Source organism: Pseudomonas sp. TMW22090, from assembly GCF_022496665.1.
Classification (GTDB): Bacteria; Pseudomonadota; Gammaproteobacteria; order Pseudomonadales; family Pseudomonadaceae; genus Aquipseudomonas; species Aquipseudomonas gregormendelii.
The window spans coordinates 115,344-173,014 of record NZ_SCFH01000005.1; the positions used below are offsets into that span (position 1 = coordinate 115,344).

The 57,671-nt window shown below is 58.8% G+C and carries 47 protein-coding genes, 1 tRNA gene and 1 pseudogene (2 of these 49 cut by a window edge); 24 read left to right on the forward strand and 25 right to left on the reverse strand.

Going from position 1 to position 57,671, the window contains the following annotated elements:
* Window positions 1–295, reverse strand: the 5' portion of a protein-coding gene (locus EQV97_RS15660; RefSeq protein WP_122840749.1) for an EAL domain-containing protein. It extends 485 nt beyond the left edge of the window; the window shows 295 of its 780 coding nt (coding positions 1–295); the start codon lies at window positions 293–295; its stop codon lies beyond the left edge, outside the window.
* 116 nt (window positions 296–411) lie between these two features.
* Here EQV97_RS15660 and EQV97_RS15665 point away from each other — a divergent pair, with 116 nt between their 5' ends.
* From EQV97_RS15665 to EQV97_RS15675, 3 genes are all read left to right on the forward strand, one after another.
* Window positions 412–819, forward strand: a complete 408-nt coding sequence (locus EQV97_RS15665; protein ID WP_240889220.1) for a S4 domain-containing protein — start codon at window positions 412–414, stop codon at window positions 817–819.
* Window positions 820–965: 146 nt separating this feature from the next.
* On the forward strand, window positions 966–1,868 hold the full coding sequence (gene hslO / locus EQV97_RS15670) for an Hsp33 family molecular chaperone HslO (RefSeq protein WP_122840748.1): 903 nt from the start codon (window positions 966–968) through the stop codon (window positions 1,866–1,868).
* A gap of 182 nt (window positions 1,869–2,050) precedes the next feature.
* Window positions 2,051–3,592, forward strand: coding sequence for a phosphoenolpyruvate carboxykinase (locus tag EQV97_RS15675; protein ID WP_122840747.1), 1,542 nt, complete (start codon window positions 2,051–2,053; stop codon window positions 3,590–3,592).
* Window positions 3,593–3,652: 60 nt separating this feature from the next.
* Here EQV97_RS15675 and EQV97_RS15680 read toward each other — a convergent pair whose 3' ends face one another.
* On the reverse strand, window positions 3,653–4,507 hold the full coding sequence (locus EQV97_RS15680) for a DMT family transporter (RefSeq protein WP_240889340.1): 855 nt from the start codon (window positions 4,505–4,507) through the stop codon (window positions 3,653–3,655).
* A 410-nt stretch (window positions 4,508–4,917) separates the two neighbouring features.
* Between EQV97_RS15680 and EQV97_RS15685 the strand changes: the two genes are divergently transcribed.
* From EQV97_RS15685 to EQV97_RS15695, 3 genes are all read left to right on the forward strand, one after another.
* Entirely contained in the window at window positions 4,918–6,852 is a 1,935-nt protein-coding gene (locus EQV97_RS15685; RefSeq protein ID WP_240889221.1) for an ATP-dependent DNA helicase RecQ, read from the forward strand.
* 241 nt (window positions 6,853–7,093) lie between these two features.
* A complete protein-coding gene (locus EQV97_RS15690; RefSeq protein WP_240889222.1) occupies window positions 7,094–8,320 on the forward strand; it encodes a 3-hydroxyacyl-CoA dehydrogenase in 1,227 nt (408 codons plus the stop codon).
* A gap of 175 nt (window positions 8,321–8,495) precedes the next feature.
* Window positions 8,496–8,915, forward strand: coding sequence for a thioesterase family protein (locus EQV97_RS15695; protein WP_045061326.1), 420 nt, complete (start codon window positions 8,496–8,498; stop codon window positions 8,913–8,915).
* Window positions 8,916–8,984: 69 nt separating this feature from the next.
* Here the strand turns inward: EQV97_RS15695 and EQV97_RS15700 are convergent, their stop codons facing one another.
* From EQV97_RS15700 to EQV97_RS15715, 4 genes are all read right to left on the reverse strand, one after another.
* Window positions 8,985–9,470, reverse strand: a complete 486-nt coding sequence (locus tag EQV97_RS15700; RefSeq protein ID WP_122840743.1) for a glycine zipper domain-containing protein — start codon at window positions 9,468–9,470, stop codon at window positions 8,985–8,987.
* Between the two features lie 212 nt (window positions 9,471–9,682).
* Window positions 9,683–12,031, reverse strand: a complete 2,349-nt coding sequence (locus EQV97_RS15705) for an FdhF/YdeP family oxidoreductase (protein ID WP_122840742.1) — start codon at window positions 12,029–12,031, stop codon at window positions 9,683–9,685.
* Window positions 12,028–12,867 (reverse strand): formate dehydrogenase accessory sulfurtransferase FdhD, encoded by an 840-nt coding sequence (gene fdhD, locus EQV97_RS15710; RefSeq protein WP_225569239.1) that lies wholly within the window; start codon window positions 12,865–12,867, stop codon window positions 12,028–12,030. The genes EQV97_RS15705 and fdhD overlap by 4 nt, the downstream gene beginning before the upstream one ends.
* 91 nt (window positions 12,868–12,958) lie before the next feature.
* Window positions 12,959–13,846: a LysR family transcriptional regulator gene (locus tag EQV97_RS15715; RefSeq protein ID WP_045061330.1), complete on the reverse strand. Its 888-nt coding sequence runs from the start codon at window positions 13,844–13,846 to the stop codon at window positions 12,959–12,961.
* Window positions 13,847–13,984: 138 nt separating this feature from the next.
* Here EQV97_RS15715 and lysM point away from each other — a divergent pair, with 138 nt between their 5' ends.
* On the forward strand, window positions 13,985–14,434 hold the full coding sequence (gene lysM / locus EQV97_RS15720; protein ID WP_045061331.1) for a peptidoglycan-binding protein LysM: 450 nt from the start codon (window positions 13,985–13,987) through the stop codon (window positions 14,432–14,434).
* Between the two features lie 53 nt (window positions 14,435–14,487).
* Here the strand turns inward: lysM and yrfG are convergent, their stop codons facing one another.
* A complete protein-coding gene (gene yrfG, locus EQV97_RS15725; RefSeq protein WP_122840740.1) occupies window positions 14,488–15,150 on the reverse strand; it encodes a GMP/IMP nucleotidase in 663 nt (220 codons plus the stop codon).
* A gap of 90 nt (window positions 15,151–15,240) precedes the next feature.
* Here yrfG and nudE point away from each other — a divergent pair, with 90 nt between their 5' ends.
* Both nudE and cysQ read left to right on the forward strand, forming a co-directional pair.
* Entirely contained in the window at window positions 15,241–15,807 is a 567-nt protein-coding gene (nudE, locus tag EQV97_RS15730) for an ADP compounds hydrolase NudE (protein WP_045061333.1), read from the forward strand.
* Window positions 15,804–16,631 (forward strand): 3'(2'),5'-bisphosphate nucleotidase CysQ, encoded by an 828-nt coding sequence (gene cysQ, locus EQV97_RS15735; protein ID WP_225569240.1) that lies wholly within the window; start codon window positions 15,804–15,806, stop codon window positions 16,629–16,631. Before nudE ends, cysQ begins: the two co-directional genes overlap by 4 nt.
* Window positions 16,632–16,702: 71 nt before the next feature.
* Here the strand turns inward: cysQ and EQV97_RS15740 are convergent, their stop codons facing one another.
* From EQV97_RS15740 to EQV97_RS15750, 3 genes are read right to left on the reverse strand one after another with little or no spacing between them, the layout of a single operon-like run.
* Entirely contained in the window at window positions 16,703–17,158 is a 456-nt protein-coding gene (locus tag EQV97_RS15740; RefSeq protein WP_240889223.1) for a YiiD C-terminal domain-containing protein, read from the reverse strand.
* Between the two features lie 39 nt (window positions 17,159–17,197).
* The gene (locus EQV97_RS15745; protein ID WP_240889224.1) at window positions 17,198–18,592 is read right to left on the reverse strand and encodes a sigma-54 dependent transcriptional regulator; all 1,395 of its coding nucleotides are present in this window, start codon (window positions 18,590–18,592) and stop codon (window positions 17,198–17,200) included.
* The gene (locus tag EQV97_RS15750) at window positions 18,589–20,397 is read right to left on the reverse strand and encodes an ATP-binding protein (protein ID WP_045061337.1); all 1,809 of its coding nucleotides are present in this window, start codon (window positions 20,395–20,397) and stop codon (window positions 18,589–18,591) included. Before EQV97_RS15750 ends, EQV97_RS15745 begins: the two co-directional genes overlap by 4 nt.
* A 143-nt stretch (window positions 20,398–20,540) precedes the next feature.
* Here EQV97_RS15750 and EQV97_RS15755 point away from each other — a divergent pair, with 143 nt between their 5' ends.
* The 4 genes from EQV97_RS15755 to EQV97_RS15770 all read left to right on the forward strand — a co-directional run bounded on the left by EQV97_RS15755 (window position 20,541) and on the right by EQV97_RS15770 (window position 26,152).
* Window positions 20,541–23,453 carry an aminotransferase gene (locus EQV97_RS15755; RefSeq protein WP_240889225.1) on the forward strand — a complete coding sequence of 971 codons (2,913 nt, stop codon included), beginning with the start codon at window positions 20,541–20,543 and terminating at the stop codon, window positions 23,451–23,453.
* Between the two features lie 251 nt (window positions 23,454–23,704).
* Window positions 23,705–24,583, forward strand: coding sequence for an N-carbamoylputrescine amidase (aguB, locus tag EQV97_RS15760; RefSeq protein ID WP_122840734.1), 879 nt, complete (start codon window positions 23,705–23,707; stop codon window positions 24,581–24,583).
* Between the two features lie 5 nt (window positions 24,584–24,588).
* Window positions 24,589–25,695, forward strand: coding sequence for an agmatine deiminase (gene aguA / locus EQV97_RS15765; protein ID WP_240889226.1), 1,107 nt, complete (start codon window positions 24,589–24,591; stop codon window positions 25,693–25,695).
* A 244-nt stretch (window positions 25,696–25,939) separates the two neighbouring features.
* Window positions 25,940–26,152, forward strand: coding sequence for a hypothetical protein (locus EQV97_RS15770; RefSeq protein WP_045061341.1), 213 nt, complete (start codon window positions 25,940–25,942; stop codon window positions 26,150–26,152).
* A 119-nt stretch (window positions 26,153–26,271) separates the two neighbouring features.
* On the opposite strand, the gene EQV97_RS15775 is transcribed toward EQV97_RS15770, so the two are convergent.
* Window positions 26,272–28,365: a TonB-dependent siderophore receptor gene (locus tag EQV97_RS15775; RefSeq protein WP_240889227.1), complete on the reverse strand. Its 2,094-nt coding sequence runs from the start codon at window positions 28,363–28,365 to the stop codon at window positions 26,272–26,274.
* A gap of 381 nt (window positions 28,366–28,746) precedes the next feature.
* Here EQV97_RS15775 and EQV97_RS15780 point away from each other — a divergent pair, with 381 nt between their 5' ends.
* The 4 genes from EQV97_RS15780 (at window position 28,747) to EQV97_RS15795 (ending at window position 31,963) form a co-directional block, all read left to right on the forward strand.
* Window positions 28,747–30,033, forward strand: a complete 1,287-nt coding sequence (locus EQV97_RS15780; protein WP_122840730.1) for an OprD family porin — start codon at window positions 28,747–28,749, stop codon at window positions 30,031–30,033.
* A gap of 302 nt (window positions 30,034–30,335) precedes the next feature.
* Window positions 30,336–30,557 carry a 4-oxalocrotonate tautomerase family protein gene (locus EQV97_RS15785; RefSeq protein ID WP_045061344.1) on the forward strand — a complete coding sequence of 74 codons (222 nt, stop codon included), beginning with the start codon at window positions 30,336–30,338 and terminating at the stop codon, window positions 30,555–30,557.
* Window positions 30,554–31,210 (forward strand): DsbA family oxidoreductase, encoded by a 657-nt coding sequence (locus EQV97_RS15790; protein ID WP_240889228.1) that lies wholly within the window; start codon window positions 30,554–30,556, stop codon window positions 31,208–31,210. Before EQV97_RS15785 ends, EQV97_RS15790 begins: the two co-directional genes overlap by 4 nt.
* Window positions 31,211–31,252: 42 nt before the next feature.
* Entirely contained in the window at window positions 31,253–31,963 is a 711-nt protein-coding gene (locus EQV97_RS15795; RefSeq protein WP_240889229.1) for an SDR family NAD(P)-dependent oxidoreductase, read from the forward strand.
* Between the two features lie 85 nt (window positions 31,964–32,048).
* Here EQV97_RS15795 and EQV97_RS15800 read toward each other — a convergent pair whose 3' ends face one another.
* Genes EQV97_RS15800 through EQV97_RS15810 form a run of 3 tightly spaced genes read right to left on the reverse strand, consistent with a single transcriptional unit; the run spans window position 32,049 to window position 35,378 of the window.
* Window positions 32,049–33,629, reverse strand: a complete 1,581-nt coding sequence (locus EQV97_RS15800; protein WP_240889230.1) for a M48 family metallopeptidase — start codon at window positions 33,627–33,629, stop codon at window positions 32,049–32,051.
* Window positions 33,630–33,639: 10 nt separating this feature from the next.
* Window positions 33,640–34,002, reverse strand: coding sequence for a hypothetical protein (locus tag EQV97_RS15805; protein WP_240889231.1), 363 nt, complete (start codon window positions 34,000–34,002; stop codon window positions 33,640–33,642).
* Between the two features lie 38 nt (window positions 34,003–34,040).
* Window positions 34,041–35,378, reverse strand: coding sequence for a CHASE2 domain-containing protein (locus EQV97_RS15810; protein ID WP_240889232.1), 1,338 nt, complete (start codon window positions 35,376–35,378; stop codon window positions 34,041–34,043).
* Between the two features lie 394 nt (window positions 35,379–35,772).
* Between EQV97_RS15810 and EQV97_RS15815 the strand changes: the two genes are divergently transcribed.
* The 7 genes and pseudogenes from EQV97_RS15815 to EQV97_RS15845 all read left to right on the forward strand — a co-directional run.
* Complete coding sequence (locus tag EQV97_RS15815) at window positions 35,773–37,140, forward strand: tyrosine-type recombinase/integrase (protein ID WP_240889233.1); 1,368 nt, start codon at window positions 35,773–35,775, stop codon at window positions 37,138–37,140.
* Between the two features lie 110 nt (window positions 37,141–37,250).
* Window positions 37,251–38,168, forward strand: coding sequence for a hypothetical protein (locus tag EQV97_RS15820; protein ID WP_240889234.1), 918 nt, complete (start codon window positions 37,251–37,253; stop codon window positions 38,166–38,168).
* A gap of 105 nt (window positions 38,169–38,273) precedes the next feature.
* On the forward strand, window positions 38,274–38,549 hold the full coding sequence (locus tag EQV97_RS15825; RefSeq protein WP_240889235.1) for a helix-turn-helix domain-containing protein: 276 nt from the start codon (window positions 38,274–38,276) through the stop codon (window positions 38,547–38,549).
* Window positions 38,546–38,785 (forward strand): hypothetical protein, encoded by a 240-nt coding sequence (locus EQV97_RS15830; RefSeq protein ID WP_240889236.1) that lies wholly within the window; start codon window positions 38,546–38,548, stop codon window positions 38,783–38,785. The genes EQV97_RS15825 and EQV97_RS15830 overlap by 4 nt, the downstream gene beginning before the upstream one ends.
* A gap of 179 nt (window positions 38,786–38,964) precedes the next feature.
* Window positions 38,965–39,210, forward strand: a complete 246-nt coding sequence (locus EQV97_RS15835) for a hypothetical protein (RefSeq protein WP_240889237.1) — start codon at window positions 38,965–38,967, stop codon at window positions 39,208–39,210.
* Between the two features lie 5 nt (window positions 39,211–39,215).
* A complete protein-coding gene (locus EQV97_RS15840) occupies window positions 39,216–42,014 on the forward strand; it encodes a toprim domain-containing protein (protein WP_240889238.1) in 2,799 nt (932 codons plus the stop codon).
* 52 nt (window positions 42,015–42,066) lie between these two features.
* Window positions 42,067–42,276 (forward strand): annotated as a pseudogene (locus tag EQV97_RS15845) (hypothetical protein); the annotation flags it as partial.
* Between the two features lie 1,049 nt (window positions 42,277–43,325).
* Here EQV97_RS15845 and EQV97_RS15850 read toward each other — a convergent pair.
* The 11 genes from EQV97_RS15850 to EQV97_RS15900 all read right to left on the reverse strand — a co-directional run.
* Window positions 43,326–44,033 (reverse strand): SprT family zinc-dependent metalloprotease, encoded by a 708-nt coding sequence (locus EQV97_RS15850; RefSeq protein ID WP_240889239.1) that lies wholly within the window; start codon window positions 44,031–44,033, stop codon window positions 43,326–43,328.
* Complete coding sequence (locus EQV97_RS15855; RefSeq protein ID WP_240889240.1) at window positions 44,033–47,296, reverse strand: HsdR family type I site-specific deoxyribonuclease; 3,264 nt, start codon at window positions 47,294–47,296, stop codon at window positions 44,033–44,035. The genes EQV97_RS15850 and EQV97_RS15855 overlap by 1 nt, the downstream gene beginning before the upstream one ends.
* Window positions 47,297–47,298: 2 nt before the next feature.
* Window positions 47,299–48,741, reverse strand: a complete 1,443-nt coding sequence (locus EQV97_RS15860) for a Fic family protein (protein ID WP_240889241.1) — start codon at window positions 48,739–48,741, stop codon at window positions 47,299–47,301.
* Window positions 48,738–49,376 (reverse strand): DUF4062 domain-containing protein, encoded by a 639-nt coding sequence (locus EQV97_RS15865; protein WP_240889242.1) that lies wholly within the window; start codon window positions 49,374–49,376, stop codon window positions 48,738–48,740. Before EQV97_RS15865 ends, EQV97_RS15860 begins: the two co-directional genes overlap by 4 nt.
* Window positions 49,369–50,619: a restriction endonuclease subunit S gene (locus EQV97_RS15870; RefSeq protein WP_240889243.1), complete on the reverse strand. Its 1,251-nt coding sequence runs from the start codon at window positions 50,617–50,619 to the stop codon at window positions 49,369–49,371. Before EQV97_RS15870 ends, EQV97_RS15865 begins: the two co-directional genes overlap by 8 nt.
* A complete protein-coding gene (locus tag EQV97_RS15875; RefSeq protein ID WP_240889244.1) occupies window positions 50,612–53,383 on the reverse strand; it encodes a class I SAM-dependent DNA methyltransferase in 2,772 nt (923 codons plus the stop codon). Before EQV97_RS15875 ends, EQV97_RS15870 begins: the two co-directional genes overlap by 8 nt.
* A 712-nt stretch (window positions 53,384–54,095) precedes the next feature.
* Window positions 54,096–54,171 (reverse strand) — tRNA-Thr (locus EQV97_RS15880).
* Between the two features lie 77 nt (window positions 54,172–54,248).
* Window positions 54,249–55,073, reverse strand: coding sequence for an FkbM family methyltransferase (locus EQV97_RS15885; RefSeq protein ID WP_240889245.1), 825 nt, complete (start codon window positions 55,071–55,073; stop codon window positions 54,249–54,251).
* Window positions 55,074–55,415: 342 nt separating this feature from the next.
* Entirely contained in the window at window positions 55,416–56,645 is a 1,230-nt protein-coding gene (locus tag EQV97_RS15890; protein ID WP_240889246.1) for a methyltransferase, read from the reverse strand.
* Window positions 56,626–57,315 (reverse strand): ABC transporter permease, encoded by a 690-nt coding sequence (locus tag EQV97_RS15895; protein WP_122841425.1) that lies wholly within the window; start codon window positions 57,313–57,315, stop codon window positions 56,626–56,628. Before EQV97_RS15895 ends, EQV97_RS15890 begins: the two co-directional genes overlap by 20 nt.
* Window positions 57,312–57,671 carry the 3' portion of an ABC transporter permease gene (locus EQV97_RS15900; protein WP_045062020.1) on the reverse strand. It continues 336 nt past the right edge of the window, so 360 of the gene's 696 nt are visible here — the last part of the coding sequence; the start codon falls outside the window, past its right edge — the gene reads right to left on this strand; the stop codon is at window positions 57,312–57,314. Before EQV97_RS15900 ends, EQV97_RS15895 begins: the two co-directional genes overlap by 4 nt.

A 57,671-nucleotide genomic window follows, 5' to 3' on the forward strand; every position in this document is an offset into this window, starting at 1 on the left:
TGAAGTTGATCGACAAGTTGGTTTGCATGCCCAGTTGCGCAGCACCTTCGATCGCCTTGGTGCGGCAGAGCTGGTCGAATCGGTAGCGATTGGCCTCGGTGACCTGGTCAAGCACCGATAACGCGCCTTCACCGCCGGTGCCGCGCACCAGTGCCTCATGGGCAAAGATCGATCGGTCTCGCAGGTCCACGATGGGTTGGTAGGCAAAGGCAAAATCAAAGCCCAACGGTTCGCTTTGTTGACATCCCTGGCAATCGCCACTGGATGAAGTCAATGAAGACGGAAATATTGTCACTCGAACACTCCACTGCGATGAGCCGACCTGGATCACATTCTATCTGGAGGGGCGGGTTCTTGCGCCCGACAGAAACGGTAGTACAGTTCCGACTATGGGCTAAAAGAGGAATTCCGGTGACACAAAAAAAGGATGAGGACGACAAGGTCCGTCTCGATAAGTGGTTGTGGGCTGCGCGTTTCTATAAAACACGTGCCTTGGCCAAGACGGCGATCGAAAGTGGCAAGGTGCATTGTCGGGGCGAGCGCTGCAAACCCGGCAAGGAACCGCGCATTGGCGACGAATTTCAGATTCGCCAGGGGTTCGAAGAGCGTACGGTAGTAGTTCAGGCACTGTCGATCGTGCGCCGGGGGGCTCCCGAGGCGCAGGCCTTGTATGCCGAGACCGAAGCCAGCGTCGCCAAGCGCGAGGCTGCTGCCGAGATGCGCAAGGCGGGTTCGCTGGGCATAACCACCGACGGCAAGCCGAGCAAAAAACAGCGGCGGGATCTGTTTAAGTTTCGTGGGAACAGCAACGACGAGTGAAGCAGGTGTTTGTGCGCTGGCCTGTCTGAGCTTGGAACCCGACCGGATTGTTCCTAAAATGCCTGCCATGGCCAGACTTTGCGTGCGCAAACCCTGCGCAGCTTACTCTTTGAAATCTTTTGACATTAATTCAGATACCCAAACCTATGACCGATCTAACGGATACCGACTACACCCAACGCTTCATCTTCGATGACAGCGATACCCGCGGCGAACTGGTTTCGTTGGAACTCAGCTACGCCGAAGTCCTGGCTAAACATGCGTATCCGGAACCGGTTGCGCAATTGCTCGGCGAATTGATGGCCGCGGCGTCGTTGCTGGTCGGCACCTTGAAGTTCGATGGCCTGCTGATCCTCCAGGCCCGTTCCGAAGGGCCGATCCCGCTGCTGATGATCGAGTGCTCCAGCGAACGCGAAATCCGTGGCCTGGCCCGTTATGAGGCTGACCGCATCGCACCTGATGCGACGCTCGCCGACCTGATGCCCAACGGTGTCCTCGCGCTGACGGTCGATCCGACCCAAGGCCAGCGCTACCAGGGCATCGTAGACCTGGACGGCGAAACCCTGTCGGAGTGCTTCACCAACTATTTCGTCATGTCCCAGCAGGTCGGCACGCGCTTCTGGCTGTACGCCGACGGCCGTCGTGCCCGAGGTCTGCTGCTGCAGCAACTGCCTGCTGATCGCCTCAGGGATGAAGAAGAACGCGCCGCCAGCTGGCAGCACATCACCGCCCTGGGCAGTACGCTGACGGCCGATGAGCTGCTCAGCCTGGACAACGAAACCGTGCTGCACCGCTTGTACCACGAAGAGCAGGTGCGCCTGTTCGATGTCCAGCGACTGCGCTTCCGTTGCAGTTGCTCGCGCGAGCGCTCGGCGAATGCGCTGGTCAGCCTGGGCCTGGAAGACGCTCAGGACCTGGTCGTGGAACACGGTGGCAACATCGAGATCGACTGCCAGTTTTGCAATCAGCGCTACCTGTTCGATGCCGCCGATATCACTCAATTGTTCGCTGGAGCCGGTGTGGATACCCCGTCAGATACCCGGCACTAAAACGGTTCAGCGCAGGTAAATTCACTGCTTGGCGCCGCATTAGCGCCGTTACGACGGGAGGGCCCTACTATTTTTGGGCGTTTCTGGCATAATCCGGCCCACTTTTTGTCGCGGTAGTAGTGCACGACTTTCTACTACAAAACGTTTGGAGCACACTCGGCCACTGGCCGACGGGGAATCTCATGACGCAAGCCAATAACGCCGTGTACACCGATCTGAGTGTTGATGATCTGGTAAAAGAAGCTCTGAATCGTGGTGAAGGCGAGCTTGCCGATACCGGCGCGCTGGTTGTTCGTACCGGTCACCGTACCGGCCGCTCGCCAGTCGATCGTTTCATCGTGGAAGAGCCAACCACCCAGGCAGCCATCGCCTGGGGCCCGATCAACCGCAAGTTCCCGGCCGACAAGTTCGATGCCCTGTGGGACCGCGTCGAGGCGTTCAACAACGCGCAAGAGCATTTCGTTTCCCATGTGCATGTAGGTGCGTCCGAAGACCACTACCTGGCTGTGAAAATGACCACCCAGACTGCCTGGCAGAACCTGTTCGGTCGTTGCCTGTTCATCAATCCTGCCCAGTACAACCCGGCAGGTCGCGAAGAGTGGCAAGTACTGAACGTGGCCAACTTCGAGTGCGTGCCTGAGCGTGATGGCACCAACTCCGACGGCTGCGTGATCCTCAACTTCGCCCAGAAGAAGGTACTGATCGCCGGCATGCGTTACGCCGGTGAAATGAAGAAAGCCATGTTCTCGGTGCAGAACTTCCTGCTGCCGGCCGCCGACGTGCTGCCAATGCACTGCGCGGCCAACATCGGTGAAGCGGGCGACGTGACCCTGTTCTTCGGTTTGTCCGGCACCGGTAAAACCACCCTGTCCGCCGACGAAAGCCGTTACCTGATCGGTGACGACGAGCACGGCTGGGGCGAAGGCGTTGTGTTCAACATCGAAGGCGGCTGCTACGCCAAGTGCATCGACTTGTCCGAGAAGAACGAGCCGGTCATCTGGAAAGCCATCAAGCACGGCGCAGTCCTGGAAAACGTCGTCATTGATGACGCCAAGCACGCCGACTACGCCGATGTGAGCCTGACCCAGAACAGCCGCGCAGCTTACCCGCTGGAGCACGTTGCCAAGCGTTCCGAGAAGAACCTCGGCGGTGAGCCCAACGCGGTGATCTTCCTGACCTGCGACCTGACCGGCGTACTGCCGCCAGTTTCGATCCTCAGCGAAGAACAAGCGGCCTACCACTTCCTGTCCGGCTACACCGCTTTGGTGGGCTCGACCGAAATGGGCTCCGGCAGCGGCATCAAGTCGACGTTCTCCACCTGCTTCGGCGCACCGTTCTTCCCGCGTCCGGCTGGCGAATACGCAGAGCTGCTGATCAAGCGCATCCGCGGCTTCGGTTCCAAGGTCTACCTGGTCAACACCGGCTGGACCGGCGGTGGCTACGGCGTTGGCAAGCGCTTCAACATTCCGACCACTCGCGGCGTCATCGCAGCGATCCAGAGCGGCGCGTTGATCGGTGCTGAAACCGAACACCTCGACACCATCAACCTCGACGTGCCATTGGCCGTACCGGGCGTTGAGACTGGCCTGTTGAACCCACGTAATACCTGGGCTGACAAGGCTGCCTACGATGAATCGGCTAAAGCACTGGCCGGCCTGTTCGTCGAGAACTTCAAGAAGTTCGACGTGAGCGACGCCATCAAGGCTGCTGGTCCGAAGTTGTAAGGATTGGCTTGATGTAACGAAAAAGCCGCCTTCAGGGCGGCTTTTTCGTGGGCGTGGGCTTCAGGTCTTGAGGTGCAGGACAAATGCACCGAGCAACACCAGAATCACCCCGAGCACCTGGATTTTGCCCAGCCGCTCCTTGAAGAACACATATCCCAGGATCGCCGCTATCCCGCCCGACAGGGTGCTGATTACCGTCACCACCGAAACCGATCCCGCCACCGCGCCCCAGGCAAATGACGAAAACCCGCCGAGGTTCATCAGGCTGGCACCGGTCAGCGTCATGCAGTTTTTCAGCGGTGGCATCTTCAGCCCGTCCTCGATTCTCAAGACGATGGCTAGCAGTACGATCAGCCCGATCAAATAGGCGAGCCACAGCATCGTCACCGGTCCAAGAACCGACAGTACGAACTGGCCCTGCAACCAGAAACTGGTGCCATAAAACAACGCCGCCAGCAGAGCGTAGGCCACGGAACTACTGGTTTGGGTGGCGTGGGGAATCTTCGAGTCGCCATGAATGCTGGAAAGTATGACCCCGACCACACACAGGGCGATACACAGCAGCTGGAGCAAACCGATTTGCTCCCCTGCGGCCCAGGACAGCAACGTCGTCACCACCCCGTAGGACGTCACCACCGGCGCAACGATGGATGCTTTGCCCAGAGCAAAAGCCTTCGACAGCGAGAGTGCACCGGACACAGTCAGCCCTGCTGCAGCAACGCCAATCAGCCACACATTGATAGATGCCGACATGGCTTTGAGAATGAACGCAGGAAAAGCGATCAGCAGCAAACTCATTATGCTGAAGCCCAGAGCCTGGCCGAAATACACCGCTCGCTTGACGCCTACCGCCCGGGCATTCAAGCCCACCAGAAAATCCGTGCCGCCCCACAACAAGGCAGCAAGCAAGCCCATCAGTACGTCCATGCTTTGTCCCTCACGCTATGTCCTTATAGGTGTTCGCTGCAGACTCTGGAGCCAGCTCCTGCGTGTCCCAGCATCATTTTTGGCATTGAAACTGGCATTATTTCAACGAAGTTCGTGGTAAATAGCCAGAATAATGGCACTTATAGCATTTACTTGAGACCCTCCATTGTTTCAGTAGCACGGCGCTGTTGATCACAAGCTGATCTTCCATCGCTTTCATCAGTTGCCGCGTATCGGCGCCATCGCAGCTCGGTTCGTTCCCCCTGTCTTGATTCCCCACGCCCTGCCAGCCCCTGCGCGGTATCATCCGGTATCTTTTTACCCCCGACCTTTTCTCGACTCGCGGCGATCGCCAGCTAGGCTTTGGGCTTTGCCAGCGGTCAACGGAGTGACAGCTTATGCACAACACCCTGGAACAGGTTTTCGGTTATCCACAATTTCGTCCCGGCCAGGAGGCTGCGATCGGCGCGGTACTGGCCGGGCGCTCGGCAGCGGCGATCTTTCCCACGGGTTCAGGCAAGTCCCTGTGCTACCAGATCCCGGCCATGCTGTTGCCACACCTGACGCTGGTGGTCTCGCCACTGCTGGCGCTGATGCAGGACCAGCTGGCATTTCTGCAGCGTCACGGTATCTCGGCAGGCAGTATCGATTCGGCGCAGAGTCGCGACGACGCCGCCGATGTGATGGCTCGGGCGAAATCGGGTGAGCTCAAGATCCTGATGGTGTCCGTGGAGCGGCTGAAGAATGAGCGCTTTCGCAACTTCCTCCAGCAGGTGCCAATCTCGCTACTGGTCGTGGACGAGGCGCACTGCATTTCCGAGTGGGGCCATAACTTCCGGCCTGATTACCTCAAGCTTCCGGACTACCAGCGCCAGTTCAACATCCCGCAGGCGCTGCTGCTGACGGCCACGGCGACGCCGAAGGTGATCGCGGACATGCAGGCCAAGTTCGCCATTGCGCCAGAAGACGTCGTGACTACCGGTTTCTACCGGCCTAATCTCAGTTTGCTGGTGGAGCCGGTGCGTGGGCAGGACAAGCGCCGGCGACTGGTTGAATGGATGAGCGAGCGGCCGGGTCAGCCCAGCATCGTCTACGTCACCCTGCAGAAAACCGCCGAGCAAATCGCCGAGCACCTGGGTCGCAATGGCATACAGGCCGAGGCCTATCACGCCGGGTTGCCCCACGAAAAACGCGAGGCGATCCAGAAGCGCTTCATGGGCGGGCAATCCAATTGCATCGTCGCCACCATCGCATTTGGCATGGGCATCGACAAAAGCGACATACGCAACGTGGTGCATTTCGACCTGCCCAAGTCCATCGAAAACTACAGTCAGGAAATCGGTCGTGCCGGGCGCGACGGCCGGCCGTCGGACTGTCTGGTGCTGGCCAACCGCGACAGCCTCAATGTGCTGGAAAACTTCGTCTACGGCGACACGCCGGAGCTGGATGGCATCCGGCACGTGCTGGATGAGTTAAAGGCGTGCGCGGCTGATGGGCAATGGGAGTTTCTGCTGGGGCCGCTGGCGGACCAGAGCAACATCCGGCAGCTGCCGCTCAAGACCTTGCTGGTTCAGCTGGAGCTGCGCCGGATCATCGCCCCGCGTTACGCCTACTACGCCGAGTACCGATTCAAATACCTGCAGGAGCCTGCCGACTTGCTGGCCCGGTTCGAGGGGGAGCGCAAGGATTTCGTGGCGGCGATCATTCAGACCTCCACCCTTGCGCGAGCCTGGGCCACGGTGAGCTTTGACGCGCTGTACGAACGCTACCAGGCCGAGCGTAATCGGGTGGTCAAGGCCCTGGATTATTTCCAGGAAAAGGGCTGGATCGAGCTCGAAAGCAAGCAGATGACCGAGGTCTACAGCGTGCTGCAAGCAGGCTTTGACAGTCAGGCACTGGCCACGGAACTGCATGCCTACTTCACCCGGCACGAGCAAACCGAGGTCGCCCGAATTCACGCAATGCTGGATCTGTTTGCCACCGACCGCTGCCTGGGTTATCGGCTGGCCGAGTACTTCGGGGATGAACATGCTCCCCGGCAGTGCGGGCATTGTTCAGTGTGTCACGGAAATATCGCACGACTGCCGTCACCGCCGGAGCTGCCGGCGCTTGTGGATAAGAATTTCGAGGCGTTGTGCGGTGAATTTATCCACAAGCACGAGCAGCACACCGGCTCCATTCCTTCGACCGAGCGGGTGACCCGATTCCTGTGTGGCATCAGTGTGCCGTTGTTTACCAAGCTCAAGGCGCGGTCAATTGCGGGGTACGCGGTGCTGGAGGAGTATCCGTATGGCGAAGTGCGGGAGTGGGTCGAAACTCACCTCCAAGCTTGAGCGTGATATCTGTAGGCGCGAACTTGCTCGCGATGGTCGTCAACAATGACGCGGGGGCAACAGCTTAATTTGCGAGATTTCAAGATCATCGCGAGCAAGCTCGCTCCTACAGGGGGGTTGGCGTCTTGGCAAACAGCGTATCCATCCGCTGAATGTCTCCCATCACAGGAATAAATTTCAAAAATGAACGGTGGCTGACTATGGTGAGGGCTGTCTTTGGATCGCCAACAAGAGAACAACCATGAGCCAGACACCGTTCAACATTCAGCGTGCCGCCGTGATTGGCGCGGGCACCATGGGCCGGGGCATTGTGATGTGCCTGGTGAATGCCGGGGTGCCAGTGCAGTGGGTCGATAATAATCCGCAGATGCTTGAGCAAGCCCTGGCAAGCGTGGCAGACACCTGCGCTCACAATGTTCGCCAGGGCCGTATCGATCAGGCCGAAGCGGATGCGCGTGTCGCGCGGGTCACTGCCGTTGCAGACTATGCGGCCATTGCTGATGTAGACCTGGTGATCGAAGCGGTGTACGAGAACCTTGAGCTCAAGCAAAAGATCTTCCGCGAGCTGGACGCTCTGCTCAAGCCTGAAGCGATTCTGGCGAGTAATACCTCGGCGCTGGATATCGACGCCATCGCTGCAGTCACCGGCCGCCCCGGGCAGGTAGTGGGGCTGCATTTCTTCAGCCCGGCGCACATCATGAAACTGCTGGAAATCGTCCGCGGTGCGAAGACTGCGCCGGCGGTACTGGAGGCGGCGCTGGCGCTGGGTAAGCGCATGGGCAAGGTCAGCGTGGTGGCCGGTAACTGCGACGGTTTCATCGGCAACCGCATGCTCAATACCTACGTGCACGAAGCACGCAAGATGCTGCTGGAGGGCGCCTATCCCCATCAGGTCGATGCGGCGCTGCAAGGTTTTGGTTTTGCCATGGGCCCTTTTCGCATGTACGACGTGGTTGGCGTCGATCTGGGATGGCGCGCCCGGCAGTTGGCGGGTGTTGGCCAGGATGCGCCCGAGGTGCAGGTCGATAACCGCTTGTGCGAACTGGGTCGCTTCGGTCAGAAGAGCGGCAATGGTTACTATCACTACGAAGCCGGTAGCCGCCAGGCTGAGCACGACGTAGAGGTCGATGCGCTGGTGCTGGAGGTCAGCGAGGGATTGGGCTATCAACGCCGTGAGATCTCGCCTGAGGAGGTGCTGGAGCGCTCCTTGCTGGCATTGGTCAATGAAGGCGCGAAGATTCTTGAGGAAGGTATCGCCGGATCGGCCCACGATATCGATCTGGTCTACCTCAACGGCTATGGCTTCCCGGCCGACAAGGGCGGCCCGATGGCCTGGGCTGATCAGCAGGGGCTGGCGGATATTCATCAGCGGTTGCTGGCGTTGGAGACTCGCCAGGGCGATCACTGGAATCCGGCCCGGTTGATTGGTGAGTTGGCGGCGACCGGCAAGGGGTTTGCCGACTGGTGATCACTACAGTGTTCTTGCGGGCGCCATCGCCAGCAGGCTGGCTCCCACATGGAATTGTGGGTGTTCTTAAACTTTGAGTTGAAACCCGATTGACTGTGGGAGCCAGCCTGCTGGCGAAGAATGCTGAAACAGAATTAGCTTTAGAATTGGAATTCAATCCAAGGAAACGACGCCAATGCCCCAACGCTGCGAATACCCGCACTTCCAGCCCATCACCACGCGCTGGCATGACAACGATGCCTACGGCCACGTCAACAACGTGACCTACTACAGCTTCTTCGATACCGCGGTGAACACCTACCTGATCGAAGTCGGCGGCCTGGATATCCATGACGGCGAAGTCGTCGGTTTTGTCGTGAGTTCGGCCTGCGATTATTTCGCCTCGATTGCGTTTCCGGACCGGATTGAAATCGGCCTGCGCGTGGGCAAGCTGGGCAACAGTTCGGTGCAGTACGAACTAGCGGTGTTCAAGGCAGGGGAAGACGAGGCCTGTGCAGCAGGGCGCTTTGTGCATGTGTTTGTCGATCGCGGGTCGAATCAGCCAGTGGCGATTCCTGGCGGGTTACGCGGGGCGCTGGAGCGGTTGGTGGTTTGACTGGCAAAAAAAATCGCGGCCCTGGGGCCGCGATTTTTTGATCTACCGGTAAACGAGGCGATTGATGCCTCAGTCGCGATAGCGATGTTTGTGCTTGCGGTGGCCGTAGGCATGGCCGCGACCCCGATGATCATCGCGATAGTAGCGACGATCATCACGGCCACCGCGATAAGAGCGACGATTATCGTCCTCATCGCTCTTGTTGCCCATGTAGTTGCCGAGTGCGCCACCCGCGCCACCGCCTGCTGCGGAGCCGATCAGGCTGCCTGTGGTGCCGCCTACGCTGCGACCGACCACGTTACCGCCGGCTGCGCCCAGCGCACCACCGATGGCGGCTTCGCCACGGCTGCGTTTGTCTGCGCCGACGGCACTACCACCCGCGCCACCCAGGGCTGCGCCGATGGTTGAACCTGTATTGCCGCCTAACGATTGACCGACGACTGAGCCCAAAACCCCGCCCAATGCGCCGCCCACGCCTGCTTCGGTGGTGCCTCCGGCAGAAGCGAAGCCACTGACCAGGCCAAGGGACAACAAGAGAATCGAGGAGAACTTCATAGAGGAACCTCAAGGGGATGACGGCGCGATCCTGAGGCTGGGTGGTACTGGTTACAATCGAAATCCGACGAGTGACACGACTTGTACACAATTGCGTAAGTTACTGTTTTTTGGGCGGAACTTAATGCTTTTTCGCTGGTCTTTATCTACTTAAGACAGGCCGTTTCCACCCGGAAACGGCCTTTTTTGTGGCTGATGAGTGGGCAGGGCAGCTACGCCGACCTGGCCATGATCAAACCGTTTTCGCTTGCCGCTTCGAGTCGAATCGCCACAAACTTCGACGTCGGCGTGTGGCTGCCATCTCCCGTGCTTTCCAACGGTACCAGAGGATTCACCTCCGGATAGTAAGCGGCTGCCTGTCCCGCCGGAATATCAAACGCCAGCAACGTAAAACCCTTCACCCGGCGCTCACGCCCATCGTCCCAGATTGAAACGATGTCCGCCTTCTGTCCAGGCTTGAAGCCCAGGCGAATGATGTCGGCTTCGTTGACAAACAGCACGTCGCGCTGCCCCTTGACCCCGCGATACCGGTCATCGAGCCCGTAAATAGTGGTGTTGTACTGATCGTGGGAACGCATCGACTGCATGATCAGATCCGGCAACACGCCCGTGGCGCGCGTTCGTTCGTGAACCAGGTCCTTGGGCAGGATATTGGGGCGGAAGCTGGCCCGGCCCGACGCCGTATTCCACTTGCGCGCTCCGGCGCTGTTGCCCAGGTAAAAACCGCCTGGATTCTTCACTTTCTCGTTGAAGTCCTTGAAACCCGGAATGGTATCGGCGATCAGGTCGCGAATGCGGTCGTAGTCGGCCACCAGCCAGCTCCAGTCCACGGGCCGGCTGCCCAGGGTCGCGGCGGCGATACCGGCGATGATCGACGGCTCCGAGCGCATCTGGTTAGACAGTGGCTGCAACTGGCCGTTGGAGGCATGGACCATGCTGAACGAGTCTTCAACGGTCACCGCTTGCGGACCTTCGGTCTGGATATCGATATCGGTGCGACCCAGGCACGGCAGGATCAGCGCGTCCTTACCGTGGGCCAGATGGCTGCGGTTGAGCTTGGTGCTGATCTGCACGGTCAGGTCGCAGCTGCTCAGCGCCTTAAAGGTGCGTGGGCTGTCCGGCGTGGCTTGGGCGAAGTTGCCGCCCAGGCCGATGAACACCTTGGCACGACCCTCGGCCATCGCATGAATTGCCTCGACCACGTTGTGGCCGCTCTCGCGCGGCACCTTGAACTGGAAGCGACGTTCGAGGGAATCGAGGAACGCCACCGGCGGGCGTTCGTTGATGCCCATGGTCCGGTCGCCTTGCACGTTGCTGTGGCCACGCACCGGACACAGGCCGGCGCCTGGGCGACCGATGTTGCCGCGCAGCAGCATCAGGTTGGCGATTTCCTGAATCGTCGGCACGGAATGACGGTGCTGGGTAATGCCCATTGCCCAGCACATGATCACGTTCTTGCCCGAGGCGTACATGCGCGCCGCTTGCTCGATTTCCACCAGGGCAAGGCCGGATTGCTCGACGATCTGCTCCCAAGGTGTGTCATCGATGGCGCCCATGTACTCCAGCACATTGACGCTGTGCTCATTGAGGAAGTCGTGGTCGAACACCGCGGGCCCGCCAGTCTTCTGCGCGTCGCGCTCCCATTGCAGCAGGAATTTGGCCATGCCGCGCAGCAAGGCCATGTCGCCGCCAAGCGCTGGCCGGAAGTACGCGGTATTGGTCGGCTTGTCGCCATTGGTGAGCATTTCGATCGGGTGCTGCGGATGCTGGAAACGTTCCAGCCCACGCTCTTTCAACGGGTTGACGCACACCACCTGGGCGCCACGCTTGACCGCTTCACGCAGCGGCTCCAGCATCCTGGGGTGGTTGGTGCCGGGGTTCTGGCCCCAGACAAATATCGCATCGGCGTGTTCGAAATCGTCGAACGTCACCGTGCCTTTACCCACGCCGACACTTTGCGCCAACGCCACGCCGCTGGCCTCGTGGCACATGTTCGAACAATCGGGGAAGTTGTTGGTGCCATAGGCGCGCACAAACAATTGATACAGGTAGGCCGCTTCGTTACTAGCGCGCCCCGAAGTGTAGAACTCGGCCTGATCCGGGCTCGACAGGCCCTGCAGGTGTTTGCCGATCAGGGCGAAGGCCGCTTCCCAGCTGATCGGCTTGTAGCGATCGGTCTCGGCGTCGTAGCTCATCGGTTCGGTCAGGCGGCCCTGATACTCCAGCCAGTAGTCGCTTTGCTCCAGCAGCGAGCTGACGCTGTGTTTGGCGAAGAATGCAGCATCCACCCGGCGCTTGGTCGCTTCCCAGTTCACAGCCTTGGCGCCGTTTTCGCAGAACTTCACCATGCCGCTTTCCGGGGAGTCGCCCCAGGCGCAACCCGGGCAGTCAAAGCCGCCGTTCTGGTTGGTCTTGAGCATCATGCGCAGGTTCTTCAGCGCGTTGTCGCTGGTCAGCCACGCCTGGGCCACACTGATCAGCGCGCCCCAGCCACCGGCCGGGCCTTTGTAGGGCTTGTAGCGGGGGACGGGTTTCTGGTCGGCTTGATGATGTTGGCTCACGTGAGGTTCTCCATCGCAGGGCTGTAGACCCGCGGCGCACTTTTCTGCGGCAGGTGGATGAGATTGAGGTTGTGTCGGCGCGCCCATTGCACAGCAAGTCCTGTGGGCGAAGACAGGCTGACGAGGGTCTGGATGCCTGCGCGCAACACTTTCTGGATCAGTTCGAGGCTGCAACGACTGGTGACGATCGCCAGCCCCGCGCCAATCGGGATGTCCTGGCGGATCAGGCCGCCAATCAGCTTGTCGAGGGCGTTGTGCCGGCCGATATCTTCGCGACCCAGCAGCAACTCGCCCCGATCATTCATGAACACCGCGGCATGTACCGCTCCGCAGTGTTGGCCAAGGGGCTGGAAAGCACCGATGCGCTGGCGCAAGCCGTCGAGCCAGGCAATCGGCGGCAATGGCGCCCCAGGCAATACTTTCAGGTCTGGCAGTGCCTGCTCGACCGCCTCCACTCCGCACAACCCGCAACCGCTGGTTCCGGCCAGTTGCCGGCGTTGCTGCTTGAGGTTCCAGAATGCACGGTTGGCGATAGTGACTTGCGCGTACTGCGCCGAGCCGGAGCCGCTGAGTTGCAGGTCGTAGATGTCGGCGGGGTCGTTGATGATGCCGCTGCCGAGGCTGAAACCGACGATGAAGTCTTCCAGGTCGGTTGGAGTCACCAGCATCACGGCCTGGCTGATGCCGTTGTAGGCAATCGCCAGCGCAACTTCCTCGGCCAGCTCGGTATGGGCCGATCCGGACGCATCAAGGTTGCTGTAGCTGTAGGTTTGACTCGCAGCGGGCGCGGGCGTTTCGAGGGCAGGCGCCGCGCAGGCTGGGCGCTTGGCGTTCATGGCATCACCACGGTTTGATCAGCTTTAAGCCTAGGCGCGTCAAACGGTCGCGTCTAATCGCTAATACTGATGTGCCGATAGATGGCGTCGATCAAGCGTCCGTGGATGATTTTTGATAAATCGCAAAACACGCCTCTGCCAGTGCCGATCGAGGTGCGCTGCGCCGCATGATCAAGCCCAGGCGCGCGAGAGTCTGGGCGTTTTCAATGGGTTGCAGGCGCAGATGATCGGTGAGGTTTTCCAGGCCGCCGTCCAGCGGCATCACGGCGCAACACAAGCCGCCGTGCACAGCTTGTAACAGTTGATGCACGGCGTCGGTCTGCAGCAGAGGCTGGGGACTGAGGCCACGACTGTGGAAATTGTGGTCGATGGATTGGCGAAAGTGCATGCCGCTGGTGAGCATGCCCAGCGGTAATTCGATCAACGACTCCCAACTCAGCGGCGCCTCGCTGAAACTGTAGAAGCGCTGATCGTAAAGCAGGCCCATGCGGGTTTCGCTGAAGGCCAGGGAGTCGAAACGCTCGCCGTCGAGGCGTTCCAGGTAAGACACGCCGAGGTCCAGGCGGTTGTTCGCCAGCTGTTCGAGAATTTGCTCGGAGCTCAATGCAGACAACTCGAAGCGCAGGTTCGGGTGTTCGGCATGCAGGCGCTGCATCAACGGCAATGGATCGAAACTCGATAATGGCACCACCCCCAGGCGCAGGGTGCCGACCAGATTGCCGCGACAGGCGGCCGCCTCGGCTTGCAGCCCGTCGTAGGCCGCCAGCACCGTGCGCGCCCACGCCAGCACTCGCTCGCCCGGCGCGGTAAAGCCTTCAAAGCGTTGGCCACGGTTGACCAGCGGTAATTCGAGCTCTTCTTCCAGGCTGCGCAAACGCATCGACAAGGTCGGTTGGGTGATGTGGCAGCGTGCGGCTGCCTGGCCGAAGTGTCGCGTTTCGTCGAGTGCGATGAGGAATTTCAGCTGCTTGATGTCCATCTTCGCTCCAGGGCGCAGGAAGGCGCCGATTCTAGCCCCTGGCGGGAAGCGGCGTCATTGGTCGGGTTGGAACCGCAGTGTGCAAGCTTGGTCTAGGCTTTTGCGTCTGGACCCTTTTATTACCATGGAGAGCACACGATGAGCCTTTTCAGTTTTCTCAAAGAAGCCGGTGAAAAAATCCTCGACGCACTGACGCCGGACAAGGCCGAAGCCAACAGCGAGGCGCTGACCAAGCACGTGAAGGATGCGCTGACGGGGATCGATACTTCGAAGATCCAGGTCAAGGTCGAGGGCGACAAGGTGATCGCCAGTGGTGAAGCCGCCACCCAGGAAGAGAAAGAAAAGATCCTGTTGTCCCTGGGCAACGTGGCGGGCGTCAGTGGTGTTGAAGACCAGATTACCGTGACCGGGCCAGTGATGGTGGCTGCGAAGTTTGTGGTGGTGGAGAAGGGCGATACGCTGAGCGCGATCTCCCTGCGGGTGTATGGCAATGCCAACCTGTACAACAAGATTTTCGAGGCCAACAAACCGATGCTCAAGGACGTGAACAAGATCTATCCGGGGCAGTCGTTGCGGATTCCTGAGTAAAGCTTTAGATCGCCATCGCGGGCAAGCGTTGCCCGCGATGCAGCCGAATCGGTCTAGAGACCGGCAACCAGATCCCGATAATCCTCAACCGCCGCAAACTCAGCCGTGTCCTTTGGGCCCTTGCGACTGTCCGGCTCCCGCACGGCCAGCAGATGTGCCACGCCAAAATCCCGCGCACTGCGCAAAATCGGCAGCGTGTCGTCAATAAACAGGCTGCGCGCCGGATCGAAGCCGATGTCCGCCTGCAGGGCGTCCCAGAACTGCGGATTTTCCTTGGGATAGCCGTAATCGTGGGAGCTGATCAGCCGCTCGAAGTAAGGCGCCAGTTCAATCCGTTCAAGCTTGAGTGACAGGGAATCGCGGTGGGCGTTGGTGATCATCACCACCCGCTTGCCGGCTTGTTTGATCGCCGCCAGGAACGTGTCCGCGTCCGGGCGCAGGGCGATCAGGTGCGCGGTCTCCAGTTTCAACTCGCGAACCGACAACTTCAGCTCGGTGCTCCAGAAATCCAGGCAATACCACTGCAACTGTCCGGCGTGGCGTTCGAACAGCGGCTGCAATTCCATCTCGGCCATGGCCAGGCTGACTCCGTGCAGCTGCGCATAGCGTTGCGGCAGGTGCTCCAGCCAGAAATGGTTGTCAAAATGCAGGTCCAGCAAGGTGCCGTCCATGTCCAGCAAAACGGTATCGATGTCATGCCAGGGCAGCAGGGACATAAAAAACTTCTCCAGCGGTAAAAAGGATATCCGGGGTCAACATTCAGGATAGGCCGGGTATAGTAACTCGCTATCACCCAGGAGCCGCTCATGCGCCAGAAACCTACCATCCTCGCTCGCGAGATCGTCGCCACCAGCCGCCTGTTCTGCGTCGAAGAGCTGAAGTTGCGCTTTTCCAATGGCGTCGAGCGCACTTACGAGCGACTGGTCGGCAAGGGCGCCGGCTATGGCGCGGTGATGATCGTGGCGATGCTGGATGCGGATCATGCGGTGCTGGTCGAGGAATACTGCGGCGGTACCGATGAGTACGAGATGTCGTTGCCCAAGGGTTTGATCGAGCCCGGCGAAGACGTGCTGGCGGCGGCCGAGCGCGAGCTCAAGGAGGAAGCCGGGTATGGCGCACGGCAGCTGGAACACCTGACCGAATTGTCCTTGTCGCCCGGCTACATGAGCCAGAAGATCCAGGTGGTGCTGGCCACGGACTTGTACGAGGAACGACTGGAAGGCGACGAGCCCGAGCCGATGGGCGTGAGCAAGGTCAACCTGCGCGAGCTGTCGGCGCTGGCGCAGAACCCGCAATTTACCGAAGGCCGTGCGTTGGCCGCGCTCTATCTGGCCCGGGATCTGTTGACGCAGCGCGGGGTGTACCAGCCATGAATTTCCCGCATCCATTGATGGCGCCCGTGATCGAACTGGCCTTGCTGGCAGGCGACGCCATTTTGCCGTTCTGGCGCACCGGCACGGCCGTGACTGCCAAGGCCGACGATTCACCCGTCACAGCAGCTGACCTGGCGGCTCACCATCTGATTCTGGACGGGCTGACCGCTCTGGACCCAAGCATCCCGGTGCTCTCTGAAGAAGACGCCAACATTCCCCAAAGCGTGCGCGCCGGCTGGCAGCGCTGGTGGCTGGTCGATCCGCTGGACGGGACCAAGGAATTCATCTCGGGCAGCGAGGAGTTCACTGTCAACATCGCCTTGATCGAGCAAGGCCGCGTGGTGTTTGGGGTAGTATCGATGCCGACCAATGGGCGCGTTTATGTCGGAGGCGCAGGCCTGGGGGCATGGCGTTCGGATAAAGGTGCCGAGCCTTTGCCTATTCAGGTTCGTCAGGTGCCGCCGGCAGGTGAAGCTTTTACCGTAGTCGCCAGCCGCCGCCATTCGAGCCCCGAGCAGGAGCGCTTGCTTGCAGGCTTGAGCGCGAGCCTGGGTGAGCTGGAGTTGGCCAACATCGGCAGCTCATTGAAGTTTTGCCTGCTGGCCGAAGGCGCGGCGGATTGTTACCCGCGCCTGGCGCCGACTTCGCAGTGGGACACGGCGGCGGCCCAGGGTGTGCTGGAAGGTGCCGGGGGCGAGGTGCTGGAGTTGAGCGGTAAAACGTTCAGTTACCCGGCGCGGGAATCGTTGTTGAACGGGTTTTTCCTGGCGCTGCCGGCCCAGGCATCCTGGCGACAGCAGTTGTTGAAACTGGCCCAGGGTTAACGATCGAAAACATCGCAGCCTGGTTGCACCGTAGGAGCTGCCGAGTGCAACGAGGCTGCGATCTTTTGATCTTAACGGTGCAAAACGTACTGCCCGCTAAACGTCACCGCATCCTCGCCACCCTCGGCATTCACAATCCGCGATTGCAGAGTCAGTCTCGCCCGCCCATACCGCCGGTACATCGCCAAAAATTTCTTCCACTGCGCCGCACCGGGCGCCTGGCAAATCGCAATCGCGTCCATGGTCACCGGCAGCGGATAACTGATTTGCCCTTCCTGAATCACGATGTGCCCGTCTTCAATGCCTTCCTCGCGCAGCCGCAGGTGCAACCAGCCCCACCCCGCCAGTACGGCGGCGCAATACAGGCTGCCGCCAAACATCGTGCTCTTGTGGTTGACGTTGGCCTCCAGCGGCAGGTGCAGACGTAACTGCTGGTCGTGCCAGTCGAGCACCTTGAGGCCCATGTCCCGCGTCAGGGGAATGTCGTGGTGCAGGATGCTTTCCAGGTGACGACTGTCGCGGCTCATGAACGCTCTCTTGTCTGTGGGCGGTGATTGGACGGTAGCTCAGTCGAGCTCGTCGGTGGCGGTGTGGGCGCCACCGTCGGCAAAGTTGAGCCCGTGCTTGCGTAGCTTGTCGTGCAGGGTTTTGCGCGGGATGCCCAGTGCTTCCGCCAGGCTGCGGACCGAGCTGTGGGAACGCGCGAGCTCGGCGGCGATCAGGCTCTTCTCGAAGTTTTCCACCTGTTCGCTCAACCCGCCACTGATCACCTCAACCGTGACCCCGGATGTCCCATCCAGTGTGCTGTTGTCCAGGGCCAGTTCCAGGCCCAGGGCGAAGCGCTCGGCGGCGTTTTGCAGCTCCCGTACGTTGCCTGGCCAGCTGTGACGCAATAGCAGGGCGCGTTGACCCGGTTGCAGTTCGTGGGGCGGCAGACCGTGGCGGGTGCTGGCCTCGTTGGCGAAATGCTGGAACAGCATCAGGGCATCTTCGCCGCGCTCGCGCAAAGGCGGGATGCGCAGCGGCGCCACATTGAGGCGGTAGTACAGGTCGGCCCGAAAACGGCCTTGGTCGGCAGACTGGCGCAGGTCTTCCTTGGTCGCAGCTATGACGCGGATGTCCAACGGGATCTGCTGGTTGCCGCCAAGCCGCTCAACCACGCGCTCTTGCAGCAGGCGCAGCAGCTTGACCTGCACATCCAGGCTCATGCTCTCGATTTCATCGAGAAACAGCGTGCCGCCGTTGGCGAATTCGAACTTGCCAATGCGGCGCTTCTGCGCCCCGGTGAAAGCGCCGGGCTCGTGTCCGAACAGCTCGCTCTCCACCACCGATTCAGCCAGGGCGCCGGCATTGATTGCCACGAATGGCCCGTTGCGACGACTCGACAGATCGTGCAGCGCGCGGGCGACCACTTCCTTGCCCGCGCCGGTTTCGCCAAGGATCAGCACGTCCGCCCGCGTGGCCGCCAAGGCACCGATCTGCTCGCGCAGGCGCGCCATTGGCGCTGAATGTCCAACCAGCCGTGCGCTCAACTCGTTGCGATCGCTCAGTGCCAGGCGCAGGCTGCGGTTATCCAGCACCAACCGGCGCAGGGCCAGCGCCCGGCGCACGCTGTCGAGCAGGGCATCGCTGGCAAAGGGTTTTTCCAGGAAGTCGTAGGCCCCGGCCCGCATCGCTTGCACCGCCAGCGGTACGTCGCCATGGCCGGTGATCAACAACACCGGCAGCTCCGGGTCCTGGGCATGCAGTTCGGTCAGCAGTTCGAGACCGTCCATGCCCGGCATGCGAATATCGCTGACCACCACGCCCGGCCAGTCTCGCTCCAGCTGCGCAGCCAGGCCCTTGGCTTCGGCCAGCGGCAGGATCTTCAGGCCGGCAAGGTCCAGCGTCTGGCTCAGGGCCTGGCGCAAGTGCGGATCGTCGTCGATCAGCACGACCTGGATGCGGTTGTCGATGGTCATGCACTTCGGTCCTCGGACGGTTGCAGGCTCACGCCCGGTGCGCCTGCGCGCAATTTCAAGGTAATCAGCGCGCCGCCTTCCTTGTGGTTGGAGAACGAAAGTTCACCACCGAAGGCGCGCATCAGTGTTTCGCAGATCGCCAGCCCCAGCCCCAGGCCCTGGGTGCGGGTCTTGGTGGTGTAGAAAGGTTCGCTGGCGCGGCCCAGGGCTTCCATGCAAAAACCCGGGCCATTGTCGCGAATGTACAGGTTGACGCCTTCGGCAGTGGATTGGGCACTCAGCCACAGTTTACGCGGCGGGCCTTTTTCCGTAAGGGCGTCCAGGGCGTTCGCCAGCAAATTGCCCAGCACCTGGCGCAGGCGGGTTTCGCCGGCTTCGACCCACAAGGTGGCGGCCGGCAAATCGCGGATCAGTTCGACCTCCATGCTGCGCCGGCGCTTGGCGAGCAGGGCCAGTGCGTCGTCCAGCGCCGGTTGCAGGGCCACGCTCTCCGGCGCATGGCGATCGCGGCGGGCGAACGCGCGCAGGTGGGCGATAATCGAGGCCATGCGTGCAGTCAGTTCACTGATCAGCTTGAGGTTGCCACGGGCATCGTCGGTGCGCTGGTGATCGAGCAGCACTTCGGCGTTTTCCGCATAGCTGCGGATCGCCGCCAGTGGCTGATTCAACTCGTGACTGATGCTGGCGGACATCGTCCCCAGTGCCGACAGCTTGCCGGCCTGTACCAGGTCATCCTGGGCGCGCACCAGCTCCTGCTGGGCCTGTTCGCGTTCCAGCACTTCCTCCTTGAGACGCCGGTTGAGCCCTTCGAGGTCGCTGGTGCGCTCGGCAACCCGGCCTTCCAGTTCACGACGGGCCTTGGCCTCGAAGGCGATCCGCTCCAGGTAATGGCGGCGGCGCTGCATCATCAGGCCGAGCAGCAGCATCAACACCAGCAGGGTGGCGCCGCCAATGGCAACGACCGTGCGCACCGGGCGGTCGATCAGGGTCCGCGGCGCGAGGATGTTCACCGTCCAGCCCGTCTCGTCGATCTGGTGGGACTGGGTCAGCCACGCATCGGGGTTGAGCTTGAGCGGCTGGGGATCGCGAGTGGGGTAGGGTTGGATCGCCGTGATCGCCTTGTTCTCCGCCTCGCTCAATGTGCGGGTCGAACGAAAGCGCCATTCCGGCCGTGAGGTGAGAATGACCACGCCATTTTGATCGGTGGCCAGCAGCTGTTCCGGGGTGTTGCCCCACAGGCTCTCGGTATGGTCGAGGTCAACCTTGACCACCAGTACGCCGATGATCTTTTCACCTTGGCGAACCGCCGCCGCAAAAAAATAGCCACGCTTGGCCGAAGTCGTGCCCAGGCCGAAGAAGCGCCCAAGACGACCGGCCATGGCTTCGCTGAAGTAGGGGCGGAAGGAAAAATTGCGCCCCACGAAGCTGTCGTGTTTGTCCCAGTTGGACGCCGCCAGGGTTTTGCCGGTGGTGTCCATCAGGTACATGACTTCGGCGCCGGTCTGGGCACTGATGTTTTTCAGCAGGCGGTTGGCGTTGCCTTGGCTCACGCCGTCGTCCGGCGCGCCCAGGACGGCGCGCAGGGCTGGAAGCTCGCCGAGAATTTGCGGCAGCACCTCATAACGGTGCAGGGTGCCCAACAGGTTGGCGACGTACAGGTCGAGCGTCTGGCGGTTCTGCCCGGCCAGTTCGCTGCGGTAATAGCGTTCGGCCAGATGCTCCAGCGGCCACAGCAACGGCGCCAGGCATAGCGCGAGCAGTGCGAGGCTGCGCCAGCGGGGTCTGCGGGGGAGAGTCGGGGTCATGAGGTCGAGCGCCTGTCGCGTTGATGGTCGGCATTCTTGCGCAAAGTGCCGGGTGGCGCGAGGGGTGTGTGATTGTGGGGGGTTGCGTATCGCCCCGAGCAATGGCGATATAAGCGCCTGATCAAATTCTCAGGGGTCGTTGTATGCCGCTCGCCACGTTGATTCATCGCGCCAGTTTGCCCAGCCCACAAGTGTCGGCCGAGGTTGCGCTTGGGCTGCTCGCAGAGCATTACGGGTTGAGCGGAACGCTGCGGGCCCTGGGCAGTCAGCAGGATCTTAATTACCGCGTCGACAGCGATCAGGGGCGCTTCGTCCTGAAAATCTGCCGCGGCGACTATGCCGTGCAAGAGCTGCAAGCCCAGCATGCAGGCCTCAAGCACCTGGCCGAAAAGGCCGGGGTGCAAGTGCCACGGGTTATTGGCGCCAGGAGCGGCGCGGACCTTCTGACCCTGCAAGTGGCCGATCAGACCGTGCATGTGCGTCTGCTGGGTTACATCGACGGCCAGCCGCTGACAGACCTCGATCACCTGCCCGGTGCCGTCGTTGCCGGGTTCGGGCGGCTCTGCGGCGAAATGGACCTGGCGCTGGCCGACTTCGATCACCCCGGCCTGACCCGCACGCTGCAATGGGATGCCCGTCACGCCAATGCGCTGATTGCGCACTTGCTGCCGGTGATCAAGGATGACACCCAGCGCCGGCAAATCGCCGATGCAGCGGAACGCGCCGAACGTCATCTGCAACCGCTGGTGGACAAGCTGCCGGTGCAGGCCATTCACATGGACATCACCGACGACAACGTGGTCTGGCAACGCGATGCTGATCGCCTGTGGCAATTGCAGGGCGTGATCGATTTCGGCGACCTGATCCGTACCTGGCGCATCACCGATCTGTCGGTGACCTGCGCGGCGCTGTTGCATCATGCCGGTGGCGATCCGTTTTACATCCTGCCGGCGGTGCAGGCGTATCACGCAGTCAATCCACTGGAGCACGCAGAGCTCCTGGCGCTGTGGCCGCTGATCGTGGCCCGCGCCGCCGTGCTGGTGCTCAGTGGCGAGCAGCAGGTGAGCATCGATCCGGGCAATGCCTACAGCCGTGACAACCTGACCCACGAGTGGGAAATCTTTCGCGTGGCCACTTCGGTACCGTTGGAATTGATGGAGGCGGCGATCCTGTCTGCGGTCGGTCAGCACCTGCCGGGCATTGGCGGCGAAGGGTTTGCCCCGCTGCTGCCGGGCCTGGTCGGACGGGAGTTTGCCCTGATTGACCTGGGCGTCCTGAGCCCGCATTTCGAAGCCGGCAACTGGGAGCAGCCAGGCATCGATCAGCGTCTGCTGGACGAGGCAGCCGCCGTGCATGAGCTGGCGGCCAGTCGCTACGGGCAATATCGCCTGTCGCGCACCCAGCCGGATTCGTTTCGCGAGCCGGACACTTGCCCGCTGCACGTCGAATTAAGGGTGCCCATGGGCACGGCGGTCGAGTCGCCGTTTGCCGGCATGGTCCATGAGCCCGAGCCGGGCGTGCTGCAACTCGATGGCCCGCAATTGAGCCTGCGGTTGTGGGGCGTCCAGCCGTCGCTGCACACGGGTGCGGCACTGGTCAAAGGCCAGGTGCTGGGTGCGGTGAACGGGCCGCTGCGGGTGCAGCTGTGTCGCGGCGCTTCGCTAAACGCGCCGTTGTTCTGCACACCTTCCCGCGCTGCCGCCTGGCAGGCGCTATGCCCGTCGCCGGCAAGCCTGCTGGGGCTGGCCTGCGATGCGGAGCAGGAGCTGGATTCGCAGACCCTGCTGGCGCGTCGCGAGGCCAGTTTCGCCCGTACGCAAAAACACTACTACGTCGACCCGCCGCGCATCGAGCGCGGCTGGCGCAATCACCTGATCGACATGCAGGGCCGCTCCTACCTCGACATGCTCAACAACGTTGCAGTCTTGGGCCATGGCCATCCGCGCATGGCGGCGGTCGCCAGTCGCCAGTGGTCGCTGCTCAATACCAACTCGCGTTTCAACTACGCGGCGGTCGCCGAGTTTTCCGAGCGACTGCTCAAGCTGGCGCCGGACTCCATGGACCGGGTGTTCCTGGTCAACAGCGGCAGCGAGGCCAATGACCTGGCCATCCGCCTGGCCTGGGCCTACAGCGGCGGGCGCGACATGCTCAGCGTGCTGGAGGCTTATCACGGCTGGACGGTGGGCGCGGACGCCGTTTCGACCTCGATCGCCGACAACCCCCAGGCCTTGAGTAGCCGCCCGGACTGGGTGCATCCGGTGACGGCGCCGAACACCTATCGCGGCGAATTCCGCGGCGCCGACAGCGCTCCCGATTACGTGCGCAGCGTCGAGCACCACCTGGCGAAAATCGCCGGGCAGCAGCGCCAGCTTGCCGGGTTCATTTGCGAACCGGTCTATGGCAACGCGGGCGGAATCTCGTTGCCGCCGGGTTATTTGAAGCAGGTCTACGCCCTGGTACGCGCCCAGGGTGGCGTGTGCATCGCCGATGAAGTGCAGGTCGGCTACGGTCGCATGGGCCACTTTTTCTGGGGGTTTGAAGAGCAGGGCGTGGTGCCGGACATCATCACCATGGCCAAGGGCATGGGCAACGGCCAGCCCTTGGGCGCGGTGATCACTCGCCGGGAAATCGCCGAAGCGCTGGAGGCCGAGGGCTATTTCTTCTCGTCGGCAGGTGGCAGTCCGGTGAGCTGCCAGATCGGCATGGCGGTGCTGGATGTGATGGAGGAAGAAAAACTCTGGGAGAACGCGCAGGTCGTGGGCGGGTACTTCAAGGAGCGACTCGAGGCCCTGATCGATATTCATCCGCTGGTGGGCGCGGTGCATGGTTCCGGGTTTTATCTTGGGGTGGAGCTGATCCGTAACCGCGAGACCCTGGAGCCGGCGACGCAGGAGACTACGGCGCTGTGTGATCGCCTGCGCGAGCTGGGGATTTTCATGCAGCCGACGGGGGATTATCTGAACGTGCTGAAAATCAAACCGCCGATGGTGACGTCGCGCCGGAGTGTGGATTTCTTCGTGGATATGCTTTCGAAGGTGCTTGCAGAGGGCCTTTGAGCCCGATGGCCATTGCGCTGTTGGGGGTGTGTTGGGGGAGTACGGGTGTGGGGTAATCCATGAACATCGATTTCTATCGGTGTTTTAAGCGTATTCATTCATCTTTTTTAAAAGTATTTGCTTTTAAAGCCGATTTTTATCGGCTATAAAGTCGCCATTGCCTCGGCATGGTGAAATTCCGCCTGGGCTTCCGCTTTCTGTCATGGGTCGTCGTCACACTCGACCCCAGCCGCTTGCCCAGGAGATGATTCATGAGTCGTATCGTTACCGTCGCCGCCACCCAGATGGCTTGTTCCTGGGACCTCGAGGCCAACCTCGAGACCGCTGAAAGGCTGGTCCGCGAGGCTGCAGCCAAAGGTGCGCAAATCATCCTGATCCAGGAATTGTTCGAAGCACCGTACTTCTGCCAGAAGCCGAACGCCGATTACCTGCAACTGGCCACCCCGGTCGAAGACAACGTCGCCATCAAGCACTTCCAGAAAATCGCCAGGGAGCTGCAAGTCGTGCTGCCGATCAGCTTCTACGAGCTGGCCGGCCGCGCACGCTTCAACAGCATCGCCATCATCGATGCAGACGGCAGCAACCTCGGGATTTATCGGAAAAGCCACATTCCGGACGGCCCCGGTTACCATGAAAAGTATTACTTCAACCCGGGCGATACCGGCTTCAAGGTGTGGAATACCCGCTACGCGAAAATCGGCGTGGGCATCTGCTGGGACCAGTGGTTCCCCGAGTGTGCCCGCAGCATGGCGCTGCAAGGCGCGGAAATCCTGTTTTACCCGACCGCCATCGGCAGCGAACCGCACGACAAGACCATCTCGTCCCGCGACCACTGGCAGCGTGTGCAACAAGGCCATGCCGGCGCCAACCTGATGCCGCTGATCGCCAGTAACCGTATCGGCAATGAAGAGCAGGACGGGTACGACATCACCTTCTACGGTTCGTCGTTTATCGCCAACCAGTTCGGCGAAAAGGTGCAGGAACTCAATCAAACCGAAGAAGGCGTATTGGTCCACAGCTTCGATCTGGACCTGCTGGAACATACCCGCAGTGCATGGGGCTCCTTCCGTGACCGCCGCCCCAACCTGTATGGTGCTATCAAAACCCTAGACGGTGCCCTGGAGTCCTGATCGTCATGACCACTTTAAACAGCACGCCCCGCGCCGATGGCTTCTACATGCCGGCCGAGTGGGCGCCACAAACCCAAACCTGGATGATCTGGCCAGAGCGCCCCGACAACTGGCGTCTGGGCGGCAAGCCGGCGCAGGCCGCCCACGTTGCAGTGGCCAAGGCCATCGCGCGTTTCGAACCGGTGACCGTGGCGGTCTCCGCCGGCCAGTATGAAAATGCCCGTGCGCGCCTGGACGTGCCGAATATCCGGGTCGTCGAGATGTCCAGCGACGACGCCTGGGTCCGCGACACCGGTCCGACTTTCGTGATCAACAACAGTGGCGAAGTTCGCGGCGTGAACTGGGACTTCAACTCCTGGGGCGGCTTCGACGGCGGCCTCTATTCGCCGTGGAACCGCGACTCGCAGGTCGGCGGGAAGATCCTCGAGATCGAACGCAGCCCGCGCTATCGCACCGAAGGTTTTGTGCTCGAAGGCGGCTCGATTCACGTCGACGGCGAAGGCACGCTCATCACCACCGAAGAGTGCCTGCTCAATCGCAACCGCAATCCACACCTGGACCGCGCTGACATCGAAGCGGTGCTGAGCGCCAACCTGGCTGTGGATAAAATCATCTGGCTGCCGGACGGTTTGTTCAACGACGAAACCGACGGTCATGTGGATAACTTCTGCTGCTACATCCGTCCGGGTGAAGTGCTGCTGGCCTGGACCGACGATCCGCAAGACCCGAACTACCCGCGCTGCCAGGCCGCAATGAAAGTGCTGGAAAGCGCCACTGATGCCAAGGGGCGCCCATTCACGGTGCACAAGATGCCGATTCCGGGGCCGCTGTACGCGACCGAGGAAGAATGTGCGGGCGTGGATCCGGTCGACGGCAGCCAGGAACGAAATCCTGGCGTTCGCCTGGCGGGTTCCTACGTGAACTTCCTGATCGTCAACGGTGGCATCATCGCCCCAAGTTTCGACGACCCGCTGGATGGTCCCGCGCGGGAAATCCTGCAGAGCCTGTTCCCCCAGCACGAAGTGGTGATGGTGCCGGGGCGTGAGTTGTTACTGGGCGGCGGCAACATTCACTGCCTTACCCAACAGCAGCCGGCGCCGCACAACGAGTGAGTGGGGTTGTAACAGATTGAGTTGACTGGAAAAATTTCAACTCGACGATTTTCCTGCTGGCTGACACGAGAGGCCCGCCGTCCATCAGGACCGCGGGCTTTTTTATGTCCGCTCATCGACAACGTCAACACATTGGCACAGCTCTTGTATCGGTTATGGGGTTAAACAAGGAGGGGAGAACTGCGATGTTCTGTCACAAACCTTGGATAAGTTAGCCGCTCATATACCGGGAGAGAGCGCGGAGATGAACGCCGAAGTAAATGTAGTGAGCGAGCAGGCGTCGCATCCCCTGGCAGTCAACAACGAATCGCTCCAGCTCCTGGCGCACTGGTTGAAATCCAATGGAACGCGTCAGATCAGGGAACCTGATCCGCGCCGGATGATGATCGAGCGCTACCCCGCTGGTTTATTCAGCGAAGCGGAACTGGAAGCGTTGTGGGATGTGATGGAAGGATAAGAAGAAAACAACGGATTGATAAAAGCGCTGCCGGGATGGCGGCGCTTTTTTTTTGCTTTTTAAACGCAGAAGATCAAGTGTGGGAGCGAGCCTGCTCGCTCCCACAGGTTGCGCAGTGTTTAAAAACTGTAGGTCCCCGTCACAACCAGGCTACGCGGCGCCCCCGGCTGAATCTGAAACTGACTCGTCGCTGACTCGTAATATTCCTTATCCGCAATATTGTTCAACGCCGCCCGCAGATCCCAATCCTTCTGCCGGAACCCGGCCAATGCATCCCACCGACCATAGCCCGGCATCATCACGGTGTTGAGGTTATCGGCATACCGATCACCCACCAGCGTCAAACCGGTTTCCGCGTACCAACCCATCTCCGGTTTCCAGGTCACGAACAGGCTGCCATTACGCTTGGCCACGTCACTGATGCGCTTGCCCTCGAAGCCGTTGTTGTCCTTCTCCACCGTCGCATCCTGAATGCCCACACCACCGCGCACATACCAGTTGCCGGTGATACGGCCGCTTCCGGTCAGCTCGATGCCGCGGGAGCGTTGCTTGCCGGTGAGCAAGGTGATGGTCGGATCCAGCGGGTCGCTGGTGCGGCGGTTGTAGAGTTCCAGTTCATAGATCGCCAGGGTGGTGCTCAGCCGGTCGTCGAGCCAGTCGGACTTCACGCCGATTTCCTTTTGTTTGGTCAGCTCGGGACTCAGGTCATTGCCGTTACCGCTGGCGCCCGGCGTGATGCCGATCAAACCTCCGCCCACCGGCGAGAAGGTCTTGGACCAGGACGCATAGAAGGAATGATCCCGCAGCGGCGTCCACACCAGGCCTACACGTGGGCTGGTGCTGTGGCTGTCACGGTCTTCGGAAATGTTGCGCAGCTGGTTGGTCGATTCGATATCGAAGGTGTCGTAGCGCAGGCCGGCCAATACCTGCCATTGGTCGTTCAGGCGCAGCTGATCCTGCACGTACACCGCGCGGCTCTCGACTTCGGTGTGGTTGTTGCTCGCCACCTGCATGCGCCCGGTATGGCGCAGTTCACGGTTGGGGTTAAACAGGTCGAGTGCCGGCACCGGTGAGCTGCCTGGCCCGGAGGTAGCAGCGTTGTACAGCGTCGGATCACGGCGCTGGCTGCCCACTTCAATACCGGTGAGCAACCGGTGTTCCAGGCCGAAGGTGTCGAACCCACCTTCCAGCTCGACGTTGTTGAAAACGTTACGGGTGGTCAGGTCCTGTTGCCAGTGCTGGCGCGTGACCTGGTTAGTGGCCGGGGTGTAGCCGGTCTGGTAGGTGTTATCAAAATCACTGTTGAGCTTGAATACGCCCAGGGTATGGCGAAGCTGCCAGTTATCGCTGAGTTCGTAGCTGAGTTTGGAGCGCAGGGATTGCGACTTGTCGTCGATGAAATCGTGATCGCTGCCGTAGGTGGTATCCCGTCCTACATCTGCCGGGCGGCCATTCACCCCAGGCACGCCACGGTCGGGGGTGCGGTTGTAACGGCTGTACTCGTATTGCACCAGCCAGTTGAGGTCCGGGGTCAACTGCCAGCTCATCGATGGCGCGAACAGTTGGCGATTGCCGCTGACGCCATCGCGGAAGCTGTTTTCGTCCATATTGCCCATGTTCAGGCGCAGGCTGATGTTATCGGTTGGATCGGTGCTCAGGTCGGCGTACAGGCTGCGCAGGTCTTCGCTGCCGCCTTGCGCTTCAATGGTCGAGCGGCGGCCGAATTCCGGCTGTTTGCTGACCCGATTGACGATCCCGCCCTGGCTACCCCGGCCATACAGCACCGCTGCCGGGCCTTTGAGTACCTCGATCTTCTCGATATTGTGCAGGTCGCGCACGTACTGGCTGTCGTCACGAATGCCGTCGAGGTAAAAGTCATTGCTGGCGTCGAAGCCGCGAATGCGCAGGCTATCAAAACGGGTGTCAGCGCCACTGCTGACGTTGGGGATGCCACTGAGTGCCGTGCCCAGGTCGTTGGTGCCGTAGTCCATCACGTTCGCGGTTTTCACCGAGTCGATGGCCTGGGGAACGTAGCGCACTGGTGTCGCCGTGCGGGTCGCCGTGCTGGTTTCCTTCACTCGCGGGTCATCGGCCTCAGTTTCAGCGCTGATGGAAGTCGCCGGTAATGTGGTCGGTGCGGCGTAGGAAAAACCGGCAGAAAGCACAGCTGAGAGACCCAAGCTGAAGGGCACAAGGCGAAAAGGGGCAGGCATTTGGAAGGCGCGTCCGTAAGATTTTTGGGATGTGGCTAAAACGGCGCAAATGATAATGCGTGCTATTTACTTTCGATAATTATTCCTGAAAAGTTCCCTGGTTCGATTGTTACTAATCATGTCGGAAACATTACATTGATGATTCCTTAGACTTTTTTCGCCTATTCACAGACGATTCTTCAAATTGACACACCGTCAAGGGCGCGGCTAGGATTCGCCCCAACGCCTGTGGCCAACCGCCATGACCGACAAAATAATAAAAGGCCCGCCTCGATTTCTCGTGGGCGGGCCTTTTTGTTTTGCGTTGAAAAAAGAGCGCAACAGCGCCGTTTCAGCCGTTCGGCACAGCGCGTACCAACCGCTTATAAGGAAAAGAACAAAATGTTGAACAAGCGTATCAGCCTGATCGCTCTGGGGATGTTGAGTGCTACACAGGCCATGGCTAACGACCAGGCCGAATCCAAGGGTTTTGTTGAAGACAGCAGCCTCAAAGTGCTGCTGCGCAACGCCTACATCAATCGTGACTACAAAGACGGCAATCCGGACAAGGCCGAATGGGGCCAAGCGGCCATCGGCACCTTCTCGTCCGGCTTCACCCAAGGCACCGTTGGTGTCGGTGTTGACGCCTTCGGCCTGTACGCACTGCGCCTGGACGGCGGCAAAGGCCGCAGCGGCGCTGGCGGTATCGATTTCTTTAAACAAGGTGACAGCGGCGCTGCGGCTGACGACCTGTCCAAGGCGGGTGCTGCGGTCAAATTCCGTCTGTCCAGCACCACGCTGACCTACGGCGACCAGATGCCGGCCCTGCCGGTACTGAGCTACGACAACTCGCGCCTGCTGCCGGAAAGCTACACCGGCACCCTGATCACCTCCAAGGAGATCAAGGGCCTGGAGCTGAACGCCGGTCGTTTCACCGCCGAATCGCGCAAGAGCGCTGAAGGCCGTGACAGCGGTGGCCTGAAGTCGATCAACGTATTGGGCGGCAGCTACCAGTTCACCGAGCAATTCAAGGCTGCGGTCTACGCTTCCGACGTTGAAGACGTGTTGAAGAAACAGTACCTCAACGCCAACTACGTGTTCCCGATCGACAAGGATCAGTCCCTGACCCTGGACTTCAACGGCTATCGCACCAAGCTGGAAGACTCCTACGTCCGTGACAGCGGCGCCACCGGCGACGACAACAAGATCTGGAGCCTGGCGGCCACTTTCGCCACCGGCCCGCACTCGTTCACCATCGCCCACCAGCGCAGCACCGGCGACAGCAACCTGGGCTACGCCTACGGCGGCTATCAGCGCGGCCAAGGTCGTGTGGGTGACGGCGGCAACACCATCTACCTGGCGAACTCCTACTGGTCCGACTTCAATGCTGAAGACGAACGCAGCTGGCAGCTGGGCTACGGCCTCGACTTCGGCACCTTCGGCGTGCCAGGCCTGAGCTACAACTTCGCCTACGTGCGCGGCGACAACATCACCACTTCCACCAGCGAAGGCGGCACCGAGCGCGAAATCTTCAACCAGTTCAAATACGTCGTCCAAAGCGGCCCGGCCAAAGACCTCAGCGTGAAACTGCGCAGCTCGATCCTGCGGGTATCGCAGAAGTCGAGCGAGTACAACGTCAGCGGCAACGAAGTGCGTGTGTTCGTGGATTACCCGATCAACATTTTCTGATGCGGATTTGAGTTTTCGAACATCAAAAAACCCCGACTGGTTCGGGGTTTTTTTATTTCCGGGCGTTGGGTTTTTGTCCGCAGGGTGTCATGTCGCTGAAATCGTACTTCGAGAACACGTGTCGCGAACATGTCGTCGGCGGCGACACGTTCCAATAACGTGTCGCAAAAAGTGGAAAATGATTGATTACCCGACGTAACTAATGATGTTCCCGTCCCCATCTTTATCCCCTGCACCCAACTCCCTACATTGAGCTCCAACACCTACCCATCATTCCGAGGGCAGGTCACTGGAGATTCCTTATGCCTTTCGTCAGCGTTCGCATTACCCGCGATGGCGTTACCCCAGAGCAGAAAGCTCAGGTGATCGCCGAAATCACCGAAACCCTGGAACGTGTCCTCAACAAACGCCCGGACCTGACCCACATCGTGATCGAGGAAGTCGACACCGATAACTGGGGCTACGCCGGCATGACCACCACTGCGTACCGAAAACAACTGGCCGAAGAGGAGGGCAAGTCATGACCGCGTCGGTCACCGTCGATTTCGTCTCCGACGTGGTGTGCCCCTGGTGCGCCCTGGGCGCCACGGCGCTGGAGCAAGCGATCGCGAATGTGGCAGGTGAAGTCTCGGTGCAGCTCACCTACAAACCCTTCGAATTGAACCCCGACATGCCGGCAGCCGGCGAGAAAGCCGTAGAGCACCTGATGCGCAAATATGGTCGCACCGCCGAGGAAGTCGCCGCCGGCAAGGCCATGCAAATCGCTCGCGGCGAAGCCATCGGCTTCAAGTTCGACCTGGAGAAACGCAGCCACTTCTACAACACCTTCGATGCACACCGCCTGCTGTTGTGGGCCTTGCAGCAAGGGCGGCAAATCGCACTGAAGAAGGTCCTGCTGCGCGCCTACTTCGCCGAGGGCCAGAACCCCAGCGATCAGCAAACCCTGGTGCGCCTCGCGGTGGAAGCCGGGCTGGATGAGGACGGAGCACGTGAAGTACTGACGTCCGGCGCTTTCGCCAGCGAAGTGCGCGAGCTGGAAGGTTTTTACCGCCAGCACGGCATCAACTCGGTGCCGGCCATGGTGCTCAACGGTCGTCACCTGGTGTCCGGTTCACAGTCGGTCGAGTACTACGAACAGATGTTGCGACAGATGGCCAACGCCCCCGCTGAAGCCTGATTACTTACTTTTCAAACCATCATTTCTGAGTAGAGGTTCATCATGAGCAATTCGAGAAAAGTCATCGTTATTACTGGCGCATCCCAAGGCCTCGGCGCCGGCATGGTCAAAGCCTTCCGTGATCTGGACTATCAGGTGGTTGCCACTTCGCGGTCGATCAAACCCTCCACCGATCCGGACATCCTCACCGTGGCCGGCGACATCGGCGAACCTGAAGTCGCTCAACACGTCATCCGCGAAACCATCGCCCGTTTCGGCCGCATCGACACCCTGGTCAACAACGCCGGGATCTTCGTCGCCAAACCGTTCACGGACTACACCGCCGAAGATTACGCCGCCGTGCTGTCGGTGAACCTCAATGGCTTCTTCTACATCACCCAACTCGCCATCACCGAGATGGAAAAGCAAGGCAAGGGGCACGTGGTCAACATCACCACCAGCCTGGTCGATCATGCGATCGATGGCGTGCCTTCGGTACTGGCGTCGTTGACTAAAGGCGGCTTGAACGCGGCTACCAAATCCCTGGCCATCGAGTACGCCAAACGCGGGATTCGGGTGAATGCGGTCTCGCCCGGCATCATCAAGACACCGATGCATGGTGAAGAGACTCATGCGGCGTTGGGGAGCCTGCACCCGATGGGGCACATGGGCGAGATCGATGATATTTCGCAGGCTGTGGTGTATCTGGACAGCGCCAAGTTTGTTACTGGCGAGATTTTGCATGTTGATGGTGGGCAGAGCGCTGGGCACTGAGGTTTGATTTTTCAGGCTGTGGAAACGACAAAGCCCTCGCCAGGTAATGCGAGGGCTTTGTTTTGTCTGCTGTTGCCGCGTGTAATCAGGTTTTCATCGGTGCCAGTTTTTTGCAGTTTTCCTTACGGCTAGGGTACTGCTCGCATTTACGCAGCACGGATTTAACCTGTGCCTCGTTCTGCAACTGTTTGTTCGCCAGCAGCTTCTCGGTGATGAACATTTCTTCCGAACCGAGATTGCGTTCGGCTTTGTCGATCATCGCCAGCGCTGACTGCGGGTCCTTGCGTCTGAGGTGGTAGCTGATCATCAGGTCGTAGAGTGAAGGCCCGGCCAGCGACCAGTCCTTGATCGACTCGAGGTCTTTCAACGCCTCAGCGCTTTTGCCTTGGGCGAGGTGCACGCTGAAGGCCGTCCGACGAATGCCCGGTTGATCTTTTACCGGTGAGGATAGGGCTCGCTGGCTGAAAATATCCGCTTCCTTTAGCTTGTTTAGTTCCAGCGCAGCCATTGCAGCATAGGCATCTTTGTAACCTTGCAGGGCGCTGGCAACAGGCGCAGCGTCGCGGATTTTCGGCCAACTGCGAGGATCCACTTTGGCCCGACGTTCCTGATGGTATTCGCGTCGTAGATACTGGCGTAGTTCTTCATCACGGTCAGTCGCAGACATGTGTGAGCGAGTGAAGTATTGGCTGGTCGCATTGATACCAGTGATCAGCCCTTGGTTGAGCAGCACGTCCAGCTCTTTGGTGAAATCATCCAGTTTGAATTGTTGCAGCGACTGCTGCATGGCGGTCTTGCGTGCATCGAGAAAACTGCCAAGCAATGGCTTCTGTTTACCCTGGAAATCGTTCAGACGTTGCAGGGTGAAGCTGGCTGCTCTGGGCGCATAGCCGGCACGAATCATCAGGTCGGTGCCAAGCAAATCTGCCTGGTCTTCCTGGCTGCGGCCCCAGGCAGTGCTCCAGATATTGTCTGAGAAACTGTTGGCGAGCGTCGTGAAAAGCACCGTATTACCGATGGTCTTCTGCGTACCGATTGGGTCTTTGTTGATCAGTGTCATCGTGCCAGCGCTGCGGTTTACACCGGTATTGGAGGCCATGGCTGCGAAAACGACGGTGCTGGCAACCGTGCTCATCATTTCTTTTTGCTGCTGAAAAGCAGCCATCCGGTCGTGATGCTGTAGCAGCACATGGCTCATTTCATGGCCCAGCATGGCGGCGATTTCGTCTTCGCTTTCGACGTTGTCGAGCATTCCTAGTGGGACAAGTATGTTGCCGAAAGGATCAGCGGTGGGCCCGAAGCTATAGCTGTCGATGATGCGTACTTGCAGGGTCGGAAGCTCACCGGGCCAGCCTTTGGACAGTCGAATGACAATGCCCTGAAGGTAGGTTTGCAGCATAGGGATGTCTGCCAGATTTTGCTGGCGCGCCTCTGCGGCAGGAATCGCCCGACCGTCGTAGCTCAATTGCTGTTTGCTCTGACGTTGTGGATCGAGCTTGTAGTGCTGGCGAACGTCGGTGTTATCGATGAAACGTCCGGCGAATCTGGATTGGGTCGACGGACCGACCAGATTCATGACGGCGTCGTTGGCACCTTTCATGGTGTTGCAACCACCGAGCAGCAACGAGGCTAGAACGGTGCATGTCGCCCGCAGAGATCCCTTCATGCGTCAATCCTCAGTGTTTGCAACCAGCACCGAAACCGATGGTGGAGTTGTTCTGGCTGTCGGCCGCTAGGCTGCTTGGCATCTTCTGACACGGCAGCTTCACAATCTTACTGGGGTTGAGACGCAAATCCATGGTGTCCAGCCAGACTTTCTTGCCGGCCAACTCAACCTGAACCAACTCCAGAGCCTCGTTGTACTGCAACACCGGGAGCGGATTCTTGGGCGCATCTTTCAATGCCATCTCGCGTTCAAATTTTCCTTGCTCGTCCAGCAACGCCACCGGGTCGGCGAGAAAAGCCTCTACGGTCGGCGTCGCTGACAAAGCTGCCTGGCTGAAGAGTACTGCGATTAAAAAAACTGCTGAGCGGGTCATCCTTGAGTTCCTTGTAAGTATCTTAAAATACGCTGCCGTTAGTTCTTGCGCGCGAAGAACGCCTCAAGCTTTTCACTGAACAGCACCATTGAAATCATCAGTACGGCGAGTACGTTGACCGGGGTTATGTTGCGCAGGTGTAGCCCGTAACTGAGCGCCGCAAGCAGGCTCATCACGAGGACCCAGGACGGTATCGGGGACTTGAAAAAAGCGCTCTGTTGAACCCTGCTTTCGGGTGATCTGAACAGTGCAAGGTTGCGCTCGTGCAACGCCTTGAGGATGGAAATCAGCGCCAGCAGGGCTATCTCGATGATATCCAGAGAGTTGATCTCGAAGCCCAGACTCTCGGGTTCGCGATCGTAGTGCATGCCTTTGGTGATTAGGTTGTCGAGGGCCATAGCGTGCAGGTAGACACCGGGAATTTTGCCGTGCACAGGAGATTGCACCAGGTCCCCGGTCGATGTGATGTGTGCGCCGACCAGCACCAATCGATCACGCAGTAATTCGGACAGCAACGCCCGATCCTCTGCAGTGCTGACTTCAAGATCGCTGGCTGAAAGGGTCAAGCTGTAGGGGCATAGTGTTTGCGCGGGATTACCCAGCTTCCAGAAAATGGCCTGACTCAATTGTTCCAGGGCGCTCAGTACGAAGCCGCTGGACGTTGAGCAGTGAGCGACGTCCGCTACGCGAGCCTGTTCGGTGGCCAGGTTCAACCCCCACTGTATGGCAATCGGCGGTTGTTCCAGAGTGCTGCGTTTATCTTCAGGTAGACTGGCGCAGTCTTGTCCTTTGCAATATTCGCGATACAGGGCAAATGCTGGCGTTTCCATAATGCCCGGCGACGTGTCGACCGCCAGTGGATACTTGTTGCCAAACCCGTTCCATACCACGGCCACCGGGCTGGATGTTTCAGCAAGGCTTGCCAGCGTGTTGGCTTGTCCGTCCTCACCTCGGGATTTACCCGTATTCGCCAACAACAGCGGTATGCCCTGATGGCGGTAGCGTTCGAACACGTTCGCGAGTAATTGGCTGCCCTGAGTCGGATCGCCTTGGGAATGATCATGGCTATACAAGAGATCCACGAACACTGCTTTGGGTTTGTAGGCGAGCAAGCGTTTGAACAGCTTGCTCTGCTCACCGTACGGCAATGGCCAATAGGTGTTGTTGCGCATCAGATAGGCATCGTCGATCAGGATCACGGCGATCTTTTCTTGGCCGCTACGCTCGTACCCACCGGCGAAGACTCGATTTAACCATTGCGCTGAGGCATCGTTGCTCGAACTCGATAGCCCGAAAGGATCGAGTACTGCGAGCAGCAAAATAAACACACTCAGCGCGTATTGCCGCCAGGAGAACAATGAAAAAAGCGCCCGCATCCTTGGCTCGATCTATCTGAAAGTACCGGCTTTTTAAAGGAAACGGATGGCTAGTGTCAAGGTGCCAGTATTGAGGCGGTGTTGGGGAGAGAGACTGGTTGTCGAGCCTACTGAGAGACTGATGCAGGGGATGAATCGAATTCCAGAAACAACAAAGCCCCTGCATTTCTGCAGGGGCTTCGTTTTGTATGGTGCCGGCACCAGGAGTCGAACCCGGGACCTACTGATTACAAGTCAGTGGGTCTACATGTATATGCTGCTTTACGAAATATGAAGAACCTATACGTATAAAGGGTTTTCAAGCTATCCTTGCTTTACGGGCTAACACGAAAATCGACCAAATTTGCTGTCAATTGTTAGCCCGATGTTAGCCCAAGACAGTATAGGCAGGGACATGGCAAAGCTGAAGTTCACCAAGACTGCACTGCTGGCGCTTCCTCCACCCGAGGCTGGGAAGCGCCTGACCGTCTACGACACTGAAGTACCGAAGCTTGCGATGCGGATGACCGCTGTAGGCTCCCGCACCTTCTACGTTGTGAAGCGTTCCGGTGCGTCGATCGCGTGGGTGAAACTCGGCACGTTCCCCGAGATGACCGTTGAGCAGGGTCGAACGGAGGCGCAAAAGATCCTCGGCGAGTTCGCCACTGGAGCGAACCCAGCTGCAGTACGTCGTGCCATTCGCCAAGAGTCGACCTTCACTGAGATGTTGGTCGACATGCTGGCACACAAAAAAAAGCGTGACGGCTCTGTGATCACCGAACGCACGAAGAAAGACTACCTCGACACGGCGCGGCTTCACATGGGAGCCATCACCAATAGCAAGTTGTCTCACATCACCCGTTCTGAGGTGAAGACGATTCACAGCAAGGCAAGCAGGAAAAGTGCACGCCAAGCTGACAAAGCCGTCGCCATCGTTTCCTCGGTGTTCAACTACGCCGCCGATCATGAGCATTTCAGTGGCACCAATCCGGCCAGCCGTATTCAGAAAAACGCTGTAGTGTCGCGCGACCGATTTGCCCAAGCCGGAGAGCTCCCGTATCTCGTTGCTGCCATTGGCGAGTCGAAGCTTGCCGACTTCTTTCTGCTGTCGCTGCTGACGGGCGCGCGGCGCTCAAACATACAGGCGATGGCTTGGCGTGAACTCGACCTGGATGCCAGCATCTGGCGTATCGGCATGACCAAAAACGGCACGCCACAGAATGTAACCCTGTCTCCCGAGGCCGTGACCGCCCTCCGTGTACGCAAGCTCATAACCGGCAACTCTTCTTTCGTGTTCCCTGGCGCTGGCAAGACTGGCCATTTGGTTGAGCCCAAAAAAGCATGGGCAGCCATCCTGTGCCGCGCCAGTCTGCGACGCCTTCTCGACCACTTGAAAAGTCTCGGCAAGCTTACGGAAGCGGAGCGCCAGCAAGCCGAGCGCCAAGTTATAGAGGCGCCGGCCGCCGCCCAGAAGCGTTATAGAGCCTATTCCGCAACACTCGATATCGACCCGGCACTCTATGACATGACCGATCTGCGGATTCATGACCTACGCCGTACCCTCGGGAGTTGGCAGGCCAAGGCTGGCACATCGATGTTGATCATCGGCAAGAGTCTCAATCACAAGAGCCTGCAATCAACGGCAATTTATGCTCGTCTTGACCTCGATCCAGTGCGCCAATCCGTCGATAAGGCGACCCAAGCCATGTTGGAAGCGGCAGGTGTCAAACAGCCGGCGGCGGAACTGAAGTTGCCAGCGAAACGCTCAGTGAAAAAGAGCTAGAGCACATGCTCAACAGAATCGACCAACCCACCTGACGGGACAAAAAGCGGGCTCCCCGCCCGGTTGGCCGATTTTATTCATTAACAGGGGGGCGTTTGGAGGGCACGAGAGTGCGCAAGATGGAGGATCTCAAGGATTGGCTGGCTATCAAGGATGCAGCGAAGCGTCTATCTGTAAGTGTAGGGCGGGACATAAGCGAGACCGACATTCTGCGCCTGGGCCTCGACGGCCGTCTAACGTTGTCAGTGTATTTCGTGAATCCCGTGACAGGAGACCTTAGAGACATAGAGCTGCTCGAAAAAGATCCTTTCGAGGATGACGGATCTCCGGCTCACAAAGCTGAAGATGATTTAAAGGCCTGGCTTGAAAGGTTTTTAAATGGTTTGCGAGCACTTCCAGCGGGCTGGGATAAAGACCACGACCTCGTAGCCTCACAGGTGGCCCGTGCCTTTGGGCTACTAAACCCCCAGAGGCTTGAGGGTGTGTGGGATTTGCCGATGATTGGAAAAGAGGCGTTAGATATAAAGCGTGAATATCAACGTTTGACGGGAGGGGTAGGCGTAAATCAAACGGATATTGGTGGCCGCTTGGTCAAAAAACACAACAAACATGAAGTTTTTGAGATTTTTCAATGGGACAGTGAGGGGAAGTTTCGCCGTCCCACAAGCTCCCTGCTAGATGACGGCATGCTTGTTGTTAGAACTGCCGTGCTGCGGGAGTTTGAGGGGCAGCAGCTTTGCGTGGAGGAGTCCGCAGATGAGATGAAGCCTTCTCATCTGCCGGTAACCGCTTGGCTTCTGGAGTTGCTGATGGATGACAGTCGGCCACGCTATAACCAAGAATCCATAGCTGAAGCAATTAATGCGCGGCACCCTGATTGTCGAGGAAGCAGCAAGAGTAATCTGACCAAGCTGTTTGCCGAGGCCAATGCAGCAGCAAGGGATGCGGACAAAGAAGCTCAAGCCAAAATCGACGCCCGACAAGCCTCTCGACGCAAAGTGACCGCAGGAAGGGCTGCGACGGTCTGAATTGGCGTTTTGCAATTGCAAAAATGAGTTTTGCCGCTGCAATGCCTTCCCGATCTCTTTTCCACAACATAGTCCCGTCGTATCAACAACTACGGGGCTATTCATATGACCACCAACCACGCCACCAATACCGCAGCGATCAAAGCCGAAATCGCGGCGCAGCTCGGCTTCGACCCGAAAAACCCACCCGTCAGCGTCGACGACAAGCAGGCCGCTGAAGTGCTCGACGTGAAATCGACCACCCTCGCAGTCTGGCGTTCGACTGGGCGCTACAACCTGCCTTACCTCAAAGTTGGCCGCCTGGTGAAGTACCGCCTGAGTGACCTTGCCGAGTTCCTCGCTCGACGCACCGCCAACCACACCGGTGAGGTGCGGGCATGATCGCAATCACCTATCAGGGTAGCGAAGATCATCAGCAGTTTGTTGTCGATAAGCTGATTCCACTGATCGTTGGCCATGCCTGCACCACCAACACACCGAGCCGGATCGTCGCCATGAAAGCCTTCCTCGCCCTGGCAACGATCCTGCAATGCGACGGCTTGGAGCGCAATGCGCTCGTGGATGCAATCGACACTGTTCGTTTGCCGGAGCATTTCATGCCCAAGATTCTGCATTGATGGCTGCTCCCATCGATATCTTCCTCTCGCGCTAGGACAGCGTGAAGGGCACCGGCAGAGCAAATATATAGCCGTACCGCGGCCCGTGAGGATAAGGCCCCCGACCGTACCCATCTGCGGATTTGAAGATGTCCGCTTCGTGTGGGGTGTGGTGAAACTACAACTTATTGGCGGATGACATGAGCAAAATCACCATCCAACTGAATATGGACGAACAGCAGTCGAAGAAGTACCCGCACCGGCTCAGCAATCAGTACGAAGTTACCATGGCTACTCTTTGGTACTCCGGCCGCTACCGGAAAGTACCGACCGGTCAACGCAGCTCAGAAGTTCCCCCGGACCTGCCTTACCTTGCTGCAACCTGCCGTACGCGCTGTGAGTTCAAAAAGCAGCTCGACACCAATTCTGTGGAGCGTGCGCGGTGAAGACCATGGACCATCAACTGCGGGCGGATGTACTGCAGCGGCTCGAGGCCGATTTTGGCTTGCAGCACATGGCCGGCACCCAATACATGCGTAAGGGTACTTGTCCCCAGTGCAACCAGCGGCAGCTGTTTTCCCGGTTTGACGAGCCATGGTTCATCCGCTGCGGTCGTGAGCAGAAATGCCGCTACATGGAACCGGTCAAAGAGCTGTACAGCGACCTGTTCGACGACTGGAGCAAGCGTGCCCCTGCCACTGACGATCAACCCGCTGCGAGTGCAAAGGCCTACCTGGCCTTCGCCCGTGGATTCGACATTGGGATGATTGAAGGTTGGTATACCCAGGAACACTACTTTGATCGGGACCTGAACATTGGCTCCGCTACCGTTCGCTTTCCACTCGACAAGGGTGGGTACTGGGAGCGGTTGATCGACAAGCCGAACCGCTTCGGCAAGAAAAAAGCGCGCTTCAAACCGGGAGACAGTTACAAGGGTTACTGGTGGGTACCGCCCTGCGTGGACCTGCTGCAGGTGGATGAACTCTTGATTGTCGAGGGCATTTTCGACGCCATTGCCTTGGTGCTGAACGGCATTCCCGCCGTTGCCTCGCTTTCCTCTAATGCCTTTTCAGAGGAGTCGCTGAAAGCCCTGATTACCTCTCGCAGCGACAAAACGCCAAAACTGATCTGGGCACTGGACAACGAACCAGGAGCGCATAAATACACCCGCATGTGGGTCCGCAAGGCGCGTGACATGGGCTTCGCTTGCGGGGCTGCGCAGATCCCGCAGCTCGATTCGCGCAAGGTCGATTGGAATGACCTACATCAACGTTGGACGTCCGTGGACGAAGTCGAAGCCCGTAACCAGTGGATCGAAAAAGATCTAGACGACGCCAAGCATCACGGTGCTCTGCTGATTGCTGAAAGTGCCGTGGAAAAAGCTTTGCTCATGTACCAGTGGCGCGAGCGCGAAGAGTTTCACTTCGGCTTCGACTCCCGCCTGTACTGGTGGAAGTTGGACATTTCGAAGTTCAACAGCGCCATGCAGGCGCTGGATGCCAGCGACAACCACGAAAGCCAACAGCTGAATGATAAAGCACGTCGCACCAAGGCCCTGCGCATGTCCGGCTGCGTGGTCGAGATCGCCAACTGCTACCCCAAGGCTCTGTACTTCCAGCGCAACGATATTACTGATGAGTCCTGGTACTTCTTCCGCGTCGACTTCCCCCATGACGGTGGTTCTGTGAAAAACACCTTCACTGGCGGCCAAGTCGCAGCGGCGAGCGAATTCAAAAAAAGGCTTCTCGGCATGGGTGCCGGGGCCGTGTTCACTGGTACTGGGCAACAGTTGGACAAAATCATGAAGGACCAGCTCTTCGGTATCAAAACCGTTCAAACGGTCGACTACGTGGGCTACAGCAGGGAGTATGGCTGTTACGTGTTCAACGACATCTCCATCCGGGAAGGACAGCTCATCGCCATTAACGAAGAGGACTTCTTCGAGATGGGCAAACTGAAACTCAAGAGCCTGCAAAAAGGCGTGAAAATCGCCATACAGAAAGACGCCAAGGAATACGACACTCGCTGGCTGGACTTGCTCTGGCTCTGCTTCGGCGCCCAGGGCACCGTTGCGCTGACCTTCTGGTTCGGCTCGTTATTCGCCGAACAGATCCGCGCGCGGTACCAATCGTTCCCATTCTTGGAGGCCACAGGCGAAGCCGGCGCTGGCAAGACCACCCTGCTTACTTTGCTGTGGAAGCTGCTGGGTCGCGAGGGGTACGAAGGCTTCGACCCATCCAAATCCACGAAAGCCGGCCGTAGCCGTCTTATGGGGCAGATCTCCGGCATGCCTGTCGTGCTGCTCGAATCTGATCGAAGCGGCGACGAAAAAGCCCACGCCAAAACGTTCGAGTGGGACGAACTGAAGGACTATTACGGCGGCGGCACGCTGGCTACCAAGGGTGTCAAAACCGCAGGCAACGAGACTTACGAGCCGCCCTTCCGCGCCACCATCGCCATCAGCCAAAACGCGCCGGTCGTAGCCTCCGAGGCGATCATGACCAGGATCGTAAAATTGCACTTCGTGCGGCCAACTGTGACAGCTGAAAGTCGCGCTGCGGCAGACCTGCTCAACTCCATGGAAGGCGTAAAGCTCAGCCATTTTCTACTGCAAACGGTACGCAAAGAATCGGAAGTGATGGAGCTGTTTTCTCAGCGTGTGCCCGGCTATGAACGAAAGCTGCGCACCCTTCACAGCCATTGCTTTGCGTGCGAAACGCCATTCAAAAATGAGCAGGACGACTGTACCCATTGCGGTAACAACCTGCGCGGCTACATTCGAGTGGAGAGGATCAACAAGAACCACGCCCAACTACTGGCGTTGCTCGACTGTCTGCGTTTGGTGGTATCTCTCAGCGAGCTGCAGATCAGCCATACGCGCAACAAAATCATCCGCATGGCCATTGAACGCCAGGCCTCGATCAGCTCAGATCACCCGGTGGTGGCTGAATTCTGGGAAGTGTACGAGTACCTCGAAGGCTTAGATGCCGACGGCCCGGTGGTCAACCACAGCAAAAAAGACCACATCATCGCCATCAACCTCAACGACTTCGTCAAGTGCGCCGCCGAACACCGCCAGAAGGTCGCGGACATCAGCGAGCTGAGGGCGCGACTGAAGGATTCCCGCTCACGAAAGCTGATCGAAACGAACAAGGCTACCGACAGCGCGGTTCGTGCCCACCAAGCCACACACTCCAACGTCACTGTCACGAAGCAACCCATCGTGAAGTGTTGGATTTTTAGTGCCTGACCACCAGCCACCGTCACAACCCGTAAATCCAGATTAAAGTAGAGGGCAGATCATGAACTCCCAATCGGACAACGTCTTGGTTTTCGAGGACCTGCAGCGCATCACTGGCTACCAGCGCCGTTCCGATGTCGAAAGGTCGTTAACAGAATAGGGCATACGCGTATTTCGCGGGCGCACAGGCCCTTGGGCAACCTTGAACCTTATTAATCAAGTGGCAGGGCTCACACCGGCATGCGCAGAACGGTACGACGCCGATCATATGAGGAAAGCACGGAAGCGGAAGCACAGCCCCCAAATTCCAGCCCACATCGATCGGATCGCTCCTTCACCGGCCGTTTACTTCGATCATCGGGGCGCCTGCAGACGTTCGTTGGCAGAGATTCATCGGATCGCCTGGTGGGCATTGGTAATGTTCCGCGCGCGTACTGCTTAAGAAACTATGAAATCATCTCGCCCTTTTGAGGCCCTGAAATACATTAGTCTCGATGGCTTAACGCAGCTCAATGGTTCTGGATTCGAACCACGTAATACTCCATTTTAAAGATGATTGGCACGGCGACGTTCAAACGTCCGGAGTCAGTGTTATACGGATTTGCATTCGATCTGATCAAGATGATTCGTAGGCGTGCGGCTGAATTTTGCCCTACTCTGGCAGCCTATTCGGCGTGCGGCGGTCAGCTCAGGTGAAAACTTTGGTCGGCACCAGATCAATGGGATGGTGAGCATCCACCGCCCCGTTTGTTCTGCTGTTGACAGGCTGCTTGTTGATGGCTACGCGCGCGCGTACTGCTCCGAAAAGTACAGGCTGGGGGCTGTGTACGCGAATGTGGTGTGGGAAAAACCTACGGCTCCCTGCAAGTGTGAGATAAATGGAAAGAACGACCTAGTCGGATTCAGGCGGCAATTTTCAGAGGTGGGCCGGGGAAAGGGTTAGTTTTTGAAAAGGCAGGGCGAACGTTGCTAGAGGGCCCGTATTTACTGGTCTCTATGGCTAACTTTGGAGGGTTAGCTATGGTTAGGTGCGAGGTTAGAATGTTGCAAGATACTGATTTATAAGGAGTTTAATTATTCAGTTTTTAACATCTATAGAGGTAAGGATGTAACTCTCTGCTAACCAAAAACTAACTTGAGGAGGTCGCCACAAAGCCACTCAGCACATGGCTTACAAAGCGACTAAAAAAAACTAACCTTCCTAACCTTTTTCCGATGGGTGACCATGAAAATTCGAAAACGTCTAGGGGGGAGTCCTACGCTTATCGTCCTTAACAATCCCTACTGTCCCTTCGCTGAAGCTATTCACTCGCAGATGCATTAAAGATCCAGCTCAGCGCCCCGAACCCTGAGCCACTCCTTGCGCTCCCGGTAGTCCGGCAGAACTTTGTCCACCTCGTTCCAGAACGCTTCCGAATGATCCCGGTGGTGCAGGTGGCACAATTCGTGGACGATGATGTAGTCGATGATCGTTAGCGGGGCCATCAGGCATTTCCAGTGGAAGTGCAGATTGCCGTTCTTAGTACACGATGCCCAGCGGTAGCCCAGGTCCTTGACCTGTATTGCACCTGCGGTTACACCAACCTTGGCTGCTAAGTACGCTACTCGTTTCTGGATGCGAGGCAGGCCCTTCGCCTGGTAAAAGGCTTTGAATACTTGATGGGCAGTGTCGTGATCACCACGTTCGACGATTTCGCGTAACAGACAGAACCTGCCGTCTTTCAGTTTGAGCGGTTCGTCCTGATGGGTAACCAATTGCAGTCGGTAGCAACTGCCAAGGTACAGGAACGTCTCGCCACTGACCCACTCCCGCGTGACGCGAGATGCATTGAGGTCGCGCCACTCGGCCAGGTTGCGGTAGATCCACATCCGCTTGCTAAGTACGGTCTCATCCACCTGCTCTGGGGTCATTCGCTTGGGTGCGCGAACGGTGATGATACCGTTTCGTTCGATCACAATATCCGTGGTCTGGCGGTCTGAGCCTGGCAACAATTGGTATTTAATATCGCGCACTTGGCGTAATTGCATCACACACCTTCCGACCGCGTCGCACTGATCAGAGCATCATGGCGGTTCTTGGCGAGCCTCATGATTTCGACAGCTACGCGTTCCCGGTTGAGCTTCAACTCTTCAATGCCCGTTTTAGCGATCTCGGTCTTCAGCAGGCCGCGTACGCGCTTTTGCTTGTCGGGGTTTTGCCAGAAGTCGATGCTGGCAATGGTTTCCTGCAAAATATCCACGGTGCTTTCCATCAGCGCCTTGAATGCGGGTTTTTCCGCATCATTGATGGAGCCCTTGGCAAAGCCTAGCTGAACGATGTACTCGTAAAAGGTCGTCGCTTCCTTGCTCATGCCGTCTTCGCCTTGCCGGCGGCCGGTCATGGCCTCTTGGCGCAATCCGGCCAGTTTCTCGGCCAGCAAATCCCACTCGTCGTGGTGTTTCTCGATCAGCGCATCGACCTTTTCCGACAGGCTTTTATAGAAGGCCGGATCTTCATCGTTGTGAACAGTGCAGTGCTTGCGGATGGCGTGCTCCATTTCGCTGGCCTTGGCTTCGCTGTTTTTGCCGGCGTGGGCCGCCAGCTTGTCGAGAAAATCCTCTGCCAGCAGTTCGACCGGGGGCACCTTGGGGTTGATGCCCAGGCTGATCAGATGTTGATTGATCAACGCCTTCACCTTCTCGCCGGCACTGCCCAAGTCCAGGCTCGTGTCTTTGTATCGCTCCTTGGTCACCTGAAGTATGTAGCCAAAGCGTTTGGCCGGCACACGGTAGGGCTGTGCGGATGCGTTCGGAAGGATGATGTCCAGACTCATCAGAAGTTTCTTCAGATACACCTCGAAGTCGGCCCGCTGTTTGTCGTCCTTCAGGGCCTTCACGGCTTCATGCACCACAGCAGCATCTGCGCTCAGGTCGGCCAACTCACCATTCACAAAAGCCTTGATGTTCTTCACACCCAGCGCCACAAAATGCTGCAACAGGCGCTGATAGCGCTCTTCCAGCACCGGCAATTCCGACGCAATGTTCTTCATCCCGTCGTGCAGTTCCTGCAACTCGTCGCTGGCCGCGTAGAGTGTCAATGCATCGGTCAGATGGTTGGCAAGGCCGATGTAATCCACGATGTAACCGCGCTGCTTGCCCTTTTTCACGCGATTGGTCCGGGCGATGGCCTGCAGCAGCGTGTGTTCGCGCAGCTTCTTATCGATGTACATCACCTGCTCGATGGGCGCATCAAAGCCCGTCAGGAGCATGTCGCACACGATCAGGAAGGCAATGCCGGTGTATTCCTTGTCGGGGTCACTCAGGTCAAAATTGCGGCAGAAGTTTTCCACCGCGTTCATGCGCTGCGCCTGCTTGCGCACTTGGGTGAAGTAGGCCGCCTCATTGGTGCCGTCCGACGACACCACCACGGCGGTCTTGAGAAAACGTAGGCGTTGAATCAGGCCGGCATCCGGTGAGGTGTTGGCTTCCTCGCGAGCCAGACGTTCTGCCAGCGCCGCCTCGATGCCACTCTGGTAGCGAATACACGCCAGCTTGGAATGGCATACCACCTGAGCTTTGAAACCATTGGGCAGGATGTTGTCGACGTAGTGGTCCACCATGTCGCGCGCAATCGCGTTGATACGGTTTTCGGCTTCCAATATGTCGCCAGTCGCACCGTACTTCTTCTTGATCGCCAGCAGTTCCTCTTCGCTTCTGTCGCGGAACAGGTCTTCAAAGGCATCATCGAAGGCGTGCTTTTCGTTCAGTGCGCTGTCGGCGGTTTTTCCTTCATAGAGGATTTGCAATGTGGCCCCGTCGTTCACCGCATGCATCAGCCGGTAGGTGTCGATGTATTCGCCAAAGCGCTTGTGGGTCTTCTTTTCGCCGTGCCGCTCGGTGATCAGCGGCGTGCCGGTGAAAGCGATTCGCGTGGCGTTGGGGAAGGCCCCGAACAGGTTTTCACCCAGGTCTGAGCTTTGCGTGCGGTGGGCTTCGTCGATCATCAGGATGATGCGATCCGACGTGTTGACCACCCCGAAGGTCTTGCCCGCTGGCATCGCTAGGTACGTGCCCAACGCTTCCGCCACGGTGTTGCTCAACGTCTGCTTGTGCTCCTGGAACTTGTGGATCATCACCATGCTGATATCCGAACTGTCCGTCGACAGATGCTGGCGCAAGCCCGCCCGGTTTTCGATCACATTCACCCGTCCACCAATCAGGGTGGCAGTGTCGCCCAATTGTTCTTCCAGATCCTGCCGGTCATTGACCAGCACGATCTTGTAATCTGCCAGGTCGCGGCTGGCGCGCAACATTCGCGCCAGAAACACCATGGTCAGCGACTTGCCCGACCCCTGCGTATGCCACACCACGCCACTGCGTTCGCAAGCCGTTTCGCCGGTGCGCAAACGTTCCACAATCTTGATGGCTGCGCGGAATTGCTGATAGCGGCACACCACCTTCATCCGTGAGCCGCTATCATTGTTCATGAATACCGAGCTGGTGCGCAGGATCTGAAGAAGGTTGGCCTTATTCAACATCCCAGCAATCAACTGCTGCTGGGCATTCAGTCCTTCTAGAGCGGAGTCGTCAGCAGGGTAGAGTGTCTTCCAGGCATAGAAATGCTCTTCGCCCGAGGTGATGGTGCCGTAGTCGGCTCCCAAGCCACAGCTCCGAACCACCATCAGACTGCTGTAGAACAGCCGGGGTTCGCCTTCCTTCAGTCCGGAGGCTTCAGTTTCCTTGCGGCGGCGCATGTAGCGCTGCAGTTGCACAAAGGATTCCTGCATCGGGTTGGCGCAGGTCTCCGAACCCTTCTTGCATTCCACCACCACCAGGGGGATGCCATTCACGAACAGCACGATGTCCGGAATGATGAAGGCTTTCACGCAGCCCGGGGTGTCGATGCGGAACTGGTTGATGGCGTGGAATTTGTTGTTTTCGGGGTTATGGAAATCTATCAGGCGCACTACCGGGTCGGCTTCGCCTGTGAGTTCATTCATCTCTACCTGCGCCTTAAACAGCATCGCCTGCACGGCCTCGTTGGCTTCAAGCAAAGTGCGATTGGGGTGTCGCAGCAACTGACTCCGCAGGTCTTCCAGTTGGCGGTCGGTCAGCCATTCACGGCCGTCGTCAGTGCGGTTGATGGCTCGCACGGCGCGATCAAATACCTCCGGTAACAGCCATTGACGGAAGTTAGGGCGTAGGCTGGGCGTGGCATCTTGCGGGACACCTGTGCCCTGGTCGATCACTGCCCAGCCCTCCTCTGCAAGCTGTTGCAAGAATGGGCGTTCGACCTCGGTGTATTCGCTCATGGTTACCGACTCCGTTCCTGCAGTCGTTGCCCCAAAGCAGTGAGCTTGTAGCGCTGCTTGCTGCTCCTAGGTTTGTCGGGCAAGGTCATTTCAACTACAGCGGCTGCCAGAGCGGGTTGCAAATAGCTCTTTCGGAAGTGCTCGTTGTCTTTGAGACCCAGGGCCTGCTGAAGCTCTTGGCGTGACAAGTCGCTGTTCAGCAAGGCGATGATTTTCAGGACTTCCGGGGTGACTTCCGGGGTGGCTTCCGGGGTGACTTCCGGGGTGACTTCCGGGGTGCGAAGCGTCAGTGTCACGCCATACGCGTCACTTTGCCACTCAGGCGGCGGCAAGCCCTGCTCGGCAAAAGCACGGCTGATCAACAGCCCTCCCCGCCCCAGTTTCTCCATCAGCCCCTGTAGATAAAACACATGCGCGATGTCTGGGTTGCGCAGGACGGAAATCTGCCCTTTCTCTAGGCCCGCTGGCGTCACCCCCTCGGGCAAAGTGCCCGAGTTCCAGATTTCTACCCGCTGGGGGAACACCTGCACCCTAATTCCACCCCGAAAATCAGCATAGTCACGGTGCGCAAAGGCATTCACGAGCGCTTCGCGCAGAGCCGCATCCGGGTAAGCGCCGCGATCTTCACGTACCAATGGGTCGGTCCCGAAATGGCTGCGGCTGGGTGTGTTGCGACGGATGAATGCAAATACCTCATCCAGCACCGAAACAAGCGGACCCTCGAAGTTCTTGAAGTCCCCATAGGTGTCGTCGGTCTTATCGGTAGAAAACGCCGCGCAGCGCACACGTACCTGAGGATGGCGCCTGGCCGGGTTACGTGTAAACAGCACGTCGCCGCCATTGGTCAGCCTCCCGTACTTTACCAAACCTACACGCTCAAGGACTTGCGCGGGGCTGTTCACGTCTTTACCCCATATTACACCGTGATGGCTGGTTTCGACCCGCTGGACGGTGCGCTTGATCTCACCTTCATCGAGATCGTCGTCGAGATCAGCATCCGAAAAGCGGCGCTCCCAGCGCTCAGGCTCTACCTGACGGCGAATGATCATATCGCGCAGCGTGGCCACGTCGGCACGGCGAGTCATCTCACCTTCGCGGATAAAGGCTTCGTCCCTATAGCTGTAGGGGATATCCTTGCCCGCAGGCACTTCAACCACCCACAATGTCTTGCCAGCTACCACTTGAGCTTCGAAGGACACCAGCGCCTTTGGCGTCAAGCCTTGCGCGACTTGCTGTTCAAGCTTATGCAAGGCGCTCTGGTCGTTATCGTCCTTCACCCCAATGGGCTCACCATTGTTGCCCAAGCCCAGAACCATGTAGCCACCGCCTGAATTTAGAAAGGCACATACCTGCTGCCCGACCATTAAGGCATCTGCTCTGGTCTTGAACTCAACGCTTTGGCCCTCACCCAATGCAAGCATGTGGGCCAGTTCTTCGGGTTTCATGACTGACCTCCGCGTGGTGTCTGTGCCGCAGCTACCACCGCAGCCGCATTGCTGAAGTTCTCATTCAAGAAGCGCTCGACTTCTTGCACGCGCGCGAACTGGGCTGAAGCAAACAGCAAGGCTTCTTCGTCAGAGCCAAACTCCTGCACCCAGTTGCCATGCCGCTCACCCATGGGGCGGGTGTCGAGAATGGCCTCTTCATACATGTCGATGACACGCAAGTCGCCTATGCTGCGTGCGGCGCTTTTCAAGTTGAGCTTTGCGCGCTCTGCGGCGGTCTTGTAGCCAAGATCACGCAAGAAACGGCGCGCAAATACCACATTTTGATGCGCCAGCAACCAACGTGGTTTCTTGCAGGCGATGGCCCGTTGCAGCTCTTGGTGGGTAATGGAAAGGGCGGTACCATCGCGTCCCGAGCCATATTCGGGCGTGATCAGGCCCAGGAATAGGTCGCAGGCATCTACCGCCGCTAGGCAATTCTCAAAGGCCGTCTGATCAGACCACACCGGTAGCGTACCTCGATGGGACATCCACACCTCGTAGCCGAAGGTCGTGAGCTCCATGTAAATTCGGTTCAGCAAGTCTTCGATGCCGTAGACCGTCGAAGACACTAGGATTATGGGGCGCTTAGGCATGGGCAACTTCCGTGCCTTCGATATTTACTGGCACCTTGCCGGTGAGCAAGTCATGCATCAAGCCTTGCTTTTGTTGCTTCAGTTTTGAAAGCTCATTCTGCAATGAAGATATGTGAGTGTCTGTTGCTTTCATTTTGGCAGCAATGTTTCTCTGTTCTTCCAAGTCAACTGGACAAGCGATCTTCATCTTTTTGAAATATGGCAGACCAATCGTTAGGATGGTGCTGCCCATCGCGATGTTCTCAAATACCCGCTTATTGAACTGCAGCCAGTAGTACAGGAAGTGGTTAACCATTTTTTGGTCACATTTCCAGCACATAAAATGCTGACTGACGGCCATGGATTCTGTGGTGATCGCGCTTTTTCCGACACCAGCATCACGAGATAAAACGACAACACCCGCCGGATGCAAAACTGCGGAGGAGTTCTGGATGCCTTTGTGGCTGATCTGAAATTCAGAGTCCGAAATGTAAAGTTGATCTAGGCGATGGGAATCGGCCAGCGAAACCCATTTGATCCCGCCATTCCAATACTCTGGGAAGTTTTTGTTTGGCGTATGGCCACTGCCACGCACAGCCAATTTATCGAGCAGTTCGTACTGCCACTCCCTCGGAATCCACCCAATCGCCGTTTCCTGATACAGCTCAGGAGCCTGTTCGCGCGGCGGGCGCAGTTGGCCGTTGGGCAGTACGCCACGGGTGAAAAGGTCGTGCATCACGCCGGTCTTGATCTGCTGGTATTTGGCGATCAGGGCCACGGTATTTTCGATGGCTGTGTCGATGCCGGAAAGAATTGCGGCAATTTTTTGCTGCTTCCCTAGCTTGAAAACGGGGATAGGAACCGTTTTCACGTCATCCGTCGAGACAGCGGAAAAGGTTGAACCTTGACTGCGACGATGAAGGTAAGCCGCGTTCAGTTCAACCGCGTGTTTGAGGAAAATCGTATTTGACATGCCGGCCTTGGCTTTAAACGCGCCCAAGCCTCGGCCAATGCAATAGTCCTGGTCTGCGTAGTTCATGGTGCCAACAGGCGCTCGGACACTGATCAGTACCGATCCAGCTTTTGCAACCCTCAACGGAGGTGAGCAGTAAACATCGGCCTGAGGGTGACGCGAACCGAACTCCCCGCATCCTTGGAGAAAAGACAGGCCCCGTTCTTCGGTATTGCACAAGTCAGCACCGGGCGATTGCCCCATCACGACATCGGCAAAGTGGGCTAAAGAGGCATAAACGACTTCACTCATACCCCAACTCCACTAGAAACTCCTGCAGCGCCTTCGCCGCCTTAACCCGCTCGCCTTCAATCTGCTTGGCTGTAACGGCGTACTTGCCCCACAGATTTTCAACGGCGCCAATGCAGGCGCGTTGATCTGCACGCAGGTATTGTCGGTAGCTCTCGAACAGCAGTTTGCCTAGGCGCTCGACGATGACTTGCTGTGCTTCATCCTTTTTGATCTTGAGGCGGGCCTGTTCCACCAGCTCGTCCTTTTTGGCCTCGGTGGACTTGATGGCGAGTTTCAGTGCTTTGGCTTCGTCTTCCAGCGATTTGTGCGTGGCCAGCCTGGCTTCGATACGTTCGGCAGTGGCCTTGGCTTGTTGGCCAGTTGCCAGGGCGACCTCGATCACTGAGGTGAAGGTGGATTTGTGCCCAACCGACGCCGCGAGGTCCAGCACGCGTTGGCCATTGCCGAACTGCGCCTCTTTGGCGGAGAAACCATCGCTGCAGTGATGGGCCTTGTCCGCGCCCTTGGGCAAGGCCCCGGCTACCTTAATCTCGGTGAACAGATCGCCCACCGCGCCCTTGAGCATTTTCAGTCGGGCCTTCCACTCGGCGTTGGCTTCCTTGAGTTCGTCCTTGAGGTTTTTGACCTCATCGGCAGGCAGCACGCCGGTGTCGTCGGTGTCCTCAAAGTCTTCTTCACTGGCGGCAGAGAACAGAGCTTGCAGTTGGGCCAGGCGAGCGTGTTGCTGCTCCAGTTCGGCGAGCACCTCGGGGAACTGACTTTGCAGTATGTCTTCGTCCGGAATGAGCTCCGGGCCCCAGCCGCTAGCCGCGATGGATTTGAAGTCGGACACCAGCCCTTTGTAGTAGTTGGCGAAGGCTCCACGCACCTGATAGCGGTTAAGCAGGTGCTGGCCTGCAAAGGTGCGCTCGATGCTGTCCAGCAGTGTGGCGCGTACGGCGTAGACATTCCTGTTGGTGGCGTGCTGGTTGTCTGCATCTGGCGCCAGCGCCTCGACTACGGGCAAATGCTGCTGCCACCAGTCGGCCAGATCGGTCATGAACTCGGCGTGCCGCTGGGTCACGCTGGCGTGGCAGTTAATGTGCAGGGCAATGTCGCGCTTGTCGCCCAGCGCGGTAGCGAAATCGGCGTACCAGATGCCGTGATCGGTCGCAGCACGCGGCATGAAGAGGCTTTCGCGCAGATCCGCGTAGTTCTGCCAGAAGTGGCCCAGGGCATCGATCTCGCTGACCGGCACGCCACCGTGCAAATGGGCACGCACATCGTGCGGCTCAGGCGGCGGAGCGTTGTCCACATAGCGGCGGATGTTGCAGTTGTAGTCTTCGTCCTTGATGTTGGCCACCGGCACGCGCTTGGCGTAGCCATCGACATTCTGGCCCGCTCGGTAGGCGTGCACGATCTTGTCGATATCTTCCGGCCGCAGGTGGTTCTGTGCCTTGCCTTCGCGGTATTCACGGTCCGCATTGATGAACATCACGTGGTCGCGTTGGGCAGCGCCATCCTTGTTCAAGACCAGGATGCAGGCCGGGATGCCAGTGCCGTAGAACAGGTTGCTGGGCAAGCCGATGACGGCTTCTAGGTAACCCCGGTCGATGAAGTACTTGCGAGCCTCACGCTCCTCACCGCCCCGGAACAGCACACCATGCGGCATGACGGTGGCCATGCGGCCATTGCTTTTGAGCACGGCCAGCATGTGCTGCACGAACATGAGATCGGCCTTCTTGCCCTTTTCCGGCATCCAGACGTGGAAGCGGCCGGGGTAGGCGATGGGCTCTTTCTTCTTGGTGCCGCTGCCATCGTCCTTGGATTTGGTCTTGGCGTAGTTCTGGCTGAATGGCGGATTGGCGACTACGCGGTCAAAGCGGCGCAGCTCGTTGTTTTCTTCCTTGTGTTGAGGGTCAGCCAGGGTGTCTGCATTGCGGATGTCGGCGTGGGAAATGCCGTGAAGCAGCATGTTCATCTTGCAGATGGACCAAGTGGTGCCCATCTTTTCCTGGCCATTGAGCGACAACTCGCTCGGATTGCCGCCACATTCACGCAGGTAATCACGTGCTTGGATCAACATGCCGCCCGACCCCACAGTTGGGTCGTACACGCTCATGTCTTCCTTGGGATCGCAAATCTCGACGCAGATGCGCACCACTTCGGCCGGGGTGTAGAACTCGCCGGCCTTCTTGCCCGCCGAGTCGGCGAAGTGCTTGATCAGCCATTCGTAAGCGGCACCGAGCAGATCCGGAAACTCGAAATCGTCGTCGTGCAGCGGGATCTTCTCGAAATTCTGGATGAAGTCGACCAAGGTGTCGTCATCCAGTGTGTTCTGGCCAATCCTACGGTTGAAGTTAATCGTGCCCTTGAGCACGTCCTGCAGGGCGTCGGCATTTTCTTCTTCCAGGGCTTCCAGTGCCTTGTTGAGCGTGGAGCCGACGTTCTCCTTAACGTGCTTCAGCGCAGGCTGCGGGTTGCCTGCATCATCGACCCATGGGTCGTTCCAGCGTGCGCGCTGGGGCACGTAGAAATACTTCCCCGAATACTGATCCGGGTCCTCCAGATTGAGGGCGATGTCGGCATTCGACAAGCCAGCGGCCTTGCCTTCATTAGTGATCTCTTCGCGACGCTGGTCGAACAGATCACTGGCACGCTTAAGGAACAGCATGCCGAAGATGTATTCCTTGTATTCGCTGGCATCCATGTTGCCGCGCAGATCGTCACAGGCGGTGAGCAGCAGGCTTTCAAGCCGGGCAAGTGTCAGTTTGGAGCTAGCCATGGGAGGTCTGGGTCCTATTTACGAAAGTTGCCGCGAACCCGTCCTGAGCAGCGGAGCACTGAATGAGGCGCCCGCGAGAAGGCTCTATGGGACGCCGCCTAAAGAAAGGCAGGATGATGCCTTTTCGGGTACGGCCTGTCTTGCAAAAAGTGCCGCACCAGTTCCAGTCGGCGAGCTGCACTTGCACAATTTGTTGCAGTCAGGCGGCAACGTTGTTCAGCAGTAGGGCAGACCACGGTGCTTAGTTTGGTTCTGAAAAGGCCCGCTGGCATTGATGTGGATCTTGCCACGGACCGGGCCGAACGCGTTGTATTGAGAGGGCGGCTATGCAGAAAAAAACGACACATATAGCCCGCAGGTGTGGTGGGGGACGACGGCGCGCGCCAGGTGCTGCTGGCCCCTTCAAAAGACCGCTGAAGCCCCTGAAAAAGAAAGAGAGCTTTGGGAAATACTCGACGTCAGCCGGTTTGAACAAAGTGTTGCTAGGGCGGGAGTCGAAGCTGATGAGGTATTACGGCTTCTGGCTAACAAAACACTTAGTGTTAATGGACGGTTGGCAGGGAAAGCGGCGACTTTCTGGACTCGTACGCGCGCGAGGCTTCCCGCCAAGGAAATGCCCCAATCAAGACCCTGATTTATGGTCTGCGTTAGCCCGGTGTTAGCCCGTGCCAGAAACAATAAAGGCCCGCATCGCTGCGAGCCTTTATTTATATGGTGCCGGCACCAGGAGTCGAACCCGGGACCTACTGATTACAAGTCAGTTGCTCTACCAACTGAGCTATACCGGCGTGTTGGGCGACGATTATAGCGATTGGAATGGTTCTGTAAACCCCTGAATTCAGACTATTTTTGCGCGGGCCTCGGGTCAGGCGCGGCGCAGTGCTGTTCGGAGTTTGTGCAGGGCTTTCCAGGTGCGGCTGTTTTGGATGGCGTGCAGTTGCGCTTCGGCCTGTTCGGCGCGTTGTAGAGCGGCGGCGAGGTGTTGGTCGGCGTCGCTGAGGGGGTGGCTGAATGTGTGGCCGCGGCAGAGCTGGAAGTTGTCCAGGTTGCAGGGCGGGATGTCGAAGGCGGGTTTGAGGTTCAGGTGTTCTTCGGCGAGGTAGTAGGTATTGAGGCCGTCGAACAGGATGGAGTGGTAGCCGGCGTCGGTGAGCAGGGTTTCCCAGGTCTGGTTGCGCTCCCATGGGGTCTCGATGAGGATGATCCACGGGCGCCACTGGCTGAAGTCCATGCCGCGCAGCACGGTTTCTTCGTGGCCTTCGACGTCGATTTTCAGGAAGTGGATGGGCTTGCTTTGGGCATGCTGCTCGCAGATGGAGGTCAGGGTGCGCGATTGCACGGTGTGGCTGCGCACGTCCATGCCGGCGTCTTTACGCTGTTGCGCGACGCTGGGTTCAAGTGTCGACAGGCCGGTGTCGGCGATGCTGTAGAACGTCAGGTCCTGGGCGTTTTCGCCGGCGACGCATTGCAGGTTGGTGTCTTTGGGGCGTTGTTCGCACAGGGCCTGATGGTAATTGGCGACGGGCTCGACGTTGATGCCGGTCCAGCCGTGGTCATAAAACGCCTTGGTGACGGAGTCGTGGACGGGATCGTTGGCGCCAATGTCGATGTAAAAGCCGTTTTCGACGGTTCTGAGGGCGCGCCACAGGCGGATGTCTTCGAAGTTCTGTGCGTAGGAAATGAACGTCACGAGTCGAGTCCTGTGTTTTGTTTTTATTGTTAACGGCCGCAGTGGCGGCGCTTGTTTGCCTGTATAGCAAGGGTCGCGGTCGGGGTGCAAATGCCTGCGGGCGTGGTCCCGTATTCGGCGGTTATGTCCTTTTCGCGAATTGCTTATGCACAACGGGCGTGATGGCCGTTACTGTTCATTACCGATTTTGTGGACCCGTTCTCATTAGTCCGCAAATGCCTGTTTTTATGGTTTTTTATCCATGTGTACGAAAAATGAACACAGGTGTTTCAGGGAGGAAACAGCTGTATACATTGGATCCAGGATAATTCCATCAACAGAGTTATCCACAGGCTGGGTGCTTCAGCAGCGCTCACCCAGGATCAGCAGATTACGCGGAGTGAGGGGGCTTTCGCAGAAGGTTCCGAGGCGAACGGTGTAACCCTGCTCGGAGAGGAAAATGGCCCTGTCGAGCACCAGCCAAAGCTCCAGCGGACGCCGGAACAGCCCGCGCAGCAGCTCGAGGTTGCGCACCTGTGCCAGGCGTTGCCAGCCGGCGGCTTCCAGGGCGGGCCAGTTTTGCGGCCCGATTGTGGATAAGTCCTTGAGCGCGGCCAGGTGATGGCAGTATTCGGCGAAGGGTTTATCCAGCCAGGCGCTGGGAAGTGAAGGCGTGGGCAGGTATTGATCGACTCCGCGCAATTGCCTTTGCAGCAGGTCGAAGCCCAGGCGGCGCGCCATGGAAGTGTCGCGTTGATGGCGGACCCGGGCGCCGGCGGTGACGGTTTCACTGGCAGGCAGCGCCAGGTCATCCAGGGACAGCTGCAGGGTGGATTGCTGGCCCGGTGAGGAAAGCGCCTGATGGGCTGTGAGACTGATCCGGTTGTAGCAGCAGGGTGCGACAGCCAGCTGCTTGCAGCCTGCGGCGCTGGCGAGCTGGATCAGCCTGACGTGCAGGTCTCCGCAAGCGTGCAGCGCGACCGGGGTATGCTCGCCATTCAGCAGGCGGGCAGCTTCGGCGGCGAGCACATCCTGTTCAACATGCAGGGCGTGCAGGTGGTGGCGCTGGCTGAGTGCCTGGCCGCTGGCGACCAGTGCGGGGTCGTATTCCAGGCAGGTGAGTTGCTGGCCGGCCTGCAATAGGCGTCGGCCCAGGTGTCCTTTGCCGGCACACCAGTCGAGCCAGTGTTTTGCCGGCTGGGTGAATTCCAGGCGGCTGGCGAACGCTTCGATCTGCTGCCATTTGCGCCCCGGCACATCGACATTCAGGCGGTGCCCGGCTTCCTCCAGCGCATGGGCCGGTAATTGGCCGATGGCGCTGAGTTGCAGCGACTGCGCGGCCAGGGAAGCGAAGGGCTCGGGCGCGTCCAGCAGGGCGGGGTGGTTGTGGGCGAGTTCAGCCTCTTCCAGTGAGCGGCCACGCAGCCACTGCGCCAGCTCGGGGCAGGACGCTTCCCAGGGAAGTTGCAGATGGGTGAACGGTCGCGGTTTCCACAGCGCTTGATGCTCGATCAGAAAAGCATCCAGCGCGGCGAAGCGGGCGAGCAGGGCCTCGCCCGTCAGCACGTGCCCCTCAACGCCCTTGGCAGGCATCGACGCGCAGCCAGCGCTCCAGCAGCTTGAAGCCGCGCACCAGAACGAAGGCCATCAGCAGGTAGAACATGCCTGCCGCGAAGAAGATCTCCACCGGCAGGTAGGTCCGGGCAATGATGGTGCGGGCCATGCCGGTCAGTTCGAGCAAGGTCACGGTGCTGGCCAGGGCGCTGGCCTTGAGCATCAGGATGACTTCGTTGCTGTAGGCCGGCAGGCCGATGCGCGCGGCGCGGGGCAGGATGATGTAGAACATGGCCTTGGCCCGGGACATGCCCAGCGCCCGGGCCGCTTCGATTTCGCCCTTGGGAATCGCCTGGATCGAACCGCGCAGGATTTCCGCGATGTAGGCGGCGGTGTGCAGGGTCATGGTCGCGGTGGCGCACCAGAACGGATCGCGCAGGTAGGGCCACATCGAGCTGTTACGCACCGCATCGAACTGCGCCAGGCCGTAATAGACCAGGAACAGCTGGACCAGCAGCGGCGTGCCACGGAAAAAGAAGATGTAGGCGTAGGGGAATGCGCGCACGTACCACAGGCGCGATGAACGGGCGATGCCCAGCGGAATGGCCAGCAACAACCCGGCGATCACGGCGATGGCCACCAGCTCCAGCGTCAGGGTTGCGCCCTGGGCGAGCTTCGGCAGCCACTTGATGATGACTTCCCAGTTCATTGGGTGCTCCTTGCGAACCCGCGACCGGCGCGTTTTTCCATGAAGTGCATGCCAATCATGGCGAGAATCGTCAGGCCCAGGTACATGAACGCGGCCACCATATAGAAGGTGAACGGTTGCTTGGAGACGGTGACGCCGATTTGCGCATGACGCATGATTTCTTCCAGGCCGATCACGGACACCAGCGCCGTGTCCTTCATCAGGATCATGAACAGGTTGCCAAGGCCCGGCAGGGCGATGCGCCACATCTGCGGCATGATCAGCTTGGTGAAGATGCGAAATTTAGACAGGCCCAGGGCCACGCCCGCTTCACGGTGGCCTTTGGGGATGGCCAGGATCGCGCCGCGGAACACTTC

Bases quoted from the DNA above. Each gene is read 5' to 3' on its own strand.
- cysQ (WP_225569240.1), top strand. From the start codon at position 15,804: ATGAATTTCCCGCATCCATTGATGGCGCCCGTGATCGAACTGGCCTTG.
- EQV97_RS15865 (WP_240889242.1), bottom strand. From the start codon at position 49,376: ATGCCTAAGCGCCCCATAATCCTAGTGTCTTCGACGGTCTACGGCATC.
- EQV97_RS15890 (WP_240889246.1), bottom strand. From the start codon at position 56,645: ATGCCTGCCAAGGGCGTTGAGGGGCACGTGCTGACGGGCGAGGCCCTG.
- EQV97_RS15810 (WP_240889232.1), bottom strand. From the start codon at position 35,378: ATGCGGGCGCTTTTTTCATTGTTCTCCTGGCGGCAATACGCGCTGAGT.
- EQV97_RS15750 (WP_045061337.1), bottom strand. From the start codon at position 20,397: ATGACCCCGACTCTCCCCCGCAGACCCCGCTGGCGCAGCCTCGCACTG.
- EQV97_RS15895 (WP_122841425.1), bottom strand. From the start codon at position 57,315: ATGAACTGGGAAGTCATCATCAAGTGGCTGCCGAAGCTCGCCCAGGGC.
- yrfG (WP_122840740.1), bottom strand. From the start codon at position 15,150: ATGTCCCTGCTGCCCTGGCATGACATCGATACCGTTTTGCTGGACATG.
- lysM (WP_045061331.1), top strand. From the start codon at position 13,985: ATGAGCCTTTTCAGTTTTCTCAAAGAAGCCGGTGAAAAAATCCTCGAC.
- EQV97_RS15780 (WP_122840730.1), top strand. From the start codon at position 28,747: ATGTTGAACAAGCGTATCAGCCTGATCGCTCTGGGGATGTTGAGTGCT.
- EQV97_RS15850 (WP_240889239.1), bottom strand. From the start codon at position 44,033: ATGCAATTACGCCAAGTGCGCGATATTAAATACCAATTGTTGCCAGGC.
- EQV97_RS15680 (WP_240889340.1), bottom strand. From the start codon at position 4,507: ATGGGCTTGCTTGCTGCCTTGTTGTGGGGCGGCACGGATTTTCTGGTG.
- EQV97_RS15690 (WP_240889222.1), top strand. From the start codon at position 7,094: ATGAGCCAGACACCGTTCAACATTCAGCGTGCCGCCGTGATTGGCGCG.
- EQV97_RS15785 (WP_045061344.1), top strand. From the start codon at position 30,336: ATGCCTTTCGTCAGCGTTCGCATTACCCGCGATGGCGTTACCCCAGAG.
- EQV97_RS15800 (WP_240889230.1), bottom strand. From the start codon at position 33,629: ATGAAGGGATCTCTGCGGGCGACATGCACCGTTCTAGCCTCGTTGCTG.
- EQV97_RS15875 (WP_240889244.1), bottom strand. From the start codon at position 53,383: ATGGCTAGCTCCAAACTGACACTTGCCCGGCTTGAAAGCCTGCTGCTC.
- EQV97_RS15860 (WP_240889241.1), bottom strand. From the start codon at position 48,741: ATGAAACCCGAAGAACTGGCCCACATGCTTGCATTGGGTGAGGGCCAA.
- EQV97_RS15695 (WP_045061326.1), top strand. From the start codon at position 8,496: ATGCCCCAACGCTGCGAATACCCGCACTTCCAGCCCATCACCACGCGC.
- EQV97_RS15685 (WP_240889221.1), top strand. From the start codon at position 4,918: ATGCACAACACCCTGGAACAGGTTTTCGGTTATCCACAATTTCGTCCC.
- EQV97_RS15855 (WP_240889240.1), bottom strand. From the start codon at position 47,296: ATGAGCGAATACACCGAGGTCGAACGCCCATTCTTGCAACAGCTTGCA.
- EQV97_RS15825 (WP_240889235.1), top strand. From the start codon at position 38,274: ATGACCACCAACCACGCCACCAATACCGCAGCGATCAAAGCCGAAATC.
- EQV97_RS15840 (WP_240889238.1), top strand. From the start codon at position 39,216: ATGGACCATCAACTGCGGGCGGATGTACTGCAGCGGCTCGAGGCCGAT.
- aguA (WP_240889226.1), top strand. From the start codon at position 24,589: ATGACCACTTTAAACAGCACGCCCCGCGCCGATGGCTTCTACATGCCG.
- EQV97_RS15745 (WP_240889224.1), bottom strand. From the start codon at position 18,592: ATGACCATCGACAACCGCATCCAGGTCGTGCTGATCGACGACGATCCG.
- EQV97_RS15795 (WP_240889229.1), top strand. From the start codon at position 31,253: ATGAGCAATTCGAGAAAAGTCATCGTTATTACTGGCGCATCCCAAGGC.
- EQV97_RS15805 (WP_240889231.1), bottom strand. From the start codon at position 34,002: ATGACCCGCTCAGCAGTTTTTTTAATCGCAGTACTCTTCAGCCAGGCA.
- EQV97_RS15830 (WP_240889236.1), top strand. From the start codon at position 38,546: ATGATCGCAATCACCTATCAGGGTAGCGAAGATCATCAGCAGTTTGTT.
- EQV97_RS15775 (WP_240889227.1), bottom strand. From the start codon at position 28,365: ATGCCTGCCCCTTTTCGCCTTGTGCCCTTCAGCTTGGGTCTCTCAGCT.
- EQV97_RS15740 (WP_240889223.1), bottom strand. From the start codon at position 17,158: ATGAGCCGCGACAGTCGTCACCTGGAAAGCATCCTGCACCACGACATT.
- EQV97_RS15770 (WP_045061341.1), top strand. From the start codon at position 25,940: ATGAACGCCGAAGTAAATGTAGTGAGCGAGCAGGCGTCGCATCCCCTG.
- EQV97_RS15790 (WP_240889228.1), top strand. From the start codon at position 30,554: ATGACCGCGTCGGTCACCGTCGATTTCGTCTCCGACGTGGTGTGCCCC.
- nudE (WP_045061333.1), top strand. From the start codon at position 15,241: ATGCGCCAGAAACCTACCATCCTCGCTCGCGAGATCGTCGCCACCAGC.
- hslO (WP_122840748.1), top strand. From the start codon at position 966: ATGACCGATCTAACGGATACCGACTACACCCAACGCTTCATCTTCGAT.
- EQV97_RS15870 (WP_240889243.1), bottom strand. From the start codon at position 50,619: ATGAGTGAAGTCGTTTATGCCTCTTTAGCCCACTTTGCCGATGTCGTG.
- EQV97_RS15755 (WP_240889225.1), top strand. From the start codon at position 20,541: ATGCCGCTCGCCACGTTGATTCATCGCGCCAGTTTGCCCAGCCCACAA.
- aguB (WP_122840734.1), top strand. From the start codon at position 23,705: ATGAGTCGTATCGTTACCGTCGCCGCCACCCAGATGGCTTGTTCCTGG.
- EQV97_RS15815 (WP_240889233.1), top strand. From the start codon at position 35,773: ATGGCAAAGCTGAAGTTCACCAAGACTGCACTGCTGGCGCTTCCTCCA.
- EQV97_RS15835 (WP_240889237.1), top strand. From the start codon at position 38,965: ATGAGCAAAATCACCATCCAACTGAATATGGACGAACAGCAGTCGAAG.
- fdhD (WP_225569239.1), bottom strand. From the start codon at position 12,867: ATGAACGCCAAGCGCCCAGCCTGCGCGGCGCCTGCCCTCGAAACGCCC.
- EQV97_RS15715 (WP_045061330.1), bottom strand. From the start codon at position 13,846: ATGGACATCAAGCAGCTGAAATTCCTCATCGCACTCGACGAAACGCGA.
- EQV97_RS15700 (WP_122840743.1), bottom strand. From the start codon at position 9,470: ATGAAGTTCTCCTCGATTCTCTTGTTGTCCCTTGGCCTGGTCAGTGGC.
- EQV97_RS15675 (WP_122840747.1), top strand. From the start codon at position 2,051: ATGACGCAAGCCAATAACGCCGTGTACACCGATCTGAGTGTTGATGAT.